This is a genomic window from Rhodobacteraceae bacterium M385, assembly GCA_025141835.1.
Classification (GTDB): Bacteria; Pseudomonadota; Alphaproteobacteria; order Rhodobacterales; family Rhodobacteraceae; genus Gymnodinialimonas.
Genome location: CP081102.1, coordinates 1,707,403 through 1,764,420, shown reverse-complemented (window position 1 = coordinate 1,764,420; position 57,018 = coordinate 1,707,403). Strand labels below are relative to the sequence as shown.

Annotated in this window: 58 protein-coding genes and 1 riboswitch (2 of these 59 cut by a window edge); of the genes, 22 read left to right on the top strand and 36 right to left on the bottom strand. The window is 60.1% G+C overall.

Annotated elements, in window-relative coordinates; translation table 11 throughout:
• The 14 genes from cueR to K3728_08565 all read right to left on the bottom strand — a co-directional run.
• Positions 1–331: the 5' portion of a Cu(I)-responsive transcriptional regulator gene (gene cueR, locus K3728_08630; protein ID UWQ97260.1), read on the bottom strand. The gene continues 56 nt to the left of window position 1, outside the view; 331 of the gene's 387 nt are visible here — the first part of the coding sequence; the start codon lies at positions 329–331; its stop codon lies off the left edge, out of view.
• On the bottom strand, positions 328–2,553 hold the full coding sequence (locus tag K3728_08625; GenBank protein UWQ97259.1) for a heavy metal translocating P-type ATPase: 2,226 nt from the start codon (positions 2,551–2,553) through the stop codon (positions 328–330). Before K3728_08625 ends, cueR begins: the two co-directional genes overlap by 4 nt.
• Positions 2,554–2,633: 80 nt before the next feature.
• On the bottom strand, positions 2,634–3,821 hold the full coding sequence (gene kynU, locus K3728_08620; GenBank protein ID UWQ97258.1) for a kynureninase: 1,188 nt from the start codon (positions 3,819–3,821) through the stop codon (positions 2,634–2,636).
• A complete protein-coding gene (locus K3728_08615; GenBank protein ID UWQ97257.1) occupies positions 3,818–4,639 on the bottom strand; it encodes a tryptophan 2,3-dioxygenase in 822 nt (273 codons plus the stop codon). Before K3728_08615 ends, kynU begins: the two co-directional genes overlap by 4 nt.
• A 27-nt stretch (positions 4,640–4,666) precedes the next feature.
• Positions 4,667–5,038: a Rieske 2Fe-2S domain-containing protein gene (locus K3728_08610; protein ID UWQ97256.1), complete on the bottom strand. Its 372-nt coding sequence runs from the start codon at positions 5,036–5,038 to the stop codon at positions 4,667–4,669.
• A gap of 3 nt (positions 5,039–5,041) precedes the next feature.
• On the bottom strand, positions 5,042–5,968 hold the full coding sequence (locus tag K3728_08605; protein UWQ97255.1) for a metal ABC transporter permease: 927 nt from the start codon (positions 5,966–5,968) through the stop codon (positions 5,042–5,044).
• Complete coding sequence (locus K3728_08600; GenBank protein UWQ97254.1) at positions 5,969–7,168, bottom strand: metal ABC transporter permease; 1,200 nt, start codon at positions 7,166–7,168, stop codon at positions 5,969–5,971. It abuts the gene before it with no gap.
• Complete coding sequence (locus K3728_08595) at positions 7,168–8,004, bottom strand: metal ABC transporter ATP-binding protein (GenBank protein UWQ97253.1); 837 nt, start codon at positions 8,002–8,004, stop codon at positions 7,168–7,170. The genes K3728_08600 and K3728_08595 overlap by 1 nt, the downstream gene beginning before the upstream one ends.
• On the bottom strand, positions 8,001–8,933 hold the full coding sequence (locus K3728_08590; protein UWQ97252.1) for a zinc ABC transporter substrate-binding protein: 933 nt from the start codon (positions 8,931–8,933) through the stop codon (positions 8,001–8,003). Before K3728_08590 ends, K3728_08595 begins: the two co-directional genes overlap by 4 nt.
• 204 nt (positions 8,934–9,137) lie before the next feature.
• Positions 9,138–10,187 carry a sn-glycerol-3-phosphate ABC transporter ATP-binding protein UgpC gene (gene ugpC / locus K3728_08585; GenBank protein ID UWQ97251.1) on the bottom strand — a complete coding sequence of 350 codons (1,050 nt, stop codon included), beginning with the start codon at positions 10,185–10,187 and terminating at the stop codon, positions 9,138–9,140.
• A gap of 14 nt (positions 10,188–10,201) precedes the next feature.
• Positions 10,202–11,110: a sn-glycerol-3-phosphate ABC transporter permease UgpE gene (gene ugpE / locus K3728_08580; protein UWQ97250.1), complete on the bottom strand. Its 909-nt coding sequence runs from the start codon at positions 11,108–11,110 to the stop codon at positions 10,202–10,204.
• Between the two features lie 12 nt (positions 11,111–11,122).
• On the bottom strand, positions 11,123–12,004 hold the full coding sequence (locus K3728_08575) for an ABC transporter permease subunit (GenBank protein UWQ97249.1): 882 nt from the start codon (positions 12,002–12,004) through the stop codon (positions 11,123–11,125).
• A 104-nt stretch (positions 12,005–12,108) separates the two neighbouring features.
• The gene (locus K3728_08570) at positions 12,109–13,410 is read right to left on the bottom strand and encodes an extracellular solute-binding protein (GenBank protein UWQ97248.1); all 1,302 of its coding nucleotides are present in this window, start codon (positions 13,408–13,410) and stop codon (positions 12,109–12,111) included.
• Positions 13,411–13,783: 373 nt separating this feature from the next.
• A complete protein-coding gene (locus K3728_08565) occupies positions 13,784–14,155 on the bottom strand; it encodes a methylglyoxal synthase (protein ID UWQ97247.1) in 372 nt (123 codons plus the stop codon).
• 136 nt (positions 14,156–14,291) lie between these two features.
• Here K3728_08565 and K3728_08560 point away from each other — a divergent pair, with 136 nt between their 5' ends.
• From K3728_08560 to K3728_08525, 8 genes are all read left to right on the top strand, one after another.
• Complete coding sequence (locus K3728_08560) at positions 14,292–15,056, top strand: DeoR/GlpR family DNA-binding transcription regulator (protein ID UWQ97246.1); 765 nt, start codon at positions 14,292–14,294, stop codon at positions 15,054–15,056.
• 382 nt (positions 15,057–15,438) lie between these two features.
• Positions 15,439–15,657, top strand: coding sequence for a Flp family type IVb pilin (locus K3728_08555; GenBank protein ID UWQ97245.1), 219 nt, complete (start codon positions 15,439–15,441; stop codon positions 15,655–15,657).
• 89 nt (positions 15,658–15,746) lie between these two features.
• On the top strand, positions 15,747–16,988 hold the full coding sequence (locus tag K3728_08550) for a hypothetical protein (protein ID UWQ97244.1): 1,242 nt from the start codon (positions 15,747–15,749) through the stop codon (positions 16,986–16,988).
• 149 nt (positions 16,989–17,137) lie between these two features.
• Positions 17,138–18,613 (top strand): CpaF family protein, encoded by a 1,476-nt coding sequence (locus tag K3728_08545; GenBank protein UWQ97497.1) that lies wholly within the window; start codon positions 17,138–17,140, stop codon positions 18,611–18,613.
• A 3-nt stretch (positions 18,614–18,616) separates the two neighbouring features.
• Positions 18,617–19,579, top strand: coding sequence for a type II secretion system F family protein (locus tag K3728_08540; GenBank protein UWQ97243.1), 963 nt, complete (start codon positions 18,617–18,619; stop codon positions 19,577–19,579).
• A 30-nt stretch (positions 19,580–19,609) separates the two neighbouring features.
• Positions 19,610–20,578, top strand: a complete 969-nt coding sequence (locus tag K3728_08535) for a type II secretion system F family protein (GenBank protein UWQ97242.1) — start codon at positions 19,610–19,612, stop codon at positions 20,576–20,578.
• Between the two features lie 11 nt (positions 20,579–20,589).
• Complete coding sequence (locus K3728_08530) at positions 20,590–21,009, top strand: pilus assembly protein (GenBank protein ID UWQ97241.1); 420 nt, start codon at positions 20,590–20,592, stop codon at positions 21,007–21,009.
• Complete coding sequence (locus tag K3728_08525; GenBank protein ID UWQ97240.1) at positions 20,996–22,774, top strand: hypothetical protein; 1,779 nt, start codon at positions 20,996–20,998, stop codon at positions 22,772–22,774. The genes K3728_08530 and K3728_08525 overlap by 14 nt, the downstream gene beginning before the upstream one ends.
• A gap of 82 nt (positions 22,775–22,856) precedes the next feature.
• Here K3728_08525 and K3728_08520 read toward each other — a convergent pair whose 3' ends face one another.
• A complete protein-coding gene (locus tag K3728_08520; GenBank protein ID UWQ97239.1) occupies positions 22,857–23,468 on the bottom strand; it encodes a helix-turn-helix transcriptional regulator in 612 nt (203 codons plus the stop codon).
• A gap of 651 nt (positions 23,469–24,119) precedes the next feature.
• On the opposite strand from K3728_08520, the gene K3728_08515 reads away from it, so the two are divergent.
• From K3728_08515 to K3728_08505, 3 genes are read left to right on the top strand one after another with little or no spacing between them, the layout of a single operon-like run.
• Complete coding sequence (locus K3728_08515; GenBank protein UWQ97238.1) at positions 24,120–24,704, top strand: TRAP transporter small permease; 585 nt, start codon at positions 24,120–24,122, stop codon at positions 24,702–24,704.
• Complete coding sequence (locus K3728_08510; protein UWQ97237.1) at positions 24,701–25,996, top strand: TRAP transporter large permease; 1,296 nt, start codon at positions 24,701–24,703, stop codon at positions 25,994–25,996. The genes K3728_08515 and K3728_08510 overlap by 4 nt, the downstream gene beginning before the upstream one ends.
• A gap of 35 nt (positions 25,997–26,031) precedes the next feature.
• The gene (locus K3728_08505) at positions 26,032–27,075 is read left to right on the top strand and encodes a TRAP transporter substrate-binding protein (protein UWQ97236.1); all 1,044 of its coding nucleotides are present in this window, start codon (positions 26,032–26,034) and stop codon (positions 27,073–27,075) included.
• 44 nt (positions 27,076–27,119) lie between these two features.
• Here the strand turns inward: K3728_08505 and K3728_08500 are convergent, their stop codons facing one another.
• Genes K3728_08500 through K3728_08490 form a run of 3 tightly spaced genes read right to left on the bottom strand, consistent with a single transcriptional unit; the run spans position 27,120 to position 29,318 of the window.
• On the bottom strand, positions 27,120–27,449 hold the full coding sequence (locus K3728_08500; protein ID UWQ97235.1) for a hypothetical protein: 330 nt from the start codon (positions 27,447–27,449) through the stop codon (positions 27,120–27,122).
• A 58-nt stretch (positions 27,450–27,507) separates the two neighbouring features.
• Positions 27,508–27,930, bottom strand: a complete 423-nt coding sequence (locus tag K3728_08495) for a hypothetical protein (GenBank protein UWQ97234.1) — start codon at positions 27,928–27,930, stop codon at positions 27,508–27,510.
• On the bottom strand, positions 27,927–29,318 hold the full coding sequence (locus K3728_08490) for an MATE family efflux transporter (GenBank protein ID UWQ97233.1): 1,392 nt from the start codon (positions 29,316–29,318) through the stop codon (positions 27,927–27,929). The genes K3728_08495 and K3728_08490 overlap by 4 nt, the downstream gene beginning before the upstream one ends.
• Positions 29,319–29,573: 255 nt before the next feature.
• On the opposite strand from K3728_08490, the gene K3728_08485 reads away from it, so the two are divergent.
• The 6 genes from K3728_08485 (at position 29,574) to K3728_08460 (ending at position 34,491) form a co-directional block, all read left to right on the top strand.
• On the top strand, positions 29,574–30,140 hold the full coding sequence (locus K3728_08485; GenBank protein ID UWQ97232.1) for an XRE family transcriptional regulator: 567 nt from the start codon (positions 29,574–29,576) through the stop codon (positions 30,138–30,140).
• A gap of 82 nt (positions 30,141–30,222) precedes the next feature.
• A complete protein-coding gene (locus K3728_08480; GenBank protein UWQ97231.1) occupies positions 30,223–31,425 on the top strand; it encodes a glycine C-acetyltransferase in 1,203 nt (400 codons plus the stop codon).
• Positions 31,426–31,433: 8 nt separating this feature from the next.
• On the top strand, positions 31,434–32,462 hold the full coding sequence (gene tdh, locus K3728_08475) for an L-threonine 3-dehydrogenase (protein ID UWQ97496.1): 1,029 nt from the start codon (positions 31,434–31,436) through the stop codon (positions 32,460–32,462).
• A 108-nt stretch (positions 32,463–32,570) separates the two neighbouring features.
• Entirely contained in the window at positions 32,571–33,140 is a 570-nt protein-coding gene (locus tag K3728_08470) for a carboxymuconolactone decarboxylase family protein (protein ID UWQ97230.1), read from the top strand.
• 105 nt (positions 33,141–33,245) lie between these two features.
• Positions 33,246–33,890, top strand: coding sequence for a DsbA family oxidoreductase (locus K3728_08465; protein UWQ97229.1), 645 nt, complete (start codon positions 33,246–33,248; stop codon positions 33,888–33,890).
• 4 nt (positions 33,891–33,894) lie between these two features.
• A complete protein-coding gene (locus K3728_08460; protein ID UWQ97228.1) occupies positions 33,895–34,491 on the top strand; it encodes a TetR/AcrR family transcriptional regulator in 597 nt (198 codons plus the stop codon).
• On the opposite strand, the gene K3728_08455 is transcribed toward K3728_08460, so the two are convergent.
• Genes K3728_08455 through K3728_08440 form a run of 4 tightly spaced genes read right to left on the bottom strand, consistent with a single transcriptional unit; the run spans position 34,488 to position 39,198 of the window.
• Positions 34,488–35,927 (bottom strand): glycerol kinase, encoded by a 1,440-nt coding sequence (locus K3728_08455; protein UWQ97227.1) that lies wholly within the window; start codon positions 35,925–35,927, stop codon positions 34,488–34,490. The genes K3728_08460 and K3728_08455 overlap by 4 nt on opposite strands.
• A gap of 2 nt (positions 35,928–35,929) precedes the next feature.
• Positions 35,930–36,892, bottom strand: a complete 963-nt coding sequence (locus K3728_08450) for a transketolase family protein (GenBank protein ID UWQ97226.1) — start codon at positions 36,890–36,892, stop codon at positions 35,930–35,932.
• Positions 36,889–37,710 carry a transketolase gene (locus K3728_08445; GenBank protein UWQ97495.1) on the bottom strand — a complete coding sequence of 274 codons (822 nt, stop codon included), beginning with the start codon at positions 37,708–37,710 and terminating at the stop codon, positions 36,889–36,891. The genes K3728_08450 and K3728_08445 overlap by 4 nt, the downstream gene beginning before the upstream one ends.
• A 21-nt stretch (positions 37,711–37,731) precedes the next feature.
• A complete protein-coding gene (locus K3728_08440) occupies positions 37,732–39,198 on the bottom strand; it encodes a fucose isomerase (protein UWQ97225.1) in 1,467 nt (488 codons plus the stop codon).
• Between the two features lie 267 nt (positions 39,199–39,465).
• On the opposite strand from K3728_08440, the gene K3728_08435 reads away from it, so the two are divergent.
• The 5 genes from K3728_08435 (at position 39,466) to K3728_08415 (ending at position 44,595) form a co-directional block, all read left to right on the top strand.
• Positions 39,466–40,419 (top strand): D-ribose ABC transporter substrate-binding protein, encoded by a 954-nt coding sequence (locus K3728_08435; protein ID UWQ97224.1) that lies wholly within the window; start codon positions 39,466–39,468, stop codon positions 40,417–40,419.
• A gap of 75 nt (positions 40,420–40,494) precedes the next feature.
• Positions 40,495–41,127 (top strand): DUF2291 domain-containing protein, encoded by a 633-nt coding sequence (locus K3728_08430; GenBank protein ID UWQ97223.1) that lies wholly within the window; start codon positions 40,495–40,497, stop codon positions 41,125–41,127.
• Positions 41,124–42,671: a sugar ABC transporter ATP-binding protein gene (locus K3728_08425; GenBank protein ID UWQ97222.1), complete on the top strand. Its 1,548-nt coding sequence runs from the start codon at positions 41,124–41,126 to the stop codon at positions 42,669–42,671. Before K3728_08430 ends, K3728_08425 begins: the two co-directional genes overlap by 4 nt.
• On the top strand, positions 42,668–43,723 hold the full coding sequence (locus tag K3728_08420; protein ID UWQ97221.1) for an ABC transporter permease: 1,056 nt from the start codon (positions 42,668–42,670) through the stop codon (positions 43,721–43,723). Before K3728_08425 ends, K3728_08420 begins: the two co-directional genes overlap by 4 nt.
• Before the next feature lie 110 nt (positions 43,724–43,833).
• Complete coding sequence (locus tag K3728_08415; GenBank protein ID UWQ97494.1) at positions 43,834–44,595, top strand: DeoR/GlpR family DNA-binding transcription regulator; 762 nt, start codon at positions 43,834–43,836, stop codon at positions 44,593–44,595.
• 56 nt (positions 44,596–44,651) lie between these two features.
• On the opposite strand, the gene K3728_08410 is transcribed toward K3728_08415, so the two are convergent.
• From K3728_08410 to K3728_08345, 14 genes are all read right to left on the bottom strand, one after another.
• Complete coding sequence (locus K3728_08410) at positions 44,652–45,089, bottom strand: 6,7-dimethyl-8-ribityllumazine synthase (protein ID UWQ97220.1); 438 nt, start codon at positions 45,087–45,089, stop codon at positions 44,652–44,654.
• Between the two features lie 74 nt (positions 45,090–45,163).
• A riboswitch (FMN riboswitch) is annotated at positions 45,164–45,312 on the bottom strand.
• Positions 45,313–45,421: 109 nt separating this feature from the next.
• Entirely contained in the window at positions 45,422–46,222 is an 801-nt protein-coding gene (locus tag K3728_08405) for a crotonase/enoyl-CoA hydratase family protein (protein UWQ97219.1), read from the bottom strand.
• On the bottom strand, positions 46,219–47,475 hold the full coding sequence (locus K3728_08400; protein ID UWQ97218.1) for a CoA transferase: 1,257 nt from the start codon (positions 47,473–47,475) through the stop codon (positions 46,219–46,221). Before K3728_08400 ends, K3728_08405 begins: the two co-directional genes overlap by 4 nt.
• Before the next feature lies 1 nt (position 47,476).
• On the bottom strand, positions 47,477–47,806 hold the full coding sequence (locus tag K3728_08395; GenBank protein UWQ97217.1) for an NIPSNAP family protein: 330 nt from the start codon (positions 47,804–47,806) through the stop codon (positions 47,477–47,479).
• 21 nt (positions 47,807–47,827) lie between these two features.
• Entirely contained in the window at positions 47,828–49,264 is a 1,437-nt protein-coding gene (locus K3728_08390; GenBank protein ID UWQ97216.1) for an aldehyde dehydrogenase family protein, read from the bottom strand.
• Between the two features lie 31 nt (positions 49,265–49,295).
• Positions 49,296–49,667: a YciI family protein gene (locus K3728_08385; protein UWQ97215.1), complete on the bottom strand. Its 372-nt coding sequence runs from the start codon at positions 49,665–49,667 to the stop codon at positions 49,296–49,298.
• 74 nt (positions 49,668–49,741) lie between these two features.
• Complete coding sequence (locus tag K3728_08380; GenBank protein ID UWQ97214.1) at positions 49,742–50,689, bottom strand: tripartite tricarboxylate transporter substrate binding protein; 948 nt, start codon at positions 50,687–50,689, stop codon at positions 49,742–49,744.
• Positions 50,690–50,765: 76 nt separating this feature from the next.
• Complete coding sequence (locus K3728_08375; protein ID UWQ97213.1) at positions 50,766–52,274, bottom strand: tripartite tricarboxylate transporter permease; 1,509 nt, start codon at positions 52,272–52,274, stop codon at positions 50,766–50,768.
• Positions 52,271–52,741, bottom strand: coding sequence for a tripartite tricarboxylate transporter TctB family protein (locus tag K3728_08370; GenBank protein UWQ97212.1), 471 nt, complete (start codon positions 52,739–52,741; stop codon positions 52,271–52,273). The genes K3728_08375 and K3728_08370 overlap by 4 nt, the downstream gene beginning before the upstream one ends.
• Before the next feature lie 37 nt (positions 52,742–52,778).
• Entirely contained in the window at positions 52,779–53,837 is a 1,059-nt protein-coding gene (locus K3728_08365) for an Ldh family oxidoreductase (protein ID UWQ97211.1), read from the bottom strand.
• The gene (locus tag K3728_08360) at positions 53,834–54,721 is read right to left on the bottom strand and encodes an alpha/beta fold hydrolase (protein UWQ97210.1); all 888 of its coding nucleotides are present in this window, start codon (positions 54,719–54,721) and stop codon (positions 53,834–53,836) included. Before K3728_08360 ends, K3728_08365 begins: the two co-directional genes overlap by 4 nt.
• Before the next feature lie 39 nt (positions 54,722–54,760).
• The gene (locus tag K3728_08355) at positions 54,761–55,318 is read right to left on the bottom strand and encodes an NAD(P)H-dependent oxidoreductase (protein ID UWQ97209.1); all 558 of its coding nucleotides are present in this window, start codon (positions 55,316–55,318) and stop codon (positions 54,761–54,763) included.
• Between the two features lie 10 nt (positions 55,319–55,328).
• Positions 55,329–56,234, bottom strand: coding sequence for a VOC family protein (locus K3728_08350; protein UWQ97208.1), 906 nt, complete (start codon positions 56,232–56,234; stop codon positions 55,329–55,331).
• 105 nt (positions 56,235–56,339) lie between these two features.
• Positions 56,340–57,018 carry the 3' portion of a fumarylacetoacetate hydrolase family protein gene (locus K3728_08345; GenBank protein ID UWQ97207.1) on the bottom strand. Its footprint extends 167 nt past the window's final position, so 679 of the gene's 846 nt are visible here — the last part of the coding sequence; the start codon falls outside the window, past its right edge; its stop codon occupies positions 56,340–56,342.

Below are 57,018 nucleotides of genomic sequence, written 5' to 3'. Positions count from 1 at the left end.
AGGTCTCGACCAAATGCGACAGGGTGGCTCGCATGTCGGTCAACGCCGCGATCTTGGCGTCGATCTCGGCCAAATGGGTGGCCGCTACCGCCTTCACCTCGGCGCTGGAGCGGTCTTTGTCTTCCCAAAGTGCCAGAAGAACGCGGCATTCGCTGATCGAAAAACCCAATGCCCTAGCCCGGCTAATGAAGGTCAGCTTATGAAGATCCTGATCGCTGAAGTCGCGGTAGCCGTTCAGCCCCCGAGCCGGGGCAATCAGGCCGATCTCCTCATAGTAACGGATCGTTTTGGCCGGCAAATCAGAGACTTGGGAAACATCTTTGATGTTCATGCCGCCCCCATGCCGCGCAACCGCAAGGCGTTAACCACGACTGAAACGCTCGACAACGCCATCGCGCCCGCCGCAAAGGCCGGGGACAGCAGTAGTCCCGTGAATGGGTACAACACCCCTGCCGCCACGGGGATCAGCGCCGCGTTATACACAAATGCCCACCCAAGGTTTTGTCGGATGTTTCGCATGGTGTGGCGCGAGGCATCAAAGGCCGTAACCACGCCTGACAAATCTCCAGACATCAGCACCACATCGGCGCTTTCAATGGCCACGTCGGTCCCGGTGCCAATGGCGATGCCGACATCTGCCTGCGCCAATGCGGGTGCGTCGTTTATGCCGTCGCCCACAAAGGCCACCGTCTCCCCCTGACGCAATTCGTTAAGGGCCTTAACCTTTCCGTCCGGCAAGACTTCGGCCACCACCTCATCCACGCCGACCTGCGCGGCAATCGCCATGGCAGTCGCCTGTCGATCACCGGTGATCATCGCAACCCGCAGGCCCCTGTCCCTAAGCGCCGCAATCGCCGCGGCGCTAGAGGGTTTTACCTGATCCGCTACGGCGATCATTGCGGCGATCACGCCTTCCACTGCCACGTAGACCACCGTTTCCCCCCGCGATAGGGGCGCATCTTCGGCGCTGGCAAGGGGGTGGATATCAACAGATTCCTGCGCCATGAAACGATCCGATCCCACAGCGACCATCCGGCCATCCACCATGGCGCGGATGCCGAAACCGGGGATCACGACAGCATCGGTCGCGGTAAACACGCCCTTGGCGGCCCGCACGATGGCGTGGGCGATTGGGTGTTCTGAAACGGCCTCTACCGCTGCCGCCTGTGCCAGAACAGTCTCCCGTTTGAAGCCGTCGGCCAGACTCACCTCGGTCACCTCGGGCCGCCCTTCCGTGATCGTGCCGGTCTTGTCCAGCGCGACAAGGCCCACACCGCTAAGCCCTTGCAAAGAGTCGCCTTTTCGAAACAGAACCCCAAGCTCTGCCGCCCGCCCCGTCCCCACCATGATCGAGGTTGGCGTGGCTAATCCCATTGCGCAGGGGCATGCGATGATCAACACGCTGACCCCCGCCACAAGGGCGTAGGTCACCACCGGATCGGGGCCGAAAGTCAGCCAGATCAGCACGGTTAACGCAGCCAGCGCCATCACCGCCGGGACGAAATAAAGCGTCACGCGGTCCACGATGGCTTGGATCGGCAGCTTGGCGCCCTGGGCGTCTTGAACCATGCGCGTGATCTGTGACAGCGTGGTGTCCGCGCCGACCCGCGTGGCGCGGATTTGCAAAGGCCCCGCCCCGTTCACCGTGCCGCCGGTGACGGCCGCGCCGGATGACTTTTCAACGGGAACCGGCTCTCCAGTAATCATGGATTCATCAAGAAATGACGTGCCTTCGATGATTTCCCCATCCACCGGCACTCTTTCCCCGGGGCGCAGAACGATGATATCGCCCACCTGTAAGGCGTCGATGGCTATGGTTAACGTCGCGCCATCACGCAAAACGCGGGCCTCTTGCGGTTGCAGCCCGATCAGGGCGCTGATCGCGGCGCCGGTTTGGCCCTTTGCGCGGGCCTCAAGGGCGCGGCCCAACAGGATCAGCGTGACGATGACAGCGGCGGCTTCAAAATAGACGGCACGAGAGGCCGCGGGCAGCACTCCCGGCGCGAAGGTCGCGAGGGTTGAATAAGCAAATGCCGCCGCCGTGCCCAAAGCCACGAGGCTGTTCATCTCGGGGGCACCTTTCATCAAGGCCGGCACGCCAAGGCGGAAGAATACGCGCCCCGGCCCCAAAAGGATTAACGCCGTTAAGGTAAACTGGATTAACCAAGATCCTTGCTGACCAATCGTGGCGCCAATCAATTGGTGGAAGGCGGGAAATAGATGCGCGCCCATTTCCAGTGTGAAGACCGGCACGGTCAATGCCAGCGCGATCCAAAGCCGCCGGAACGCGGCCTCGGTCTCTTCCGCCGTATCGGGGGCGCGGGTAGAGGTCTCGTCCAACACCGCCGCCGGATAACCCGCCTTGCCAGAGGCTTCGGCCAATTCAGCCGCGCGCGCCGCATTGGGTGCCACCTGCACCTGCGCCGTTTTCGTGGCCAGATTGACGGCGACCGCGACCACACCCGGCTCCGCGGCCAAGGCGCGTTCCACCCGGCCCACGCAGGACGCGCAGTTAAGGCCTTCGACCGAAAGTCTGACAATATCGTTAGGCATGGCGGCAATCCTTGATCCTGGTTGCCGCCTCACTACACCTTCCAGTCACTGGAAGCTCAAGCCCTAATCTGAACCCGCCCCTAGGTCACCCGCTGGCGGGTTGTGTATTCAGGTCGGTCCCACAGCCTGTCACGCAGGATTTCCGCAAGGATCGCAACCGCTTGGCTAATGTCGTCGGCGTCCAGATACAGTGGCGTAAACCCGAACCGCATCGTATCAGGGGCGCGAAAATCGCCGATCACACCGCGCGCAATCAGCGCCTGCATGGCGGCGTAGCCTTCAGCAAAGTGGAACGACACTTGCGAGCCGCGTTGCGCCGCGTCGCGCGGGCTGGCAAGGGTGAGGTCCGGGCAAGAGGCCTCTACCTCGGCGATAAACTGCTCCGACAGCGCGACAGAGGCCGCCCGGACATCTTGCATATCGACGCCATCCCAAACCTTCAACGCATGTTCTAACGCGGCCAATTGGATCACCGGTGGGGTGCCGACGCGCATCCTTTCGATTCCTGCGCCGGGGCGATAATCCAGATCGAAGGCAAAGGGGGACTCGTGGCCCAACCAGCCCGAAAGCGCGGGGTTAACGTCGTCAATGATATCGGGACGCACGTAGATAAAGGCGGGCGCACCGGGGCCGCCGTTGAGGTATTTGTAGGTACAGCCCACCGCAAATTCCGCGTTCGACGCGGTCATATCCACCGGAATGGCCCCGGCCGAATGGGCCAAATCCCACAGCATCACAGCGCCCGCGTTGTGCGCCGCCTCGGTCACGGCGGCCATGTCGTGGACCCGGCCCGTGCGGTAATCTACCTGTGTAATCATCACCACCGCGACACTGTCGTCGATGGCCCCCAGCACATCTTCGGGGGCAACAACGCGCAGCTCATGGCCTTGCTCTAGCTGTTGGATCAAGCCTTCCGCCATATAAAGATCAGACGGGAAGTTGCCGCTGTCAGACAGGATCACTTTGCGGTCGGGTCGCATTTTCACCCCGGCAGAAAGCGCCTGATACACCTTCAGCGACAGCGTTTCCCCCATCACGACACTGTCCTTGGGCGCCCCGATCAAACGGCCCACCTGATCGCCAACGCGGGTGGGCAGGGTCATCCAGCTATCGACGTTCCAGCCCTTAATCAGGTTACCACCCCATTGGTCGGCCACAACGGTCGACACATGCTCGGTCACGCCCGCGGGCAGTGGTCCCAGAGAGTTGCCATCAAGGTAGATTACCCCCTCGGGCATCACGAATTTATCTTTTACGGGCAATGTCATAGCTGTCCCCTTACATTCCAAAGTTCAGGGAACAGTTCCACGTCCAACATCCGTCGTAAATAGGATACCCCCGACGTTCCCCCGGTGCCGCGCTTGAAGCCGATAACGCGTTCCACTGTGGTTACGTGATTGAAACGCCAACGGCGGAAGTAATCTTCCAGATCAACCAGCTTCTCGGCCAGTTCATAAAGGTTCCAATGGGCTTTGGGGTCGCGGTAGACCTGCGCCCAAGCGTCCTCGATCGCAGATTGCGCGGTGTGGGGCGCATCCAAGGGACCGGTGGGAAGATCAAGGCCAAGGGTCGCCCCCAAACGCGCGATGGCAACATCATAGAGAGAGGCCTGCGACAGTTCCTGCGTCAGCATCCGGTGCAGATCGGGGCGGTGTTCATGGACACGCATCATCGCCGTGTTGCGGTTGCCAAGGATATATTCGATCAGGCGATACTGGTGGGACTGGAAGCCGCTGGATTGGCCCAAGTCCTCGCGGAAATCGGTGTACTCGGACGGCGTCATGGTGCGCAGAACGTCCCAAGCATTGTTGAGCTGTTCAAAGATCCGCGCCACGCGGGTCAGCATCTTGAACACCGGCTGGTCATCGCCCGCCGCCAGTGCCGTGCGGGCCGCGTCCAACTCATGCAAGGCCAAACGCATCCACAGTTCCGAGGTCTGATGCTGGATGATGAACAACATCTCATCATGGGCGTTGCTCAGCGGCTTGGACGCGCCCAGAATGGGGTCCAAGGACAGATAATCAACATAGCTCATCGCGTCCTTAAAGGACATCTTCGCACCGTCTTTTTCGGGGTTCTCCGCCATCTATCTTTCAGCCTCTGTCTTGGGATTTCAGTTGGTTATGCCACCAATCAGCAGCGCCGCACCATGCACATGAACCGGCACAGGGTCCAGTGCGCATCCCTGCCCCAACCCATCCAACCCCGCGCCTGTGCAAGCGTCAAATCCCGCATCGTGGTTGGAGCACCGCAACATCTCAGCATCTTGCGACAAGATCGCTTCGCTGCGCCAATCCAACGGCAGAAATTGGTGCGGGCAAGCGTTCACATAGGCCCGCAACCCCTCGGCCGAGGCCACAAGGATCAGGGGAAAGCCGTCGATGTCATAGCTTTTAACGCCTGTTACGGGGATATCGGCGATGTCGCAGATTCGGGTCCCCAAGGCGGGCGCATTAGGGAAACTGGCCCATGCGTCTGCGTTCATATCCTACCCTCCTGCTGCAACACCTACCCGGCTCCGCGCGGGGCCGAACACACATGCTATGGCAAGGAATATGCCAGACACAACCGCCACCATTCCCGCCGCCGAGACGGAACTTCTCGCCCCAATCCAGATCGGCCCATAGCCCGCCAGAACATAGCCGATGATTGCAGAGAGGCAGGCGAACAGCAGGCTCCACGCCACTTGGCGGCCAAGGCGGTTGGTCATCAGCCGCGCAGCGGCAGGCGGGCAGATAAACATCGCAATAACGATGATTGAGCCCACCGCATCGAAGGCCGCAACCGCCGCCGCGGCAGCCGCGGTGACAAGTCCAAGGCCGATCACCGTCACGGGCATGCCAAGGGCACGGGCGAAGCCTTCGTCAAAGGATGACAGCTTCAAGGGCCGCCAGAACACCGCCGTCAGCACCGCAATAATGCCCGCGACCAACGCCATGCGCGGCAGCTCAGGTGGCAGGTGGCGCAGCGCCTCGGGGTCCAGCAGTGACCCCCACCCATCGGCGCGCAGCCAGATTAACTGTTCCAGGTTGCCCATCAGCGCATGTTCCACGTCCAGATGCACGGCAGAGGTGTCGGTCTGCTCCAGCAGCAAGACGCCGCCCGCAAACAGGGAGGTAAAGACAACCCCCATCGCCGCGCCCGGCTCGATCCGGCCAAGGCGGCGCACGGCCTCGATCAGGACAACCGCCAGAAGGGCTGCGCCCGCCGCGCCAATCAACATCGGCCAAGTTGTCACCGCGCCGGTAATCAGAAACGCCACCACAATCCCCGGCAACACCACATGGCTGATCGCGTCCCCAATCAGCGCTTGGCGGCGCAGGATCAGGAAGTTGCCCGGAAGCGCACAGGCCATGGCCGCGAACATCCCGATCAGGATCGGCGTGAGAGAGAATTGGACGAATTCGGCCCCCATTTACGTGCTCCTCATCAAGGCGGCATCGAAATGCGCGATTTCATCGGCGGTGAAGACGTCTTCAATGGGGGTCAGGCCATCGTAGCGGCCCGTCAGCGCGGTATCGAGGTGTTGTTGACGCGCAATAGACCAGCGCTGTTCATCCCGGGAAATCCTTTCACCGGCGGATCTACCGGCGAGGGTCGCTACCCCGTCGGCTCGCATAAGCTGTTCGCGGCGCAGGATTTTTACAGTAAGAGGGTCGTGAATAGGCTCCGCCCGGCTTAGCGCCAACAGGCCTTGGCGGCGGTGAACGCGGGTCTGGAACGCGCGCCGTGCAAGGACCGAGGCCAGAACCCCACGGGCGGGGGCGAACAGCAAAGACAACACGAACAGCGCCGCAGAGATCAGCACGATAATCGGCCCGGTGGGCAGCGCAGGCGCCGAGGCGGACACCGCCGCGCCGACATAGCCTGAAACCGCGCCGATGACCCCCGCCGCCCAAACCACCGCCTCGGCCCGTTCGGACCAGAACCGCGCGGTGACGGGCGGGATAATCAGCAACGCCACGATCAAGATCAGCCCCACAAGCTTCAGGCCAATCACTGTCACCGCCAAGACCAGCCCCATCATTGCAAGATCAATCCGGCGCACATCCACACCGCTGGCGGCGGCGAAACCGGGGTCAAAAGCCACCATCGTCATAGGACGGCGCAACGCCCAGATAAGCGCCACAACCAAAGCGCCGCCGCCCGCGATCAGCATCGCATCCTGGAACAACATGCCGGCGGTGGAACCTAGCAGAAAGCCTTCCAATCCCGCTTGCCGGCCTTGGCTCATGGATTGAATGACCGTCAACAACACCACACCGAGGCCGAAGAACACCGACAAAATCGCGCCGATGGCCGCATCCTCGGACAGGCGCGTGCGACGCACGATCCATTCCACCGCCAACAGCCCCAGCCAAGCGGAAATGGCCGAACCGACCAACTGCCCCAACAGGCTGCGCCCGTCACCGCCCAAGGCGACCATCACGATAAATGCAAGGCCCACCCCCGGTAGCGTGGCATGGGCCACCGCGTCCGACACTAAGGCGCGTTTGCGCAGGAACAAGAAGCTGCCCCCAGCCCCCGCCGCAAAGCCCAACAGCGCCGCCCCGATCGCCACAAGCGCCGCATTATAGCCCACCTGCAAAAGCAGCGCGTCAAGGAACGTTGCCATCAGGGGATCTTTCGTGAGGGTACTTTTTCCCCAGTCTTTGGGCCCGACTTTGCCAGCGCAAGACTATCGATCTGCACCGCCCCAAGGCGGCCGCCATAGGTCTCGGACAGAGTATCTTCGGTGAACGCTTCGGCCACGGGGCCTTCGGCAATTCGGGTCAGATTAATCAGCATGACATGATCGAAATAAGAGGTGACCGTCGAAAGATCATGGTGCACCGCAATGACGCTGCGCCCCTCAGCCTTCAGGGTTTTCAACACGTCGATTATCGCTGCCTCGGTCGCGGCATCGACCCCGGCAAAGGGCTCGTCCAGCAAGAACAGATCGGCCTCTTGCGCCAAGGCCCGCGCAAGGAACACTCGCTGCTGCTGCCCGCCGGAAAGCTGTCCAATCTGGCGGTCCGCGAAATCGGCCATGCCGACCCGGTCCAAACAAGCGCGGGCACGATCCTTCTGGGCGCGGCTGATGCGTCGCCAAAGGCCAAGCTGGCCGTATAGTCCCATCAAAACCACATCCACCGCCGTCGTCGGAAAGTCCCAATCAACGGAAGCGCGTTGCGGCACATAGGCGATCCGGTCACGGGTGCGCGTGACCTCTCGGCCAAAGACGCTCACCTCGCCGGATACGCGGGGGATCAGGCCAAGGGCCGCCTTCAGAAAGGTCGATTTCCCCGCGCCGTTCGGCCCCACAATGGCCGACATCGCCCCCGCCGGAAACGTCGCATCGAGCGAGAATAACGCAGGCTTTTCGCCGTACGAAACCGTCATGCCACGCACAGCCAAGGGACTGGAGGCATCAAGGCCGATCAGGTCCGGGACTACATGCAGGTCCTTCATTGCAGCAATCCTTGCATCCCGCCTTCCGGCGCGTCCCCGCCCAAGGCGCGGGCGATCGTGGTGACGTTGTGGTCAATCATGCCAATCCAGGTTCCTTCATAGGTGCCGTCTTCGCCCATCGCGTCCGAAAATAGTTCTCCGCCGATCACAACCTCATGACCCCGCGCGGCAGCGCCTTCGATCAAAGCGCGGATGTTGCGATCCGAGACGGAGGATTCCACGAAAACGGCCCCAATCTCGCGGGTCACCAGCAAGTCTACGAGTTCTCCAATCCGCTGCAAGCCCGCCTCGGATTCCGTGGAAATGCCTTGGATACCAATGACCTCGAACCCGTAGGCTTCACCGAAGTAACTAAACGCGTCATGGGCGGTCAAAAGGACACGCGCGCTTTCTGGGACAGAGGCAAGGGCCGCTTCGCTATAGGCGATAAGCGCGTCGATCTCGGCCTGAAGGGCCTCGGCATTGGCGGCAATGGTGCCGCTGTCGTCCGGCAGCGCCTCGGTCAGCACGCCTTCGATGGTTTGCACCACGCCGGACCAAATCGCCGGGTCCATCCAGACGTGAGGATCAAAGCGGTCAGCGTAATCTTCAGAGCTCAGCAGAATGTCGCGGGGCAAGGCATCGGCCACCGGAATGACAGTATTGGTTTCGGCCAGCTCCAACAGGAACTCTTCCATCTGCGCCTCTAGATAGAGCCCGTGCCACATAACCATGTCGGCGCGGGCGGTCGAAACGATATCGGACCGCGTCTGGCGGTAGGCATGGGGGTCCACCCCCGGCCCCATCAGGGCCTGCACGCTGACCAAGTCGCCCCCCACCTGCCGCGCGGTGTCGGCGATCATCCCTGTCGTGGCAACGACGCTCATCTCCGCATAGGCGGGCGCTACCGAGGCGAGTGTCAAAGCAAGAGCGGTGGTCGCGCGAAGCATGTCAGGTATCCCATCTGATAAACTACTCAGATGAATATGAGAGTTAGTCGCAACAAGGTCAAGGTAATTGAGAATGATTTGCAATAACGCTGCGAGAAACCGCCGCAAGGCGGTGCCGAGGGGCGCGGAAACGGGCGGTTCGCCAAAAGAAAAGGCGGCGCAAACGCGCCGCCCTCCCCTATCTCAACTGTGATCAGTCAAAGCCTACAGGCGTCGCCCTTTGTCGGCGTCAAACAAATGCACCGCGCCGGGCTTCACGCTCAGCATCATGGCGCCCGTATCCGCCACTTTGTCCTTGGGAATAGCGACAGAGAACGCCTGCCCGCCCACATGGCCATGCAACAGACGTTGAGCGCCCAATTCCTCGATAATATCTACGTCAAAGGCCAGATCACCTGCCGGATCGGGCCAAGTGTCCTCGGGGCGGATACCCACTTGGATCGCCCCATCGTGGCCTTCCGCATTGGCATGGGGCACGTTTACGCCGCCCTCCAACGTGACGCGCCCATTGCTGGCAGTGCCGCGCAACAGGTTCATCGGCGGTGCGCCCATGAAGGACGCCACGAAGGTCGAAGCGGGATGCTCGTAAATTTCATTCGGGGTGCCGATTTGCTCGATCGTGCCCGCGTTCAACACGATGATCCGGTCCGCCATGGTCATGGCTTCCACTTGGTCGTGGGTCACATACATCGCGGTGGTGCCAAGGCGGCGTTGCAGGGCGCGGATCTCGATCCGCATCTGGTTGCGCAGCTTGGCATCAAGGTTCGACAAAGGCTCATCAAACAAGAACAGGTCCGGCTCACGCACAATCGCGCGGCCCATGGCAACCCGCTGGCGTTGACCGCCCGACAGTTGCGACGGGCGGCGGTCGAGGAACTCGTTGAGGTTCAGCATCTCTGCCGCCTCGCGCACCTTCGCGGCAATCGTCGCCTTATCCATACCCCGGTTCTTCAGCCCGTAGCCCATGTTCTGGGCCACCGACATATGGGGGTACAAAGCGTAGTTCTGGAACACCATGGCGATGTTGCGGTTGGCGGGGTCCACATCGTTCACGATGCGATCACCGATGGAAAGCTCACCCTCCGTGATCTCTTCCAACCCCGCCACCATACGCAACAGCGTGGACTTACCGCAGCCCGAGGGGCCGACAAGAACGGTCAGTTCACCGTCCGGGATGGAGAAGGAAGAGGCCTCCAGCGCCTCAGCGCCATTGGGGTAGACCTTGCGGACAGCATTAAGGGAAACTTGTGCCATTTGAATGGTTCTCTCTACTTATCAGACTCGGTGAGGCCCTTAACGAACCAGCTTTGGAAGAAGATCACGATCAAGACCGGAGGCGTCATGGCGATGATCGCCAAAGCCGCCGCTTGGCCGTAATCAGGCGTTTCGCCGCCGTCGGCGTAGGATTGGATGATCTGCCGGATACCCCGCACAAGGGTGAACATGCTTTCGTCCGTGGTGATCAGCGTGGGCCACAGGTACTGGTTCCAGCCGAAGACGAACATGATGATGAACATCGCCGCAATCATGGTACGGGACAGCGGTACAAGGATGTCGATGAAGAACTTCACCGGCCCTGCCCCGTCAATCCGGGCCGCCTCGATCAATTCCTCAGGCACGGAACGGAAGAACTGCCGAAAGAAGAACGTCGCAGTGGCCGAGGCAATCAGCGGCACAATCAGGCCAGCATAGGTATTGCCAAGGTTCATATCGGTAATCACCTCGTAGGATGGTAGAATACGCACCTCCAGAGGCAACAGCAGCGTCGTGAAGATCATCCAGAACGCCAATGTCGCAAAGCGCAGGCGGAAGTAGACAATCGCATAGGCCGCCATCATGCCGACGATGATTTTACCAATGGCAAAGCCAAGGCCCAGGATCATCGAGTTCGCCAACATCGTGACGCCGTTCACACTGTCGGTGAACCCGCCGTATTCAAACAGCGCGGCATTATAGTTGACGCCAAACTGGTCGCCAAAGCCGAACTGCATCCCGTTGCGGTGGATTGTGATCGCGTCCCAAGATGACGTCGCAAAGACCATATAGACGGGCACCAGCATCAGCAGGGCGCCCGCGATCAAAACCGCGTGGTCAACGACAGTGTCCCACCGGAACCGTTTGGCCGGACGCGTCGGGGCCGTTGCGGCGCTGGTGTGGGTTTCAGAGATATCAGACATGTCTCAGCCCCCTCAAGTATAGTGAATGCGGCGTTCCAGGAACCGGAACTGCACGACAGTGAGGATGAGGACGAGAACCATCAGAACCACCGATTGCGCGGAAGACCCGCCCAAATCCTGGCCCCGAAACCCATCGACAAACACGCGGTAGACCAGCGTCATCGGGTTGTTGCCCGGTTGCCCTTTCACGAGCGTGTCGATGATACCGAAGGTATCGAACAGCGAATAGGTGATGTTGATAATCAGCAGGAAGAAACCCGTGGGCGCCAGCAGCGGGAACGTGATGTCCCAGAACCGGCGCGTGCCCGATGGGTTGTCGATCATCGCGGCCTCGCGCACCGAGCGTGGGATCGCTTGCAGGCCGGACAGGAAGAAGATGAAGTTCACCGGGATTTGTTTCCAGATCGAGACCGAGATCATCGCCACTGCCGTATCCCAGTAATTCACGCCCAAGCGATACTCGATCCCCATCATCCCCAGCAGTTGGGTGATGTTGCCGCGCGATTGGTCAAACAGCATGACCCCGATCAGGCCCGCCACCGGCGGTGCCACGGCGTAGACCCACATCAACAGCGTTCGGTAGGTCTTGGCCCCGCGGATCACCTTGTCGGCCTTCACCGCCAGCAACAGCGCAATGGCGAGGGCAAAGAAGGTCACAAGCGACGTAAAGATCAACGTGAACCAAGCGCTCGACAAATAGTTAGAGGAGCTTGCAAGGCGGGTGTAATTTTCAAACCCCACAAAAGTGGAGCCAAACCCAAACGGATCTTCCAGATAAAACGAAGATTGGATCGCATAGCCAGCGGGCCAATAGAAGAAGATCGCAATGATGGCGAGCTGCGGGATGAGCAGCAGGATCGGAAAGCCGATATGCCCGAATGCGGCGCGTTTCACGAAAGGTATCCCCCTGAGGTCTTGAACGTGTTTTTGCTTGGCAACTGGCCGGGCACAAGGCCCGGCCAATGCAGTAGCGTGAAGGTGTAATCCCGAACTGGGGCTTAACCTTGTGTCTGAGCGAAGCGCGACAGCAGATCGTTGGCTTCCGCCTCGATCGTGTTGAAGGCGTCTTCAACAGTGGTTTCACCGGTCAGGATGCGGCCGTACTCACGGTTCATCACGTCACGGATCTGCACGTAGAAGCCCATGCGGTAGCCACGGGTGTTCTCGCCCGCGGGCAGCATCAGCTGCTGAATGCCAACTTCGGCGGCGGGGAATTCATCGTAGTGACCTTGCTCAGCCGCAGCAGCGTAGGCCGCTGTGGTGATTGGCACATAGCCCGTTTCAGTGTGCCACATGACCTGCGCGTCAACGCTGTCGAGGTAGTCGAAGAAGGCGGCCGTTGCGGCGTTTTCTTCGGCGTCAAAACCGGACATCGCGAACAGGGCTGCGCCACCGATGAAGGTTTGCGTAGGCTCGGTCGTTACGGCTTCCCAGTAAGGCAGCACAGTGGCAGAGAAGTTGAACTCTACACGGTCAGCGATACCGCCGAACGAGCCCGAAGAGCCGAGCCACATGGCGACGTCGCCTGCTTCAAAGGGGTCTTGGTTGTCGGCCCAACCGGTGCCGTACCACTCAAAATAGCCCGCATCCTGCCATTCGGTCAGGGCAGTGAAGTGATCGCGGATGGCAGGGTGGTTCACCAGAATTTCGGTGTCTACGCCGGTGTAGCCGTTCTCGTTCGTGGCGAACGGCAGGTTGTGGCGCGAGAAGAAGTTCTCGGTGAAGATCCAAGGCAGGTGCGATTGTGCCAGCGGGATGTAGCCCGCTTCCACCAGCGCAGGCGCTGTGGTTTCGGCGAATTCTTCCCATGTTGCAGGCGCTTCTACACCAGCCGCTTCAAGCGCGTCGGCGTTGAAATACATGATTGGCGTGGAAGAGTTGAACGGCATGCCGATCATCTGGCCATCGGCGTCGGCATAGAAGTTACGCACGCCCGAGATATAGTCTTCGATGTCGAAGCCAACACCGTTGTCGTTGAGAAGCTGCTCAACCGGGATTGTCGCGCCCTGGGCACCGATAACGGTCGCCGCACCGGCATCGAAAACCTGAACGATGTTAGGCTGTTCGCCCGCACGGAACGCTGCGATGGCGGCTGTCAGCGTTTCTTCGTAAGTGCCCTTGAAGACGGGGGTAATTACGTAGTCGCCTTGGCTGGCGTTGAAGTTCTCGGCGATCTGGTTGACCGTTTCACCCAGCTGGCCGCCCATGGCGTGCCACCATTCGATCTCGGTCTGTGCCTGTGCGGCACCCGCCATAAGGCCCAGTGCAAGGCTCGCGCCTACTGTGTTTTTGAAGTTCATTTGTCTCTCCCATCGTGACGCGACCGCTTTTTGGGCCGCAGGTGTCGCGTGACTTCGCCTCGGTCCATACCAAGGCGAGCTGATTTGTTACCGGGTCGCATATTGAAGACGCGCCTCCCCCCGGATCACCGCGAAGCCGAAGCCTACACGCAGAGCGGAAGAGTGCAAACGTTTACGAACCGAGAACTCGGCCCGGCGTCTTTTGCCCCCTGGTGGGGGCTCACTAGGCCCTATGCATGACGCCTATGTGACAACCCGCAAGGAGGGCTGTCATATTCCTGTTACAAAAGGGATTTGGGACATCTCGCCCCCTGCCCGCACGCAATAAGCGCGGGGATATCAACGGTTTTCGCCGTCCAAAAACAAATTACCATTACGTGACGGAAAGCGATTTCATGACCGCTGTGGCCGTCTCTTCGTTAACCGCCAAAAGCGTATCATAGAGAATCGCCAGACGGATCAGCGACTTCACATCAACATCGTGAGGCATCGCTGAAAGCGGATCGATGAAGAACACCAGAACTTTCAGATTTCCCTCTGCAATCATCGCGCCCAGTTGCGCGTCACCGCCCAAGGGCCCGGACTTCAGAGGTGTCACCGCAAGGTCCGTTTCCGCCTGCAAGCGCCCCCCGGTTGTGCCCGTCGCAAATAGTGTGTGCCCCGTCAGTGATGCTTCATGGGCTTTCGCCCAGGCAACAAGGGCGTCTTTCTTCTGATCGTGGGCGACAAGGGCAATTGTGGTCATGGGGCTCTCCGCTGGTTGTTCTTGCCATAGCGCACCTGCCCCTGCACGTCACCTAGGTTGCCGCGCCTTGCCTTGGGCCGTTTTGTTCCGCGCCCATACGCGCTACCTTCGCGCCGCACCAAATAGGACGACCGCCATGCCCCTTGGGTTCAGACAAGCCGAAATTCTGGAGATCGCCAACCGCGACGGCAAAGTGACCGTGGACGGCTTGGCCGCGCATTTTGCGGTGACGGTGCAAACCATCCGACGCGACCTGACCGAGTTGGATCACGCGGGCTATCTAAATCGGGTCCACGGCGGCGCGATGCCGGCCTCGGGCACCCATAACTACGCCTATGAAGAACGCCGCGGGCTGCAAGCCGAGGCGAAGGCGAAGATCGCTCAAGCCTGCGCACAGCAGATTCCCAACGATTGTTCTGTCTTTCTGAACATCGGCACCAGTACCGAGGCCGTAGCCGAGCATCTGCGTCGCCACGAGAACCTTCTGGTGGTCACCAACAACCTCAACATCGCCAATATCCTGTCCCAAAGCCCCGCCATCGAGATTGTCGTCACAGGCGGCACCCTGCGCCGGGCCGATGGCGGTTTGATCGGACCGCAGGCGGTGGACACGATTAATACGTTCAAACTCGATTACGCCGTGATCGGCTGCTCGGCGCTGGATCTGGACGGCGATGTGCTGGACTTTGACGTGCAAGAGGTCGGCGTGAGCCAAGCCATCGTCGCGCGGTCGCGCAAGACGTTTCTGGTGGCCGATGCATCAAAGTTCGACCGCACCGCCCCCGCGCGCATCTGCTCGCTTCAAGATGTGGACGGCTTCTTCACCGATGCCCCCCTTGCCCCACCCCTTGCCCAGCACTGCGCTGAATGGGGCGTGCGCGTTCACAATACCGGGCGTTAAGCCGCCATGCCCGTTTGTACGGGTTCACTGGTGCAGTCTCAACCGAGACAACTTGATACGAATCAAGGGTTCCTGTGCCTCCAAAAACGACGCCGCAGCCCCCGTCGAAATGCGGAGGGAAACGGGCCTAAATCTGGCCTTTTTATGCCGTCTTTTTACACAGGTATACACCTACAATTCACCGCAGATACAACTGATTAACATTATGATTTTATTCAGTTTTTATTGGCACCATACCATGGTCGTACGCCCGTAATCCCTAGGTCTAGTCGTAGGTGATTGCCCCCGTCGGCGGATATCTACTTTTCAGCCCATGGGTCATTAATGGGTCATCGGCGGCCAACTGGTCATGCCACGTTATCACCCACTAGGAGCTACCCCAATGACACGTATCTTTAACTTCACCCCCTTCACTGCCTTCGCCAAAGACGAAAGCGGCGCCACCGCGATTGAATACGGCCTCTTCGCCGCCCTGATCGCCGCCGTGATCGTTGGTTCCGTTGCCACTTTGGGCACCGAGACAGAGTCCGGCTTCGACACCGTTGCAACGGCGATTCAAGAAGCTCAAGCGGAAGAAGAAGGCGAAGTCGAGGTGCCGTAAAGCTACTACCCCGTGTGGCACGTGGAAGGTCCGCCCGTGTATTGGGCCTTCCGCGTGTCCCTTTTTCCCTTTCCCCCCAGGAGGCACCCATGCCGTCGCTCGTCCAACCCATTGCAACTGCTCCCGTTGAAAGCCCCGTTACCGCCTATGTCTGCACCGAACAGGGTGCCGCGGTTGTCCGGGACTTCGCTGCCAACATCGGCAACAATGAGCCGGAGTTGTATGGCGGTGGCGTAAGCGGTGCGGCCCGTGTCGCTGATCCATCAAAAGCGTCCCATATCTTGCTGACAGAAATCGGTAACCTGCCCCTGTCCACCGCTTGTGAAAGCGTAGCTGAAATTCGTCGCTCCGGCGCCCGTGTTGTGGTGTTTGGCGAGCAAACCGATATCTCCACCTACCGCGCCATTGTCGCTGCGGGGGCGGTTGATTACTTCCCGTTTCCCGTAAGCTCTGCCGACATCATCGAGTCGCTTAGCCGCATTCCTGCCAACACCCCCACTGCCGCGCCCGAACTTACCGTGGTGCCCGACCCGAACCCGGCCCTGCGCATTGGCGTGACCGGCAGCAACGGCGGCGTTGGTGCCAGCCTTCTGGCCCAGAACCTTGCCTATATCTCCTCCACCAAGAAAAACGCAGTACGCCACACCGCGCTGGTCGATGGTGACCTGCACTTCGGCTCTGCCGCTTGCGACCTGAACCGCAACCCCACCCCCGGTCTGCTAGAGGCGCTTTCCGCCCCGAACCGGGTGGATGAAACCTTCCTGACCGCTTCTATGGATCAAATGACGCCGAAGCTGTCGATCTACTCGGCCCATTTGCACCACGGCGGCGATGATACCCGTGCCATCGACGGCATGACCCACCTGATCCCAACCCTGTCCAAGCACTTTGAGGCCACCATTCTGGATGCCCCGCGCGAGTTGCTTCTGCGCAAGCCTGAGTTGTTGGAAACGTTGGACCGCCTCGTCGTTGTGATGCCCGGTGGCTATTCCGGCGTTCACGCGGCCGTGCGCATGTTGGACGCGCTGAAAGAGGCCGCGCCAGAGCTGACCGTTGTGCCCGTCCTGACCGAGCTGCGCCGCGATGCGGGCCTGTCGGCGAAAGACATGTCCAAGGCGCTAAAGGTTGACCTTCGCCACACCCTGCCCCGCTCGGACGCCGCAATCATGCGCGCCCATCGCGCCGGGGTGCCACTGGTGGCACGCCAACCGCGCAGCCCCTACGGCAAAGTTGCCCAAGCCCTGTGGGACGACATCTCTAAACCCGTAAAGGCCAAAGCGCCTGACGCAGCCGCACCACGCCGTGGCTTTCTGAAGCGGGTGAAGGGATGACCCTTCATATTGAACAACCCTCCCTGCGGGAGGCGCTGGACCAAGTCCTGAGCCTTGCCCGTCGTATTGATGCCGCGGGCCTGTCGGCAACGGAACGTGCCAATGCCGCGATCACTTTCGTGGTCGAGGACAGCGGCCACCCCTGGCCGATGAGCCTTCAACGGCAAATCCTGACCCAAGCAGCCGCGATCTTGGCCGAAGATGACGTGGCCGGTGACTTTACCGCCCCTGCTCCTGCCAAGACGAGCCTGACAGTTCCGCCGACCTCCCCCTCTGCCGCCGCTCCCAAGCCGGCGGCGCAGACATTTGCAGCCCCGGCACCAGCAGCTTCCACAGCATTCCAAGGCAACTCGGAAGAGACTTTGGCCCGCCTGCGCATGGCCAATGAGATCACGCTGGCCCTGTCCAAGCGGATGGATTTCGCTGAACTTGCCGTGCTGAGCCGCCGGGTGCAGGAAGAAAACATCCGCGTCGCGATTTCCGAGCTGTCGTCCGAGCGTAAGCTGCAACTCAACGGCACAGAGATCGCTGACCTTGTGGGCACGATCCTGTCCGACATGCTTGGCCTCGGCCCGCTCGAGGCGCTTTTGGCCGATGAGAGCATCACCGACATCATGGTGAACGGCCCCGATCAGGTCTATGTGGAACGCGGTGGCAAGCTGACTCTGACCAACGTGCGTTTTCGCGATAACGCCCATGTTCTGGGTGTCGCCACCCGCATCGTGGCCGACGTTGGCCGCCGCATTGATGAAGCACAGCCCATGGTAGATGCGCGTCTGGCCGATGGCAGCCGGGTAAACGTGGCTATTCCGCCCTTGGCGATTGATGGCCCCACGATCACCATCCGTAAATTCCCCAACCGCGCGGTGAAGTTCAACGCACTGGTCGAGGGCGGATCTTTGTCGTCGCAGATGGCGGGCTTTCTTGGGCTTGCGTCATTGCTACGCCTGAACATTCTGATTTCCGGCGGTACCGGCTCGGGTAAAACCACGCTGATGAATGCCATGTCCGAGTTCATCCCAGCCGATGAGCGGATCGTCACCATCGAAGACGCCGCTGAACTGCGTTTGCAACAGCCCCATGTTGTCCGGTTTGAAACCCGTCCCCCCTCTATCGAAGGCAACGGCGAGGTGACGACACGGACGCTGGTGCGCAACTCTCTGCGGATGCGCCCTGATCGGATCATCATTGGCGAAATCCGGGGCGACGAAGTGCTGGATCTTCTGCAAGCCATGAACACGGGCCACGACGGGTCCATGTCCACCCTCCACGCCAACTCCCCGCGCGAGGCACTGACCCGTGTGGAAAGCATGGCCGCACTGGCAGGTTTCGCCCCCGGTGGCGGCGTTGTGCGCAAGCAATTGTCCGATGCCGTGCACCTGATCGTGCAGGTCAGCCGGATGCGCGATGGCCGCCGCCGTATCACCTCGATCTCCGAGATTGCGGGCCTTGCGGGTGATGCGATCACCTTGCAGGAAATCTTCCACTTTGAAGTCTCTCCTGACAGCACCCGCGACGCGGTGCAGGGCCAGTTCGTGCACACGGGCTACCGCCCCAACTTCGCAACCCGTGCCGCCGAATACGGCCTTGGTGACGATCTAGATCGCATCTTGGGGATGCACTGATCCATGGGCTTTGATCTTATCCTTCTTATTCTGGGCGGTCTTGCCCTGGCGGGCGTGGTACTGGGGGCGTTGATCGCCCTCGACCGTCGTCGCCGGGCCCACCTGGAACGGTTGGAGCGTGCGCTTCCCACGCGTCAGATCACCGGCACCGATACACCCGCTCGCCGTAAACGCGGCACCGCCTCGGCTGCTGCCAATGGCAACGGCGTGGCCCGCGTCCTGGCCCGGCTCGAGGGCGCAATCGCCCGCGCGGGGCTGCGCCTGTCGGCCACGGAATGCCTTGTTCAGGTCGGCATCGCCGTCCTGATCGTTTTTGCCGGCCTGACGATTGGTCTGGGGCATCCCCCCTTCCTTGCCGCGATTCTTGCCGTTGCCCTGCCCGCCGTGGGCCTGTCCATGATCCTCAAGATCGCCTATGGCCGCCGGATCAACGCTTTCACGCAACAACTGCCCGAAGCGCTGGACGTATTCGCCCGCGGCCTGAAAGCGGGCCGTCCCGTCGCCGATAGCCTGAGCATCGTGGTGGAAAACGCGCCCGAGCCCCTCCGCTCAGAGTTTGCGACCTGCCACGGACAGCTGGTTCTTGGCACCGGGCTGGCCGACACCTTCACCGACCTTGCCACACGCATGCCCACGCCCGAGGCCAACTTCTTCGGCGTCGCCACATCCCTGCAAACCGAGACAGGCGGCAATCTGGTCGACACGATCGAAAACCTTGCCCAGCAGTTGCGTGACCGTCGCCGCCTGAAGCAAAAGGCCCGTGCGCTGTCGTCCGAGGCCCGTGCCAGCGCCATGATCCTCGCCTCCCTACCTTTTGGCATCGCCGGGGTGATCTTTGTGCTCAACGCCGAGTATCTCTCTCCGTTGTTCTATGACCCCCGCGGGCAAAAGCTGCTGGCGGCAGGCATCATGGGTATCATCATTGGCGTGTTCATGATGGTTCGGATGGGGCGTCTTGATGTTTGATCTTACAGTATATTCTCAGGAGCTGGCCCCATGCTGAGCGGTGACACCACCATCTTCTGGCTGGCGTTCGGCGGGTTGACCCTTGGCCTGATGGCCTGTGCCGCGCTGATCGCTGACGCGCGTATCAAAACAACGGCTAATCGCCGTTTGATGCGCGCGGCCGGGCGGATGAAGGGGAGCAACTCCCCCCTCAACACGCCCGATGCGCCCTTGCTGGAGCGGATGCGCACCGGCACCCTGTCGGTTATCACCAGCGTCGGGGAACGTCTGGCCGTTTTGCTTGGCGGTGAGGCCGAAAAAACTGCCGCTGACCTGCGCTCTGCCGGATTCAAGGATCGCGATGCGCTGATGATCTACGCCTTCGCCAAGACGCTGCTTCCCCTGGCCACCGCCGTTATCGGGGTTGGCTGGGTGTTCTTGACCCGTGCCCCGGAAGACTCGCTTTTAATTCCGCTAGCCACCAAGGTCGCCGCCGCGCTGGCCCTGTCCAAGGGCGTAGACATCGCGCTGGACGCCATGCGCAAACAACGCTTGGGCCGTATCCGTGCCGGGGTGCCGGACTTGCTGGAACTGCTGGTGATCGCCAGTGAAGCGGGCCTTGGCCCTCAACCCGCGCTGCAACGGGTGTCCTATGAAGTGGCCCTGGCCCATCCCGAGTTGTCGGCCGAGATGTTGCAGATGGTGGCCGAGATGCGCATGACCAACGACCGCCGCAGCGCTTACGAGGGGCTTGCCGACCGTGTCCCGCTTCCTGAAATCGGGGTCTTTACCCAAACCCTCGACCAATCCGACCGCTACGGCACGCCGTTCTCGCGGGCAATGAAAACGCTGATGTCGGAACTGCGCGCCGACCGCCTGTTGCGGGTGGAAGAAAAAGCCGCGCGTCTGCCCGTCATCATGACCGTTCCACTCATTTTCTGCATCATGCCTGCCGTTTTCGTCGTGCTTGTCGGCCCCGCCGCCATTAGCATCATCGACAACATCTTTGGCGCGACCTGAGCGGAGCCCCCATGTCCAAGTTCCTGTCCCCCCTTCTACGCTTCACCCGCCGCGAAAACGGCGCAGTCGCGATCGAATTTGTCCTTCTCGCGCCGCTTTTGTTCGGCCTGCTGTTCGGGATCATCTTCGTGGGCTACGCCATGGCGCTCAGCCACTCGGTGCAGCAACTCGCCACCGCCTCGGCGCGAGCCAGCGTGGCCGGGATCACAACGCAGGAGCGGACCGAAATCTACGACGCCTATATCGAGGAAGCCTCCAGCAATTACCCCCTGCTGCGGCAAGAGGCTATCGCTGACACCCCCACCATCACCGCCTCGGATATCCGGGTCGAGATCTCTTACGCTGTGGATGGCTCTTTGTTGGACCTTGCAAGCGGCATCATCGGGATGGAGCTGACCCATTTGGCGGGGAGCGCTTATGTCGCGTACTAGCGCCCCTTCCCGGCTCCAGTGCCACCTGCGCTCTTTCTCCCATAACGAGGAAGGCGCCGCTGCCGTTATCGTCGCCCTCTTGCTGACGGTTCTGTTGGCCTTCGTGGCCTTTGGCACCGACATCGCCGTGGTCTACCGCGATCAGTCGCAGTTGCAGGCCCATAGCGACCTGACAGCTCTGGGTGTGGCCGCTGATTTGGATGAGGCCGATGATCGCCTTGTCCAAATGCTGGATGGTAACGCGCTGGCGGATGAGGATTTTGTGGACTGGCAATTCGGGCGCTACCTGCGCAATCCGGCTATTGCCCGAGAGGACCGGTTTCAACCGCGCGCCCAAGGCGACCCGGATGTGAACGCCGTGACCGTCCGCCTGCGCACCGACGCGCCGCTCACCTTTGCGCAATTGTTTTACGATGGCGACAGTGTCCCGCTGAACTCCGTGGCCACGGCCTCTCGCACTGGGGCCGCACGCTTCACGCTTGGGTCACGGTTCTTGGGCTTTGATCCCGACGCGCTCTCTGGCCTGCTGACAGGTCTTTTGGGGTCACAAATCACCCTCAATGTCGGCGATCAGCTCGCGCTGGATAGCGAAGACATCAACGTCGCTGACTTTCTGGACGCGTTATCGAACCGGATGGGGTTTGACCCCTTGAACCCCGCTGACGTGTTGACGATGCGCCCCAGCTTGGCCGATTTCGTTCGCACCATGCAGGACATGCTTCCCGCCGGTGTTTCAGGGCGCTTGGCGCAATTCACCGTGCTTCCCGTTTCTCTTGAGGCCGGGATCGGCGATATCATCGCCTCTGACCAAGACGCCCGTGATCTTGGTCTGACCCTGACCGCCTTCCTTGGTGAAACGGAAGTCAGCGCCCTCGATCTGCTGATCGCCGCTGCCGAGGCGGTCGATGGCACTAATACGGCGGACTTGGATATTGGCGTCGCGGTTCCGGGTATCCTTGATGTCGATGCAAGCCAAAGCTTTCCGGACAGCCCCGCCGATTCCGGTTGGTTGGCCATTGGCGAGGAAGGCACGACCCTTAGCACCTCCGCCGCTGAATTAGACGTTGACGTCGAGGTAGAGCCAAGCATTCTGGGCGGCCTCGTTTCCGGCGTCGCCGCCACCCGCCTTCACCTGCCGCTTCATGTCGACGTTGCGGGGGCAACCGCCACTTTGACAGAGCTGAACTGCACCACGACCGATCCTAACGATGTCATCGCCCGCTTCTCCACAGCCCATAACCCGCTTACTCCCTCCGACGGCGTTTCCGTCGCGGCGCTGTATCTGGGCGAGCGCACCTATGACCCGGTGACTTCCAGTTGGGTGAATGACTACGCCGATTTCCTGGATATTCGCGTAAGCTTGCTTCTTGTGAGCGTTGACCTGACGCTGCAAATCCGCGCCTCCGCGACCGTTGGTCAATCGCAGGTCGAAGAGGTCTCGTTCACCGAGAACGACATGATTAACGGCACCAACATGCGCACCTTCGGATCTGGCGATCTGCTGGCCACAGCCATTAGCGACCTTCTGGCTGCCGACAACACCGAAATCCGCATCAAGCCAAGCGATGGGGGACTTCTGACATCGGCGGTTAATGGCATCGTTGGCACGTTGATTTCCGTGCTGCCGGCTCAACTTCTGGCAGCGCTTGCCTCTCCGCTGGACTCGGTCCTTGATGCGGTGCTGGACGCCGTGGGGCTAAACCTTGGAGAGGGCGAGCTGACCCTGACCGGCCATCATTGCGAAAGGGTGCAGCTTGTTCAGTAACCGACGCTCCCTTCCCCGCGTAACGAAAAGGCCAGCACACCGGAATGTGCTGGCCTCTTACGGATTGCTTGTCTGTGACGCGTTAGGCTTGCGCGGCGCGGGGCAGAGCCGCCATGTCCTGGTCGGCCAAAACGGCGCGATCAACGGCGGAGCGACGCTTTTTCTTTGCAACCGGAAGCTCGGTGACATTGGCGGTTTCAACTTCCGCCGTGTCCGAGGTCTGCGCCAGGGCGCAGACTTCATCGGTCACAAAAGCCATCAACTGATAGCGCGTCTCAAGGCCGGATTTGTTGTAAATACTGCCAAGCTGCGATTTGACCGTCGCAATGGCACAGCCGCGCATGTCAGCAACTTCGGCGTTGGAAAACCCTTTGGCCACGAACAGCGCCACATCGCTTTCGGCCTGCGAAAGGCCCCATTCTTTAGTGTAGCGCAAAATGACCGCCTCTTTCGACACTTCGGTGCCAACCTCGGGCGCTGGACGCTCGATCGTTTGCACTTCGAAATGCGCGCGGAATTGGTAAAGAGCGGCGGCTGCAACGGCGGCGGTCAAACCCACGAAGACGATAAACATGCCAACGATCAGCGCGGGGCTTTGTTGTTCTACTGGGACCAGAAACTGAAGCGCCAGCCCCGTCTTAACTGCACCAACTAAACCGACGCCGGCTGCTACTGAGACAATTAACCTTGTCATTTTGTTATTCCTTTCACCCGTGTTCCTTAACGCTAGGTTCGGATTGTGGCGGAATTTGGTGATAGATTAGGGCACCGCGTGGCTATAATTTCGTTATTGTTGCGTCGTAAACCTTAAGGATGAGACCCAATTCACCAAGCCGCACGGACCAACGGTGACGCTGTGGGGGGATCAAACTGAGGTTGGATACCCTCCATCCAATATCCTGAAATTAAACAATAAAAAAACAACCTACCCGGCGCATCATACCTTCGTCGCATAGGCCATTTTGGCCCCAAACGGGAACCGCGCAGCCCCCAAGAGGTCACCCCTTTTCTGCCACATTGTGTCCTGCCCCTACGTCATTGCGACAGAGTGTTTCTTTGCCGCTTCGTTAACGCTTCGACCGTTCAGGCCCCGGCTTGTCCCCGCCTAAATCATCGGCACATCTTACGTCAGCCCGCCTTTGCCCGGCGAATTGTACAATCTCGCGTTGCCTAACGGTCCGCGAAAAGCCTACCGTGCTGACTATGGTTCGACACGCAATTCTCTCTTTTGGCATGCGCCCCCAAGTATCGGGGCCAGCGCGGCCTAGGGGTGCTGCGATCGTTTCCGCGCGTCACATCACTGGCGCGCCTGCCGCCGGTATCGTTTCAACAGGAGGCTCCCTGCGTGCACCAGTTCCATAGGTTAACCTCAAAAATCAGCACCTGGCTTGCGTGGGCGGCGGGGGCGGTCATCCTGTTTGGCTGCGCCGTACCCATCGCCATTGATGTCGTGTCCCGCGCCACGTTGGGCCGCACGATTGTCGAGAGTTTTGAGATCTCTAGCTACGCTTTCGCCGCCTGCATCGGCCTTGGGATGGGCTACACCGTGTCCAGCAAGGCCAACATCCGGGTCGATATCCTGACCGCCAAGCTACCGCGCCGCTTGCGCCTTGGCTTCGATATGGTGGCCGCCACGGCGATGGCGGTAACGGCGGTGGCCTTGGCCTACTACACCTTCGATGTCTTGGCCGAGAGCTGGAACTTGGGCGCACGCTCACAATCCACGTTGCAGGTGCCATTGATCCTGCCCCAAAGCCTGTGGTGGGCCGGGTTCGTGTGGTTCGCCACGGTCGCCTGTCTGACCCCGCTTTTCGCGGCCGCCCGTCTGCTTGCCCGGGACCCCGACGGGGCCGAGGCGCTGATCTCCAACCCCGACCTGATGGACGAAATCAAGGACATCGGCATTGATGTGGGCGAGGATACCCCATGATTAAGGGCGCAATCTTTTTCCTGCTGATCGGGCTGGCGCTGAGCCTGCCCGTGGCGGCTGTTCTGGCGATCACCGGCTATTACCTGTCAGAAACCTACGCCTTTATTCCCATGACCCGCGCCGCAGGGCCGATCATGTGGAGCCATTCCAACGACTTCATCCTGATCGCCGCGCCGATGTTCATCATGATGGGTGAGCTGATGCACCGCTCTGGCGTGTCCGAGCGCTTGTTCGGCGCGCTGGCCCCGTGGTTTGCACGGGTGCCGGGGCAGTTGATCCATACCAACATCGCCTCTAGCGCGGTCTTTGCGGCGACGTCCGGGTCTTCGCTGGCCACCGCGGCGACCATCGGCACGGTGGCGGTGCCGAATATGGACAAGGGGGGCTACAACCGTCCGTTGTTTCTCGGCTCCATCGCGGCGGGGGGCACTTTGGGCATCCTGATCCCGCCGTCGATCAACATGATCGTCTATTCGGTGCTGTCGCAAACCTCGGTTACGGACCTTTATGCTGCGGGGTTCATTCCCGGCATGCTGCTGGCGATGCTGTTTTCCGGGATCGTCCTTTTTGCCGTTCTCGCAAATCCTTCATTGGTCAAATCCAAGCCTGCAACCGGATCGCTTTGGCCTGCGCGGATTGCCGGGTTGCCGCATTTGCTGCCGCCGTTGGGATTGTTCTTTGTTGTCGTGGGGTCAATCTACGTGGGTCTTGCCACTCCGACCGAAGCCGCGGCCTTGGGCCTTCTGGCGACCCTTGGCTTGGTCGCGTTGAACGGTAAACTCTCTGTCGCTGTGCTGCTAAGCGCCTTTGAAGGCACCGTGCGGACCACCTGCATGATCATGCTGATCGTGCTGGCAGCCTTCTTCCTGAACCTTGCCATGGTCTCGGTCGGGTTGGTGGATACAATCACCACGGCCATTCTGGCCCTTGGGTGGCCGCCCTTGATGATGCTGCTGGCAATCATCGCGTTCTACCTGCTTTTGGGCTGCTTCATGGAGACGATCTCGATGATGATCGCCACCACGCCGATCATCGTGCCCGTCATCATCGGGCTTGGCTATGATCCGGTTTGGTGGGGCATCGTCTTTGTCATCCTGATCGAGGCGGCCTTGATTACGCCGCCCGTGGGGATGAACCTTTATATCGTGCAGGCGGTGCGCAAATCGGGTTCCATCCTTGATCTGTTCATCGGCTCGATCCCGTTTTTGTTGGCCATGCTCATCATGATCGGCCTGCTGATCGCCCTGCCCGGCCTCGCGCTGTGGCTGCCCGAAATCGTTAACCCAAGATAGGCCGGGAACAACCCGGCCCCAACAAGGAGAGTCTTATGAAACAACACCTTACCGCTGTAAGCGCCCTGGCCCTTGGCCTCGCCGCCGCGCCTGCGTTGGCCCAAGATATTCCGGCGACCGAGTTCAACGTCGTAGGCTCCATCGGCATTCTGTCGATGTACCTAGATATGGAGCAACCCTTCTGGTCCGAAACCATCGTTGAGGCGACTGACGGCGCGATCACGGCCAACATCCGCCCCTTCAACGAGCTAGGCTTTGATGGCGGAGAGCTGTTCTCGCTTGTGTCCAACGGCACCGTGCAAATGGCGCACCAAGTCCTTGCCTATACCTCTGGCTCTGTCCCGATGAACGAGGCGACCGATCTTGTGGGCGTTGTGGCCGATGTGGAGGCTGTTCACCAAGCCGCCATGGCCTTCCGCGACACCCATACGGCGTTTTTGGCGGAAAATCACGACATCCAGCTTCTGGGCTACGGCACCTATCAAAGCCAAGTCGTCTATTGCCGCGATGAATTCACCTCTCTGACCGATCTGGCAGGGCGCCAAGTCCGCGCGTCGGGGGCCTCTCAGCAGGTGTTCTTGGAACATATCGGGGCCTCTCCCATCGGGATGGCGTTTGGCGAGGTGCCCACCGCCATGGCCAACGGCACGATTGATTGCGCGATCACTGGCGCGTTGTCCGGCTATTTGGCCGAATGGCACCAGCCCGCGAACTACATCTCGGCCATTCCGATCAACCACGGCGTGATCGCCCATATCGCCAACCTTGATTGGTGGAACAGCCTCGACCCTGCCGCCCAAGAAGCGATCTCCACCGGCTTGGCCGAGCTGGAGACAGAGATGTTCACCCTTGCCGCCACCGAAACGGCGGACGGTCTGTCGTGCAATACCGGGGGCGACTGCGCTTATGGCGACGCGGCATCCATGACGCTGGTTCCCGCATCCGATGCTGATATGGCGCTGATGGCCGAAGCCGCGACCGAGGCTGTTCTGCCCGCCTACCGCGACCGTTGCGGCGACGAATGTGCCACCGCTTGGAACGAGACCATCGGGGCCGCGATGGGTTTTGAGATCCAGTAAATTGATAGCGGGATGAGCGGGGTTGCCTGCTCATCCTCTCCCCTTCAGGCGTCGTCGTCCAAGGCCTCCAAGGGGCTTTGCAGGAACGCCCGCCTGCCATCGGTGTGATAGGCCTGCGCCACCTGATCGGCGATAAGATTAAGGGTGAAGCGGTTCACCTCTCCCCCCCGAAAGTTAGCGTAACGCGTCCAATAGGTGTCGCCCTCCAGACCCCATTCTGCCGTGTCCTGCGTGCCGTCAGCAAACCGCGCCGCGCAGTCCCCTTCCCTGCCATAAGTGACCGTGGCAACCCGCGCCTTGGTGTCAGGATCAAAGGCGTACAGGGTCTTGCCCGCCATGAAGGATTGCAGCTCTTCTGCTGTAAGGCGTGGCACCGGACGTTTCCTTTATCTGAGTGGTCGCGCCAATGCTCCATGCACTGGCGCGATAGGTTTACCAGTTATCCAACTGCAAATGCGGCTGCCCGTCACTGGTTTTCTCGACCGATTGCCCCTTGGGGCCCACCACACCGCGAACGCGCTTGCGCAGGTTCGAGAACGCATCCGAGGTGACAACATCCACCGCCTCATCCAGATGCAACGACAGATGCACCCAACCGGGGCGTAGTTCGGACATCTCGCGCACCTCGCCCGTGAACGGCTGCCCCATGAAACGGCCCGTCACCCTGTCGCCGACCGTAACCGCGGCCTTGCCGAGGGCGGCCGACATGGTGTTCCAATCGTGGAACCCGTGCCGCTTCGCCACCTGCTCCAACGCTTTGCCTTGGCCCATCGGCCTCCCCTGCTCTGCCATCTCCCGGCGCAATTGTGCCGCTTGATCCTTGGCCTGAGCGATTGTTTTGGGTTGAACGCTCATAGCGCCACTCCTTTCTTTGGCTGGAAAATACCCCAGGCCAGGTTGCTGTGTCTGCCGCGCCGAAACAGCACGACCAAGGTTAGGCCAAGCAGCAGGATTTCTGCCAATGGCCCCGCGAGCCAAACCCCGATTTCCCCGAACGACAGGGGCAACAGAAGGGTTAACGGGATCGCGAATAGGTAGGGTTTCGTCAGGCCCAAAATGGCCGCGTTCAAGGCTGATCCGATGGCTTGAAAATAGCTCGCCACCATCATCAGCGGCCCCATCAGGAAGAACACGACGGTCATGATCGGCAAAATCCGCACGACCTCAGCGATTACGGCGGGGTCATCCACAAAAGCGCCCGCGATTTGGGCCGGAAAGCGCATCACAATGGCTTGCACCGTGGCGCAGTAGATCAGCGCCACCCACAGAGCGATGCGAAAACTTGCGTCCGCCCTGTGCCAAATCTGCGCGCCATAGTTGTTGCCGGTGATCGTCTGCATCGCAAACGACAGCCCAAGAAGCGGCAGAAAGGTAAAGGTGACCACGCGCGTGATGATCCCATAAGCCGAGATCGTATCGCCGTAAGCCGGGCTCCCCACCCATTGCAGCATCATGATAATCGCCGCGGACGAAAGGGAGAGGCCCAAGAAGTTCAGGCTTTGCGGGGCACCAAGGGCAAGGATACGCCCCCACCCATGCCCCATCGAATAGCGCCGCAAAATCGCCGGTCGCAACGCGGTTTTGCCCCAGATACGGAACCCGACCACGATACAAAGCGCCAAAGCCTGCGCCGCCGCCGTGCCATAGGCAGACCCGGCCACGCCCATCTCGAATATCGCGATCAGGACGTAGTTGAAGGCGATGTTGGCCAGCGACACAAGCAAGCTCATCGCAGCCATGAAGCCCACGCGCCCCTCGTTGCGCAGCGCGTCAGAGTTCACCGACAAAACGAACAACAAGGGCGAGAAATAGACCGTGATCCGCAGGTAGATCACGCCCATCCGCGCCAGTTCCACGTCACCACTGGCCGCGCTTAACGCCATCGCGGGACCGAAAAGGGTGAACAACACAATTAATGCGGCCCCCAACATGAAGGCCAACCCGTGGGCGCCCGCAAAAACTGCGCCCGCCCCTTGCATATCCCCTGCCCCCAAACGGCGCGCCAATAGACTGGACATGCCGTTGGAAACAAGGGTCGAAAGCGCCACGATCAGCATGTAGATCGGGAACATCAATGTGACAGCGGCCAAGGCCTCGGGGCCCACATAGATGCCCAGAAACAGCGCATCGGCCACCGATAACAAGCCGTTCATCCCCATCACAAAAATGATCGGAACGGCGGTTTTCAGATAGATCACGCCAAGGGGCGCATCCGTGAAGGAATTCGGGGGGGTATCAGACATTTCCAATATCTCTCTAGCAACGTCGCGCAGTGAAAGATGGAACCCGCATTACCATCCGCGCGATTGCGGAAAGAGACTTTGAAAACGTATCACGTAGAACTTCACCAAGACTTGCGTCAGCGGGCGGCAGGCGTCTACGGCCTGAGCGCCATCTAGGATGAGTCCTTGAACCAGTCAAGCAATTTTATTTGCCCTGTTGGAGGCGCAGGTTTCCTCCGCTATGTTGGAGGTCACGTAGGATCGGAGCAGGACACAATGACGGATCGGGCAGAAATCACGGCGCGTTTGGCATCTCGGCTGAAGGAAGAACGGGCGGCCAAAGGGCTGAGCCTGGACGCTTTGGCGAAGCTCTCGGGGGTGTCTCGGTCCATGCTCAGCCAGATCGAGCGGGGCGAAAGCAGCCCCACGGTGGCCAGCCTTTGGAACCTGACCCGCGCCCTATCCGTTGATTTCGCGTCCCTTTTGGATGATGAAGCCGAGCCGGTTCACCCCATCCGCGAAATCGTCCATGCCGACAACACCCCCGTTATCCGCAACCGCGCCGCGGGCTGCGAGATCCGCATCCTAAGCGCCCCCGATGAGGTGGGCGGAACCGAGGTCTATGATATCCGTTTTAACGCAGGCGCAGCGCTGGAAAGTGCCCCGCACAAGGCGGGGTGCGTGGAACATCTGACCGTTCTGGAAGGCGCCTTGGACGTCGTTTCCGATGGCGAACGGGCCAAAGCAGGCACCGGAGACACCATCCGTTATGCCGCCGATGTTGAGCATTCGATTCTTGCGGCAGGGCAATCGCGGGCGCTTTTGATCGTGAAAAACGCCTGAAATCCAACTTAACGGCCAAAATCCCAGATATTGACATTCAGCATCTCCAACGGATATCTATCCGCTAAACCGGAGGCTCCCCATGTCCACTCAATTTCTCGACCACATTTCCAACACTCTGACCGGCATCGAAAATGACGGGCTGTATAAGAACGAACGCCTGATCACGTCAGCCCAAGCGGGGCAGATCACGGTAGAGCTGCCCAATGCCAGCACGCGCCAAGTGATTAACCTTTGCGCCAACAACTACCTTGGCCTCGCCGATCACCCGCAACTGATCGAAGCCGCGAAAGGCGCGATGGATGACCACGGCTACGGCATGGCCTCGGTCCGGTTCATCTGCGGCACCCAGGACCTGCACCGTGAGCTGGAGCGAGAGCTTGCCGCGTTCCTGAATAAGGACGATGCGATCCTGTTTGCCGCCTGTTTCGACGCCAACGGTGGCCTGTTCGAGCCCCTTCTTGGCCCCGAAGACGCGATCATCTCCGATAGCCTGAACCACGCCTCGATCATTGACGGCATCCGGCTGTGCAAAGCCAGCCGCTACCGCTACGCCAACTCCGACATGGCGGATCTGGAGGCCAAGCTGAAGGACGCACGCGCGGGCGGCGCACGGTTCATCATGATCGCCACCGATGGTGTTTTCTCGATGGATGGCTATCTGGCGAAACTGCCGGAAATCACTGAATTAGCTGCGAAATACGATGCGCTGGTGATGGTGGATGACTGCCACGCCACAGGCTTCATGGGCCCAAAGGGCGCGGGCACGCCAGCCCATCACGGTGTCGATGTAGACATTCTGACCGGCACGTTGGGCAAGGCCCTTGGCGGCGCGATTGGGGGCTATATCGCCGGACCTCAGCCGGTGATTGACCTGCTGCGGCAACGGGCGCGGCCTTACTTGTTCTCCAACTCTTTGCCGCCCTCGGTTGTGGCGGCAGGGCTGAAGGCGCTTGAGCTGGTGGAAAACGGCGACGCGCTGCGCCAGCAATTGTTCGATAACGCCGCTTATTGGCGGGCCGGGCTGGCGGAGCTTGGGTTTGACCTTCTGGAAGGGGAGCATCCGATCATTCCGGTAATGCTGGGGGATGCGAAACTCAGCCAACAAATGGCCGCGCGCCTGTATGAATTGGGAGTGTACGTTGCGGGCTTCTTCTTTCCTGTCGTCCCCAAGGGCCAAGCCCGCATTCGCACCCAGATGAACGCGGCCCTGACCCGTGAGGAACTTGACACAGCCCTTGCCGCCTTCGCCACGGCGGGCCGCGAGTTGGGGATCATCCGATGAATGGCACGATGAAATGTCTGGTGAAGTCCAAGGCCGAGAAGGGCCTATGGATGGAGACCCGGCCAATTCCGCAAATCGGCCCTGATGAGGTGCTGATCCGCGTGAACCAAACCGGGATTTGCGGCACCGACGCCCATATCTGGAACTGGGATGAATGGTCCCAGAAGACGGTGCCTTTGGGCCTTATAACCGGCCATGAATTCGCCGGAGAGATCGTAGAGCTTGGCCGCAACGTCGATGATCTGAGCCTTGGCCAGCGCTGTTCGGGCGAAGGTCATTTGATCAGCAAACATTCCCGTCAAAGCCGGTCGGGCAAGTTCCATCTGGACCCGGAAACCAAGGGCATCGGCGTGAATGTGGACGGTGCCTTTGCCGAATACCTCGCCCTGCCCGCTTTCAATGTGGTCCCCCTGCCCGACGCCATCCCTGATGAGATCGGCGCGATCCTTGATCCTCTCGGCAACGCCGTTCACACCGCGTTAAGCTTTGATCTGATCGGAGAGGACGTGCTGATTACCGGCGCGGGGCCCATCGGCATCATGGCCGCCGCCGTGGCACAGCATGTCGGCGCACGCCATGTGGTGATTACCGACATTAACCAAGATCGGCTCGATCTGGCGGCGCAGGTCACGGATGTCGTCGCGGTCAATGTCTCCACGACCGATCTGCAAAGCGTGATCGATGGTTTGGGCATGAAACAAGGCTTCGATGTGGGGCTGGAAATGTCGGGCAACGCGGCGGCGTTCGATCAGATGGTCGAGGCGATGGTGATGGGCGGGCGCATCGCGATGCTTGGCATTCCGCCCGGCAAATCGCTGGTGGATTGGAACCGTATCGTCTTCAAGGCGCTCACCATTAAAGGGGTCTATGGCCGTGAGATCTTTGAGACCTGGTACAAGATGATCGCCATGTTGGAGGATGATTTGGACATCTCGCGCATCGTCACACACCGCTTTCCCGTCGGCCGCTTTGAAGATGGCTTCGCCGCGATGCTCTCGGGAAGTTCCGGCAAGGTGGTGTTGGATTGGCGGGCGTAGGTCCGGTGCCTCACATTTGAGTGATTGCTCAAATAGATACTTGAGCAATCACTCAAACATCCTTACTTAGCCGTTATCAATTCTGATACCGGCCTGAAAGGACATCCCATGGCTACGTTCCCCATCCACACCATCGACTCTGCCCCCGAAGCTGCAAAGCCCGCTCTGGAAGCCTCGTTCAAGAACAACGGTCGCATTCCGGGCCTTCACGGCACCATGGCCGCCGCCCCGCCGCTGCTGGAAGCCTATGCTTTCGCCCACCAACAGTTTATGGCCACCAGCCTCTCGGCCGAAGAGAAAACCGTTGTTTGGCAAACGATTAACGTCGAAAGCAATTGCCATTACTGCGTGCCTGCCCACACCGGCATCGCGAAGATGATGAAGGTGGATGACGCCATCACCGAGGCGCTGCGTAATGAGACACCCCTGCCTACGGCCAAGCTGGAAGCCCTGCGTACTTTTACGCTGGCGCTGATCCGCGACCGTGGTTTTGTCTCCGACGCCGACACCCAAGCCTTCCTTGACGCGGGCTTCACCGAGACGAATATCTTGGAGATCATCCTGGGTGCGGCGCAAAAGCTGATGTCCAACTACACCAACCACTTCGCCAAAACGCCTGTCGATCAGGTGTTCCAGAAGTTTGCTTGGGAAAAGAACGACGCCGTCGCAGCCGAATAAGGTTACCGGCGAGGGCTGGCGTTTGGCGCCCGCTCCACCCATATGACAGCGCAAGTGGCGGGCATCGGCCCGCCTTTGCTTTGATGCGCCCAGAAAGGACCGACCATGACCGAGCCCCTGAAAATCGACATCATCTCTGATGTTATGTGCCCCTGGTGCATCATCGGCTACCGCCAGCTTGCCACCGCTCTGGAAGCAACCGGCACGCCCCATGAAATCCAGTGGCACCCGTTCGAATTGAACCCCCAGATGCCGCCTGAGGGGCAGAACACGCGCGAACATATCATCGAGAAATACGGAAGTACGCCGGAACAATCCGAGCAATCGCGCCAGCAAATGAAGGCCTTGGGCGATAGCCTTGGGTTTGACTTCGCGTGGTCCGAAGACTCGCGCATGCACAACACCTTCAACACCCACCAACTGCTCCATTGGGCAAATACCCAAGGCCGGATGCACGACCTGAAACAGGCGCTTTTCACGGCCCATTTCACCGATCAACGCAACCTGTCTGACACCTCCGTGTTGGCCGATGTTGCAGGCGAAATCGGGCTGGACCGGGCCGAGGCAGAGGCCGTGTTGGAAGATCAACGTTACGCCAAAGAGGTGCGCAGCGCAGAACAGTTCTGGCAGCAACAGGGCATTTCCGGCGTGCCTGCCGTGGTCTTTGACCGCAAACACCTTGTCACCGGGGCGCAGGGCGTCGAAAACTACACCAGCATCCTGAGCCAACTGGCGGAAATGAGGGACTAAACCCATGGCACGCGCCGCAAATTACGATCGTGATGCCGCCCTAGATGCGGCCATGGCCGTGTTTTGGCGCAAGGGCTATCACGCGACCTCCCTCAAGGATCTGGAGGTCGCGTTAACCATGAAGCCGGGCAGCATCTACGCGGCCTTTGAGAGCAAAGAAAACCTCTACCTGCTGGCGATTGAGCGGTATTTTGAAGCCTCTCGAAAAGGGTTCCTCGCCCAGATCGCCAAGGCCGATACGCCGCTGACCGGGCTTGCGGCGCAGTTTCAAACCTACGCCGATCTTTCTGGGACTGAGCCGACGCGGCAGGCCTGTATGTTGATGAAAACAATGGTCGATACGGCCACGACGGAACCGGCAATTGCCACCGCGGCGCAGAACTACCTCGATCAGATGTGCGCGGCCTTTGCCGATACCTTCAAAGCCGCCCAATCTGCGGGGGAAGTCCGCGCTGACGCGGATCCTAAGCGTCTTGCTCGGCGCTATCAGGCCAATATCTCGGCGCTACGGGTGGAGCTGCTGCGCGGCTTGCCCCGTGAAGATATTCAGAAACTCGCCGATGATATGGCGCAAGAGACACTTGCCCTTTGCGACGCCTAGGCCCGCGCCCGCCGAACCGCATCGGCGAATACTTGGCGTTGAACCCGCCGCTCCTGCGCAGTGATCGTGGGCCGGAAATTGTCCACCTCCAACGGCAAGTGGATCTCTCCCCCCAACACCCTTGCCGCCATCATCGCGACGCCTAAGGCGCCGACCTCGGCAAGGTCGGACCGGGTCACGGTGGCGTTCAGAAAGTCCGCCTGCCGCCCCATCAGCCAATCATTGACCGAAGCGCCGCCATCGGCCCGCAAGGTATGGAGCGGCACTGCGGACGCATCGGCCATGGCCTCAAACACATCGGCGATCTGGTGGGCAATCGCCTCTAGGGCGGCGCGGGCGATGTGGCCACGCGTTGTGGCCAGCGACATGCCCGAAATCAGCCCCCTTGCAGCATCGTCCCAATAGGGCGCGCCAAGACCCGCGAAGGCCGGAACAAGGGCGACGCCGCAGGTGTCAGGCACTGTTTGGGCAAGGGCCGTCAAAGCTTCCGGATCATCCAAACCCAACATATCAACGGCAAACGCCGCCGTTTGGGCCGATACAGTTATGTTGCCTTCAAGGGCATAGGTGGTCTTGTCCTGTGCGGTCCACGCGATGGTCGAGGACAGGCCGTTGGACGGCAGCGCCCGTTCGGGCAAGGGCATCATCAGCGACGATCCGGTGCCATAGGTCGCCTTCACCGTGCCCGCCTGTCGGATACCGTGGCCGTAAAGCGCGGCGTGGCTATCGCCCATCACGGCCAAGATCGGCGTCCCCTTAGCCAAGGCAGTAGTCCCCGGCGCTACCCGGCCAAATTCTGCATCTGATGCCAAGGGCGTAGGCAAGCACGACATCGGCACTTCAAAAATATCGCAAAGGCGCGGACTCCATTGCAAAGCGCGCGTGTCGAACAAAAGACTGCGCGAAGCGTTCGAATGATCCGTGACAAAGGCCGCTCCGTCCGTGAGCTTCCAGATCAACCACGCATCAACGGTCCCGGCCCGCAGACGCCCCAGAGCGTGCAACCGGGCGGCCTCAGGCCGATGGGCCAATATCCACGCGAGTTTAGAGGCCGGAAACAGCGGGTTGATCCCAAGCCCAGTAAGGCGGTGAACTTCGTCCGCGTGGTGCTGAAGCGTGGCGCAGACCTCTGACGTACGGCGGCACTGCCAGATCGGCGCGGGGCCAACGGGCGTGCCAGTTTCACCATCCCACACCACCAGCGTTTCGCGTTGGTTGGAGATGCCTATCGCATCGATCCGGTCCACCTTGGCACTGACATCCGCAATCACTCGTTGCGTCGCCGTCCAGATCGCCATGGCATCCTGTTCGGCCCATCCCGCCTGCGGATAGTGGGTTTCCATCGCAACCGAGGACGCGGCAAGGGTGGCACCATGGGCGTCAAACACCAAGGCCTTGGTATTTGTGGTGCCTTGATCAATTGCGAGAATTTGCATTGTCAGCCCATCTTGCGCGTGATTGCGCGGCGCGTTGCCTCTGCAATACCAGTGGCGGTCAGGCCCGCCGCTTCAAACAGCGTATCGACATCGCCGGTGGATTGGAAACCGGCAAACCCGATCCGCTCCAACGGCACCGGATGATTGGCCGAGGTCATCTCGGCCACAGCCCCCCCAAGCCCGCCTGACACCAACGCCTCTTCCGCCGTGACCACGGCCCCGGTCTTTGCCGCCCCAAGGACTGCATCGGCGTCCAGTGGGTTGATCGTATGGACCGAGAGAACCCGCACGCTCAGGCCTTCCAACGCCAGCGCCTCTGCCGCCGCAAGAGCCAGATGCACAATTGTGCCGGTGGCTAGGATCGCGGCGTCATCGCCTTGGCGCATGACCCGTGCCTTGCCCGGCACAAACGCGCGGGTGCCGTCGACATCGGGGCCAAGGTCGGGCACTTTCATACGCGACAAGCGCAGATAGACCGGACCATCATGGGACGCGGCCCATTTAACGGCTTGCTCTGTCTCCCACGGATCGGCGGGGACAATGGTGGTGATCTGCGGCAAGGCCCGTAGCCAGGCAAAGTCCTCGATCGAATGGTGCGTGGCCCCCAACTCCCCATACGCCACGCCCGAGGATTGGCCGACCAGTTTCACGTTGTAATTGGAATAGGCAACATCCGCTTTCACCTGCTCTAACGCGCGCCCCGTCAGGAAACACGAAGCGGCCGAGACAAACGGAATGTGCCCGCCATTGGCCAAACCCGCGCCAACGCCCACCATGACCTGTTCAGCAATGCCGACGTTCACCAGACGATCCGGGTACGCGGCTTGAAAGCCGCCAAGGTTAGACGAGCCCACGGAATCGTTCACCACGGCCACGATGCGTTCATCGTCTTGGGCCAGAGCCTCTAGGGTTGTGGCCCATGCCTTCCGGCAATCAAACCGCTCCGCTGTTTGTGCCACCATCATGCCAGTTCCTTCTTCGCAATCTCGTATTCTTCTGCATTGGGCACGCCGTGGTGCCATTTTGCCTTGTCCTCCATGAAGGACACACCTTTGCCCTTCACGGTATGGGCAATGACACAGCGCGGCTTATCGCTTTTGGCGGTCAGCACTTGGTGCAGGGCGGCGGGGTCGTGGCCATCTACCTCGATCACATCCCAGCCGAACGCCCGGTACTTGTCGTCCAACGGGTCCAGCGCCGTTGTCTCGCTGGTGCGTGCACCCTGTTGCAAACGGTTGCGATCGACGATCAGGGTCAGGTTGGACAGCCCCCGATGGGCGGCCACCATAGCCGCTTCCCAGTTCGAGCCTTCTTGCTGTTCCCCGTCCCCCGTCAACACATAGGTCCGATACGTGGCTCCGCGCATGGCACCGGAAATCGCAATGCCTGTGGCAATCGGAAAACCATGTCCAAGGGGCCCCGTGTTGGCCTCGACCCCCGGCAGATAATTGCGGTTGGGGTGACCGTTCAGACGGCTGCCCGGCTCCATATAAGTATCCAGCAAGGCTTCCTCAAAATAACCCGCCGCACATAGGGCGGTGTAAAGCACCCCCGTGGCGTGGCCTTTGGACATGACGAACCTATCGCGATCCGCCCAATCGGGACGATCCACATCGTAACGCAACACGCCAAAGAAAAGCGTCGCCACGATATCAGTGGCCGAGAAATCCCCCCCGATATGGCCAAGGTTCTTTTCCACCACCATGCGTAACGCCCTGCGGCGCATCCAGGCGGCCTTTTCCTTGATGATATCAACGGTTTCAGGGCTATCAGTCGCGGGCATAGTCATCGCCATGGGGACACCTCAAGGAGCAGGGGGAAGCGTGGGAAACGGCGCAGGTTCTGCCCCGTGATGATATGTGGGCCAGCGCAGATAGCGGGTAACCGCCTCGTGCAAGGCATCGCCATGGTGGCCGCGCACCATGGAAACATGATGCTCAAACCCGTTTTGCGTCACGAACGCCATCAGACGGCGCAGATCATCGACGGCCGCAACCGCTATGCCGCCATCCATACCGAAGGGATCATCGGTGAACGCCCCCTGCCCCACGTAGGTTTTCAACGTGCCCGAGCGGTCATCCGAGGACAGGCGGAAATAGGTCATATCCCCTGCCTTCACCTTCCCCTTCACCGCGCCAAAGCACTTGGACCGGCCAATCGCTTCGCCCAGAACATCCAACTCGCCAATCTCGGGCGTGGCCCCGGTGAAAGATTTGGGAAAATTGCCGCAATGGGTACAGACCACCTTGTTCGGCTCGGACCCATAATTGTTGTTCCAGTCAAGGATCGCCGCCGGCGCGCCCGAGGCAAGGGTCAGCGCATACATCGACAGCGCGCCCATCACGTCCACTTCGCAGGCAGAGGGCATCAATTCCTCCCCCATCATCGACATGGTCACACAGGTGGCGCAGCCAAAATTATCCTGCAACGACCGCCAACATTGAATGGCCGAGGCGTCACATTCGTTCTCTGCGATCCAGCGGTTGACGGCCAAGGTCCACTTGGCCTGCGTGGCAATCTGCTGCTCCGTAATATGGGCCGGGATGGTGCCATAGGCGCGGATACGGTCCATCTTTTCAACCAACTCCGGCGCGTTGTCCGCGATCTTGCCCGCCGCTTGCATCATCTCGGAAAGATCAACGGTAACCACCGTCACCCCCGAGGCTTGCAGCAGCTTTTCAGAATACCGCATGGTCTGGAACGGCCCGGTGCGCGCGCCAATCGCGCCAATCCTCGCGCCGCGCAGCCCGCGCACAGTGCGGCAGGTGCGGGCGAATCTATCTAGGTCTTCGCGGAACGCAGGGCTGTCCAAATCCATCGTGTGTTCTGACGTTTCGGTGAACGGAACCCCATATTGCCAGAAGTTGTTGGAAACCGAGATCTTGCCGCAATAGGCATCGCGGCGCGAATGCACGTCCACCTTGTCGATCTCGTCGTTGCAGGCCTGCAAAAGGATCGGCACGTTTAACCCCGCCCGAGAGATCAGCTCGGCCACCGCGATCTCATCGCCGAAGTTTGGCAACGAAATCACCAAGCCATCAATCCTGTCGCGGTTCTCGATGAAGTGCTCGGCGTAACGCTTTGCGTCCTCTACCGATTGCACGGCGCCGTTGGGCGTTGCCTCTGCTGGCAATGTTACAGCGTCAATGCCGAGGGCTTCGAATTGCGCCAACAGGTCATTCCGCGCGGCCTCACAGGGGGCCGGGCTGAAGAATGCGCGACTTGCAATCACCACACCCAAGGATACGGGCCGATCAAAAATACGAGACATTTTACCTCCGAAAGCGTGGGTGCTTGATTATCGTTTATTTTCGTTTTCTTGCACATCACCCATTGCAGGTCAATGCGCTTGCACCTGCGCTGACGCTCAAAATTGTTTGTGCGCACGCCAGAAGCAGAGCCACACCAACACCTTGCCAAAGCCACACGCCAAAAAGCGAAAACAAACAAAAGAATATTTCTTGACAAAAGGGGCGCATATCGCATCTGAATGCTTTTACTTAGCGCAGAGCTGCGCTCAAATGGGAGGAACCAACCTATGACAATGAAGCGTCGTACGTTTCTGACAACGACCGCCGTGGGCGCAGTTTTTGCTGCATCTGGTCTGCCACTGCGCGCAGACGGCCATTCCGGCGGTACAATCGCAATCATCACGCCAAGCCATGACAACCCGTTCTTTCGGGCCGAGGCCGTAGGCGCAGAAGCCATGGCCGCAGAGCTTGGCTATGAGACGATCACCCTCGTCCACGACGACGACCCCAACCGCCAATCAGAACAGTTTGATACGGTCATCGCCCAAGGCGTTGTCGCAATCATCCTTGATAATGCGGGGGCAGATGCCTCGGTCACGGCGATCCAGCGCGCCAAGGACGCAGGTATCCCCTCGTTCCTGATCGACCGCGAAATCACCGCAACCGGCGTGGCCGTGTCGCAGATCGTGTCGAACAACTACCAAGGCGCACAACTTGGGGCGGAAGAATTCGTCATCCAGATGGGCGAAAGCGGCCGCTATGCGGAACTTCTGGGCCGCGAATCCGACACCAACGCGGGCATCCGCAGCCAAGGCTATCATGACGTGATTGACCAGTATCCAGACTTGGAAATGGTCGCTCAGCAAACCGCCAACTGGTCCCAGACCGAAGGCTTCACCGTGATGGAATCCATCCTTCAGGCCAACCCTGACATCACCGGCGTAATTTGCGGCAACGACACGATGGCCATGGGCGCCTATGCGGCCCTAGAAGCAGCGGGCCGTGGCGATGTGATTGTATGTGGTTTTGACGGCTCCAATGACGTGCGCGACTCTATCTTGGCGGGCGGCATCAAGGCCACGGTCTTGCAACCTGCCTATGAGCAGGCTCAGCTGGCCGTTCAGCAGGCCCACACCTACCTGACAACTGGCTCCACCGGGCTGGATGAACGTCAGCTGATGGATTGCGTGCTGATCAACGCCGACAATGCGGCGCGGCTTGAGACGTTCCAACTGACCTAATGTGGTATCGTTTTTGGTAAACACGTCGCGGCGGGCCTTGGCCTGCCGCGGCATCTCCTGCCTTTGGGGTCATCTATGAAATACGTCCTAGTTCTGCTGTGCGCCTTGTCGCTTGTGGGTTGCAAGATCATCTACGAGTCCGACGAAAGCGAAGCAGCGATCCCTGCCGGACAAGAGGGCGACGACGCCCGCAACGCAGCCCGGCTGGATGCGACGTTCGAAACGGAACTTTTGCCGCTCGTGTCGGATCGCGCGCTAAGCATCGCGGACCTGCGCGCCGAAATTGATATAGGGATTGATATAGCCGGCGAGGCCCACGGTAACCGGGGTGCGGGACAGGGAGTGGCGTGGAATTTTGCAGTTTCCGACACCGGTGAGATCATTGATGCAAATCTGGAGTCCAGCGCCCGAACCGCAGATGTCGATGTGGATGGCAACGGAACGCCTGACGTGCGCCTGCAACTTGGCCCGGTCATCCGCGGCACAACGCTTCGCGATGTGGCCCCCTTCTACAACTTTGACGACTTCCGCGACCAAATTGAATTTGCGCGCCTCGCCCGCGCCATCAACGACCGGATGAATGCGCGTCTTAGCATTCCCGAAAGCGATCTTATCGGGCGCAGTGTGTCATTTACCGGGGCCGCGCCAATGCGCTCAGCCGACGATGCGCTGGTCATCACCCTGACCGAATTCGCGGTGCTGCCATGAGCGATACGCCCCAATCCCCCGAAGCCCATCCCATCGGCCTGTCGATCCGAGGGGCCGTGAAGGTCTACCCCGGCACACGGGCGCTGAAGGGCGTGGATTTCGATATCCGCATGGGGGCCGTCAACGTCTTGGTGGGCGAAAACGGGGCCGGGAAATCTACTCTCATGAAGGTAATTTCCGGGGTCGAAGACCTGACCGAGGGTCACATGAATGTCGGCGGGCAACCTGTTGAATTCAAGTCCAAAGACGACGCCGTGAAAGCGGGTGTTGGCATTGTGTTTCAGGAACTGAACCTGTTTCCGGAAATGAGCGTGGCCGAGAATGTCTTCATGGGTCGCGAACCCACGCGCGGGGGGATTGATATTGATGCCCCCCTTGTCGCGGAAAAGACCAAGGCCCTGCTGGCCCGGTTGGAGCAAAAGATCGCCCCCGACACCACCCTTGGCCATTTGCGCATCGGTCAACAACAGGTGGTCGAGATCGCCAAAGCCCTTGCCCAAGACACGAATATTTTGATCCTCGATGAACCGACCTCGGCCCTGTCGGCGCAAGAAGTCGAGGTGCTTTTCCGCATCATCGACGACCTCAAGGCGCAGGGGGTGGGCATCGTCTACATCTCTCACCGGCTCGAAGAACTGATCCGTATAGGTGACTATATCACCGTCCTGCGGGACGGAGAGATGACCGGAAGCAGATCGATGGAGGGCGTCGATATCCCGTGGATCGTACAGGCGATGATCGGCGAGAAATCCAAGGATTTCGCCTCGGAAATTACCCATGAATTTGGCAACACGATGTTCGAGACCAAGGCCGTGTCCCTCCCCCGATCGGGAGGCGGCTGGACCGTCAACAACGTCTCGATGTCTGTACGCGCCGGAGAGGTCTTGGGCGTCTACGGCCTGATGGGCGCAGGACGCTCGGAGTTTCTGGAATGCGTGATGGGCCAGCACCCTAACGCAAGCGGCGAAATCTTGGTGGACGGGGTCTCATTGAAGGGGGTGTCCATTGGCAAACGCATCGCGCGCGGCATCACGATTGTCCCCGAAGATCGCAAGCGGGACGGTTTGGTGCAGATCATGTCGATCCGCGAGAACTTGACGCTTTCCTCCCTGCCCCAATTGGCCCGCTGGTTCGACCTCTCCCCCAAGGTCGAGATGTCGAAAGCAGTGGAATTCATCAAAAGGTTGACCATCAAGGTCGCCTCGCCGGAGAACCCGGTTTCGTCGCTGTCCGGCGGCAACCAGCAAAAGGTCGTTATCGGTAAGGCTTTGATGACAAATCCTAAAGTCCTGCTGATGGATGAGCCTTCGCGCGGGATTGATATCGGGGCCAAGGCCGAGATTTACCGCATGATCCGCAAACTTGCCGCCGAAGGTTTGGCCATTGTTTTCGTGACCTCAGATATCGAAGAGCTGCTGTCGCTATCGGACCGGATCATCGTCATGGCGGATGGCCGGATGACGGGGGAATTCCCCGCCGATACCCCGGCCGACACCATCGTCACCGCCGCGAACCCCGCAAAACAAAAGGACACCGCCGCATGAGCGACACCTCTGCCACCGCTGGCACCGCCGCGCCCTCTCGCAACTGGTTGCTGATGCTGCTGGAACTGCGCACCTATGTGGCCCTAATCACCGTCTTTGGGGTCTTTGCGATCATCGTGCCGAATTTTCTGACGGTCGATAATGCGGTCCTGATTTCCAAGCATGTGGCGATCAATGCCTTTCTCGCGATTGGCATGACCTATGTGATTATCACCGGCGGGATCGACCTTTCCGTGGGCTCTGTCGTGGGGCTGACAGGAATGGTTGCAGGTTATCTGGTGCTTTACGGCATTGATCTGGGGCTTGGCTGGTCGATCCAGTTCAACACCACTGAGATTGTCCTGATCACCTGCGCCGTCGGGGTCTTTGTGGGCTGGATCAATGGCGTTCTTGTCACAAAACTGCACGTGGCCCCCTTTATCGCCACTCTTGGCACGCTCTATGTGGCCCGAGGTGCAGCGCTTTTAATGTCTGAGGGGCGCACCTACCCCAACCTTAACGGCTCGGCTGAATATGGCTCAGCCAGCTTCCCGATGATCGGGGCGGGCACCTTCCTTGGGCTGCCCATGATGGTGTGGATATTGGCCGTTGTGACGATCATCGCGATCTATATTTCCCGGCGCACGCCATTGGGGCGGGCGATCTATGCCACCGGCGGAAACGAGCGGGGCGCGGCCCTGTCGGGGGTTAACGTCAATCGCACCAAGATGTTCGTCTATATGTTTACCGGCCTTATGGCGGCGATTGTGGGCATTATCATTGCCTCGCAATTGCGCGCCGCCCACCCCGCAACCGGAGAGTTCTTTGAGTTGAACGCCATTGCCGCCGCCGTCCTTGGGGGCACCTCTATGGCCGGGGGCCGTGGTCGGATATGGGGCACGATCATTGGCGCTTTCGTCATCGGCATTTTGACCGATGGGCTCATTATGATGGGCGTCTCCAGCTTCTGGCAGATGGTTATCAAAGGCCTTGTCATTATCGCGGCCGTGGTCATCGACCAATTCCAGCGCAAGCTCAGCGCCCGCATCGCCCTGACACAGGAAGCAGGTTAGTTTCGTTGTGTCTTTGGGCATCTCTGTCTAAAGACCCCTTCTAAAGGCACTTCATCCAAGGCGTGATCTTGAACAAACACGACGAAGAAACCACTCGCGCTGCCCCTGGCATGCTTTCGACGGTACGCCGGCAAAGCATTCTGGCGTGGATCGAAGAAGAAGGCTCTGTCCGGGTGCGGGAGTTGGCAGCGGCGTTTGAAGTGACCGAGGCCACGATCCGCACAGACCTGGAACGACTAGAGAAGACCGGCCGCATCAAGCGAGAGCACGGCGGCGCGTTCCTTGTCTCTATGCCGCAAGATGTCATTGCCCTGTCCCTGCACCACCGGGTGGAGATGGACCGAAAACGTGCCATCGGCGTTGCAGCGGCCAGTCTTGTGCAAGATGGCGAAACCCTGATCCTTGATGCTGGCACGACGACCACCGAAGTCGCCAATATGCTGCAATCCAAAAACGGGCTGACGGTCATTACCAACGCCCTGAATATCGCAATCACGTTGGGATCGGTGCCGGGGTTCGAGGTGCATATGCCCGGCGGTCAGTTCAAGCCGCCCACTCTGTCGCTGACCGGGGATGCCTCGGCTGAATATTTCCGTTCAATCTTTGCCAGCCGCCTGTTTCTGGCGACGGCGGGGGTCGATGTGACTTCGGGCCTGACCTACCCGTCATTTGCCGATTTACAGTTAAAACAGGCGATGATCCGCGCCGCCAAACAAGTGTGCCTCGTGGCAGATTCCACCAAGATTAACCGATCTTCCTTCACCCGCTTGGGCGACCTGGATCTGGTGCATACTTTCATCACCGATGACGGCATCTCCGACGCCGATGCCAAGCAATTTGAAGCGCGCGGCGTCAAAATTCTTATCGCCTGAATATTCCTAGGAATCGCGCAACGCGACGGGGCATCTCTGCCCCATCGCTTTTACGTTTAAGCGGCGACCAAGGACGCGCGAGATTGCGTCAGGCTAAGGGCAGCGGCGGCCGCCTCTTGGCCCTTTTGCACGAAATGCTCGCGGAAAATGCCGATATGATGCTCTGTCTCTTGGAAATGATGCGGCGTGAGCGACACCGACAGGATCGGCACGCCTGTTTCCAAGCCCGCTTGCATCAGACCGGTCACAACAGCTTGGGCCACGAAATCGTGGCGGTAGATGCCGCCATCGACCACAAATGCCGCCGCGGCCACAGCCGCGTATTTGCCGGTCTTCGCCAAGTCACGCGCCAGAAGCGGCAACTCGAACGCGCCCGGGACATCGAAGACATCCACGGCACTGCTGGGAATTTTCTGGAGAAATCCGACAAGCGCCTGATCGACGATATCGGCATGCCAGTTCGCTTTAACGAAAGCGTATCGGGTGTGTGTCATGGTCAAATCCTTCTATTCTGACACGTCACCCAAGGCGATCACACGCAATCCGCACGGGCCAAGACCGCGCGTTTGCATATTCTCTTTCATCCGGACTATGACCGTCGGCTCAGGAGTTGCACCTGATCTGCTGACCCTTGTCCTTCCGGCCAAGGCGCTCGCGGGCTTACAGAATGATCTGCTTACCGCCGGTGGGGAATTTCGCCCCGCCCTGAGAACAACTTCATATTAGGGGCGAGGCGGCGCGGTTCGCAAGTCTGCCGCGGGGGAAAAACTGCACATTATGGGTGCAAAAATGCGCGGGCATAGTCGCGCGGGTACAGTCCCCGGGCCTATTTTCCCGTGAAGGTGCCCTCGCGCCGCTCCAACAGAGCGGCCACAGCCTCTGCGTGATCCTCGGTCTGATGAACCGCGCCTTGGTAGGCCGCCGATAATTCCAGCACCTGATCGAGCGAGGCGATTGTCCCTTCGCGCATCAAACGCTTGGTCAGACGAAGCTGGCGCGGCGGGTTGCGCGCGACGCGGCGGGCCAATGACATCGCGGTGTCCATAAGATCTTCTGGCGCGGTTACCCGAGAGACCAACCCCCATGCCAGCGCTGTTTGCGCGTCAATCGGGTCGGCGGTGAAGGCCATTTCAGCTGCCCTCGCCAAGCCAACCTGACGCGGCAAAATCCACGCGCCGCCATCGCCAGAGATGATCCCGACGTTCACGAAATTCTCGGCAAATACCGCTGTTTCCGAGGCAAGGCGCATGTCGCAAAACAACGTCAGATCGCAGCCCGCTCCATAGGCCGGGCCGTTCACGGCCGCGATCATCGGCACTTCGACGTTCCAGACCGCCTTGGCAACCTTCTGGATACCCGCTCGATACGCGTTGCGAACCGCGATGGCGTCGCCCCCGAAGATGCCTTCCTTGTCGCGCATATGTTTCAGGTTACCGCCCGAGGAAAAGGCCTTGCCCGCCCCTGTCAGGATCGCGCAGCGGATCGACTGATTGGCGTTCAGCCATGCCATCGCCGCGCAGATCTCGGCCACCATATCGGCATCCGTGATCGGGTTGCGCAGCTCGGGCATGTTGAGGGTCAGGGTCGCGACCCCGTCCTCTTCGGTAATGAGTAATTTGTCTGTCATGGGGTATCTCCGGGGTCGTTGGCAATGACGCCGTCGGCAAGTAGGGCGTCCAGATCAAAGCTGGCAGGGTCCAGTAGCGCAGCCAAAACGGCCCGTGTATCCACCCCAAGTTCAGGCGCGGCCTTAGGGGGGATCGGCGGGGTCACCGACAGCTTCAGAGGAGAGGCTACCCCATGCAAGCGCCCCCCTTCCGGGGTAACGGGACGGGTGTGCATACCTCGCGCCTGAATGTGGGGGTCTGCGAAGACACGTTCGATATCGTTGATCGGCCCCACGGGCACGCTGGCCTTGTTCAGTGCCTCAATCCAGTCATCCATCGTGCGGCCCGACATCAGCCCTTGCAGGATCGGGATCAGCGCATCGCGGTGGCGGACACGCTCTGGGTTCGTGGCGAACCGAGGGTCAGCGGCAAGGCCGGGGGTGCCTGCGACCTCGCAAAACCGCGCAAATTGGCCGTCATTGCCAACCGCAAGGATCACATGTCCATCGCTTGTGGCAAAGGCCTGATAAGGCACGATACTGGGGTGAGCGTTGCCAAGACGTCCCGGCGATTTTCCCGTCGCAAGATAGCTCAGCGCCTGATTGGCAAGGGTCGATACCTGAACATCCAGAAGCGCCATATCAATGTGTTGCCCTTGCCCCGTCGCGTCTCGGTGGCGCAGAGCCGACAGGATTCCGATCACAGAATAGAGCCCAGTCAACACATCGGTCAGCGCCACGCCCACCTTCATCGGCTCGGCCCCCGGGGTGCCATCGGGCTGGCCCGTGACGCTCATCAACCCGCCCATCGCTTGGATCAGAAAGTCGTACCCCGCCCGGTCAGCGTAGGGGCCCGTTTGCCCAAACCCGGTGATGGAGCAATAGACGAGATCAGGTTTCAGGGCCGAAAGACTGGCATAATCCAGCCCGTATTTGGCCAAGCCGCCCACTTTGAAGTTCTCGATCACCACATCCGACTGTTGCGCCAACGCGGCCACGACCCGCGCTCCTTCGGGCTTTGCGATATCTACGGCCACGGATTTCTTGCCCCGGTTTGCCGCGTGAAAATACGCCGCGCCCCGGTCCTGCCCGCTATCGCTTCGCAGGTTGGGCGGGCCCCATTGCCGCGTGTCATCGCCTGCGCCGGGGCGTTCAACCTTGATGACCTCTGCCCCCAAATCCGCAAGAATCTGCGTTGCCCAAGGCCCCGCGAGAATACGGGTCAGGTCAAGAATGCGCACGCCCGCCAAGGCGCCTGCTGCTGCCTCGGACATCTTATTTCAACGTCGAGAAGGCGGTGGGGGTCAGGAAACTGCTGGCGATATTGGCCACCACCTCCCCGTGAACGCGCTGATGCTCGGTCCGTGCCGCAACCCACTCGGGATCGCTGGCAAAAGCGTTCCAAAGCCGTTCGCGTTCCGCAAGGCTTTCCCACGCAAGGAAGTATGTCAGATCGTGGTTCGACGGCCCAACAAGCGTGGTAAAAAAACCCGAGGGGCGCAGGCCGATCCTGTCCCAAATCCCCAAAGTGGTGTCCTCGAACCGTTGCAAGAGGGCAGGCATACCGCCGGGAACGCAGGAATAGACGCGCATCTCGTAGATCATCGGATTTCCTTTCAAACCGCCTTAGGCGGCGGTGTAGGCCGTTTTGACGGTGGTGAAGAACTCGGCCGCATAACGCCCCTGTTCACGCGGACCATAGCTGGAGGCTTTGCGCCCACCAAACGGAACGTGGAAATCGACGCCTGCCGTGGGCAAGTTGACCATGACCATGCCCGCTTCGGCATTGCGCTTGAAATGGGTGGCATGTTTGAGGCTAGTGGTTGCGATCCCTGCCGACAGACCAAATTCGGTGTCATTGGCCACATCCAACGCAGTCTCATAGTCCTTGACCGGGATCACCACGGCCACAGGGCCAAAGATTTCCTCTTGCGCGATGCGCATGTCGTTGGAGCCATCGGCAAAGAGCGCGGGCATCTGGAAGAAGCCCTTGGTCTCGCGGTCCAGCCGCATGCCGCCGCCTACCAGACGCGCGCCTTCGGACTTGCCGATCTCGATATATTTCTCGTTCTGGGCCAATTGGCTTTCATCCACCACGGGGCCAATTTGCGTATCTTTCTCCAAAGCATGGCCGACACGCAGCGCCTGCATCTGTTCGGCCAAGGTGGCAACAAACTCATCATGCACAGCTTCTTCCACAATGATCCGAGACGATGCCGTGCACCGCTGCCCGGTCGAGAAGAACGCCCCGTTGATGACGCAATCCGCTGCGACGGACAGATCAGCATCGGCCAAGACAACAAAGGGGTTCTTGCCCCCCATTTCCATCTGCGCCTTGCGCATCAGTTGCGCCGATTGCACCGCCAGAGCTGCCCCGGTGGGTTGCGACCCCGTAAACGTCAGCGCCGCCACGTCGGGGCTTTCCACGATCGCCTGCCCCACGACCGAACCGCGCCCCATGACAAGGTTCAAGACCCCTTCAGGCAGGCCCGCCCGGTGCAGGATATCAACCAGCGCCCAGGCACAGCCAGGCACCAGATCGGCAGGCTTGAATACGACCGTGTTGCCGTAGCAAAGCGCGGGCGCCAGCTTCCATGCGGGGATCGCGATGGGGAAGTTCCAAGGCGTGATGATGCCCACAACGCCCACCGCCTCTCGGGTAATCTCAACACCCGCACCGGGCCGGACCGAGGGCAAGACCTCCCCGCCCAAGCGTAGGCATTCGCCGGCAAAGAAATCAAATATCTGCGCGGCGCGGGCCGTCTCTCCGATGCCTTCAGCCAGTGTCTTGCCTTCTTCGCGAGACAGCAAGGTGCCCAATTCTTCCTTGCGGGCAAGGATTTCGTCCGAGGCGCGGCGCAAGATGGCGTGGCGTTCCAGCGGGGTCGTGCGCGACCATGCAGGGAACGCAGCCTTGGCGGCGGCGATGGCATCTTGGGTCTGCGCAGCAGTGGCGCGCGCATAGTGGCCGACCACATCGGACAGGTCAGAAGGGTTCACGTTCGGGGCAGCGTCGCCCGCGACCCATTGGCCGCCCACAAGATTAAGTTTCGGATCGGACATCTTCAGTCTCCAGCAGTGCATTCAGCAGGTGTTAACCCACAACAGCAGTTTGATCGGAATAGCGAACGGTAACCGTCATGGAGCCTTCATTCAGCAACCAACGGTGAAGGGTGTATTGGCGCAATCCAGCTTGGTGAAACGGATCGGCATCGGCCAGTTTTCGGGCGGCGTCCTCATCCTCGGCGCGCACGATAATCATGCCACCTGTGGGGGTCGTCCCACCCTCTTCAAAGATCGGACCAGCCCCAAACAATTGCCCTGAACGCTCCATTCCTACCTGGTACTCCAAGTGGGCGGGCAACACCTCTTGCATGCCCGGCGCGCGGGCGGGGCGCGTGGTGATCACGTACAGGGGTTGGCGCAGAAACGAGGCATAGAGTTCTTCAGGCGTTTTCGCGGCCATTGGGGCTCTCCGAGAGATATCGAGTGAAAGAAAAGGCGCTGGCCCACCAAATTCAGGCGGGCCAGCGGAAGGGGTTAACGGCGTTCGATTTCAGCCGTGTCGATCACTGTCGTCCAAACGGCAATCTGACGTTCTACCAACGCCTGAAGCTCTGCCCCGGTAGAGCCTTGGGGGTTGGCACCAAGGGCCGCAATCTGTTCTTGCACCTCATCAATGGCCAAGACGCGAGCGATCTCTTCGGACAAGGTGGCCTCAACATCTTCGGGAAGGCCAGCGGGCGCCCCAAGGGCCGTCCAAGAGATCACGTCAAAGCCTTCGGCAACGGTCTCATTCACCGTTGGCACGTCTTCATAGCCCGGCCAGCGCTCCGCAGAGGTGACGGCAAGGATATCGTAGACACCCGCATCGGCCTGCCCGCGAATAACGGTGCCCGTGTCGATGATCAGGTTCACTTCGCCCCCCATCAGGGCCGTGCTCGCCGCCGCGCCGCCTTGGTAGGGCACGTGAATGAAGTCCGCGCCTGTCTCAAGACCCAGAAGTTCACCGGTCAAATGTTGCGTAGAGCCAACGCCGGAATGGCCAATCACGATAGAACCGGGGTCAGCCATCGCCGCTTCGATCAGCGCCTCAATGGATTCATACTCGCCAGCGCGTGCCGCGATGAAGAACGGGAATTGGCCCAGCGTGGACAGGAATGTGTAGTCATCCACAGGCTCAAAAGGCAGCTCGTTATAGAGCGCGGCTGCCACAGCATGACCGCCCACCAGAAGTTGCATGGTGTAGCCATCGGGGTCTTCGCCCGAGACATAGCCCGAAGCCACCGTGCCGCCGGCACCGGGGCGCGATTCCACGACCACGGGTTCTCCCAAACCTTGGGTCATCTGTTCGGCCATGATCCGCGAAACCGTATCCGCATTGCCGCCCGGCCCAAAGCCATGAACGATCCGCAGCGAGCGGTCTGGAAAGCTGTCCTGCGCCACGGCTGGCAGTGCCAGAGCGATCGTCAGGGGTAGCGTAGTCATCAAAGTTCGAAGCATTGTCTTCCTCCCTATTTTTAAAGCCTTGGTTTAGTCGTAGCGGCCTCAGGCTTTGGTAGGCCTACCGTTTCTTGCTCGTGGGTTTCCCCACCGTTTGACGGTAATTTCGAATGGCTGAGTAGAGCGAGAACACGATCAAAGCCGTTGTGCAGGTCAGCAGCACGGCGCTGATCGGGCGTTCCAAGAAGATCATGAAATCGCCCCGGTAGATCAGCATCGTGCGGCGGAAATTATCTTCCAAAAGCGGGCCTAGCACGAAGCCAAGCAACACGGGCGCGGGCTCAAACCGGTAGCTTTTCATGAAGTAGCCGATGACCCCGAAAGCCAGCGTCAGCACCACGTCGGTTACGCTGGTGCGGTGCGAATAGACGCCGACGCAGATCATCACCACGATCACCGGATACAGCTTCTGATACGGGATGCGGAGCAACAAAACCCACAAGCGGATCAGGGGAATGTTGATCAGCAAAAGGATGATGTTGCCGACAAAGAAGCTGGCAATCACGCCCCAAAAAAGCATTGGCTGGTCCACCATCAGGCGCGGGCCGGGAATGATACCGTTCAGGATCAACGCCCCGATGATCAGCGCCATGACCGCATCCCCGGGAATGCCAAGGGTCAGGGTCGGGATAAACCCGGTCTGAGACGCCGCGTTGTTGGACGATTCCGGCGCGGCCAACCCTGGCAGGTGCCCTTTGCCAAACTTCGATGGCGTGTCAGAGACCCGCTTTTCCATCGCATAGGCCATGAAGGACGCAATCGCAGCCCCGGTGCCGGGCAACGCCCCGAAGAAGCTGCCGATGGCAGAGCCACGCAGGATCGGACCGCCAAGGGTCTTGGCCTCTTCCCGCGTTGGCAAAATATCCCGGACTTTCAGGTCAAGGCGCGGACGGGGCCGCCCTTCGTCGCTGGCGTTGCGAATGATCTCGCTGACGCCGAATAGCCCCATTGCCAGAGACACAAGGCTAATGCCATCGGCCAGTTCGGGCATCGCCACGAAGCGGTAGAAGCCAGTGGTGGCATCCGCGCCCACGATCCCGAGGGCTACCCCCAACAATACCATTGCGAAGGACCGCAATTGCGAGCCGGTACCCACCAAAGACGCCGCCAAGAGGCCCAAGACCACCAACATCGCATATTCAGGTGCCCCAAAGCGCAGCGCGATAGAGGTCATGGGAATGGCCGCAAGCACAAGGATCGACACGCCGATCATGCCACCCACGAAAGACGAGAATGCCGCCACGAACAGCGCCAGCCCCGCCCTGCCCTTTTGCGCCAATGGATAGCCGTCCAGACAGGTCACGACCGACGACGGCGTCCCCGGTAAATTCAGCAAAATAGACGCGATCGAGCCGCCATATTGCGAGCCATAGTAGATGCCCGCCAGCAAGATCATGGATGTCGTAGCGTCCAGATAGAAGGTGATGGGCAATAGCAAAGAGATCGCCGTGATCGCCCCGATACCGGGCAGAACGCCGATCAATTGGCCGATAAACACACCCATGAAGGCATAAACCAAGACCTCTGGTTGCAGAACAACCGACAGGCCAAGAAGAAACTGATCAATCATGACCACCTCCAAAATGCCGGGATTGGCAGTTCGAGAATGACCAGAAACAACAACCAGCCGATCAGCGTGGCCACGACAGAATAGATCAGCACGGTCAGAGGCTTAACCTGCTTGTCAGCAAACATAGACACAGCCACGGCAAGAAACATCGACGGTACAAGTCCCGCCACATCCACCAAGCCCGCAAAAATCAAAATGGCCGCGGCAACAAAAATCAGACCACGCCAATGGATATCATCTCCGCGCCCTAGCCGGGGGTTTTGCACATCTATCGTAATGATCGCCGCCGCAATCGCGCAGATCATCAAAGCGATGGCGCGCGGCACAAAACCCGGCCCCATTTGGGTCAACTGCCCCACCGGGTAATCCCAGCCAATGGCCAGCATACCAAGCCCGATCAATAGCAACACACCCCCGCTTAGGGCGCGGTGCCAGACCGGTGGCTGTTTTTGGTCTTCTGGTGTCATTGTAGCTCCCCTCCCGAGAGCGGCGTTGATGGCGGGCCTAGATCGGCACGGATGTATGTTGCGGCTCTGCCGCGATGGTCTGAGGCGGTGCAACGCCCAAAGCGTCACCCAGTTTGGCCAGCCGCTGCAAGGTGCCCTCGGCTATCGGTATGCCTTGGGCCATGCGCTCTTGCGACAGCCGGAAACCGCGCTCCCCGGGCATCAAGATTTCGTCGGTGTCAGACGCCTTGGGAAGCGCCTTCAACGATTGCGCCAGCTCGGCCACTTGGACAGAGAACAAGTCCGGGTCGGTGAACTTATCGACCTTAAGCGCAATCGCGGCCCCGTTCATCGCGCCCTTTTCCCCCATTAGCACAGTCGAGATGACGGGATTGGAGACCAACAAGCTGGAGAGAACCTCGATCATTAAAGACAGGCCCGAGCCTTTGGGGCCGCTCATCGGGGTCAAAGTCTCGACCTGCGCGGGGTCCGTTGCCGGGCGGCCCGCGGCGTCAATCGCCCATCCTTCGGGAATACGCGCGCCAGTATCCTTGGCTTGCATGATCTTTCCAAGAGCCACCGTCGAAGTAGACATATCCAACAAAAGCGGCAGGTTAGCCGAAGGCGCACTGATCGAAAGCGGGTTCGTGGACAGCCCCGACACCCGCGCGCCATGGTAGGCCATAAGCGGGCCGGAGGCGGTCATCACGATGCCTACACAGCCCCTCTTGGCGGCCTCTAACGCGAAATAGCCCACGGCACCGGCATGGGTGATATTGCGGGCCGAGCACCAGCCGATACCCATATCTTCAGCGATATCTACCGCCGTCGTCATCGCCGCCAACATCCCCGATGGACCGGGCGCGCGATTTACCTCCAACACGGCCATTGCCCCGACTTGGGTGGCAATCTTTGGCTCGGCTTTCGGGGCAATCATCCCCTGCTTCACCATTTCGATGTAGCGGGGAATGCGCAAAACCCCGTGGGAATTCGTACCCCTTGCGTTGGCCCAAACCAGCACATCCGCCGTGCAGGCCGCATGGGCCGACGTGTAGCCTCCGGCCTCTAGCAAGGCCGCAGCGTAGGCGTGCAAATCTTGGGGCCGAAACAAGCTCATGCGCTGTCTGCCAGTGGCGTCGGGAAGAATTTCTTCAACCAAGCAGAGATCAGCGCCTGAGTATGGGGGGCGTCTTTTTCGGACAGAGGGAAATGCGACATGCCCGTGGGGATCATCAACTCGGCATTGGCCCCGGCCTTTTGGAACAAGCTGATGGATTGCTCCATCGGGGTAATCACATCGCCCGCCGTATGGAACAGCAACAGGGGACGTGGCGCGATCGAGGCCACAACGTCTTCGGCCCGGAAGTTGTACATGCTGATCGCTGTCTCAACGGGCACCTCAAATTGCGCATGGGGCGACAGGTTCTTGCGCAGTTCCTCAGGGATCGGAACCACATCAAAACGTGACACCCACATGCTTTCGCCGGTTTCTGCGCGGTGGCGTTTGCCCTCCTCCAGAATACCAGTGAATTTCTCCCACGCCTCGGGCGTGGGGTGCTGGCCGCGGAACTTGCGTTCTCCATCGCCCCAACCACAAAGCGACAGCACGCAGGCCACCCTTTCATCCACGCCGCCGGTGAAAATCGCGACCGCCGCGCCAAAGCTATGCCCGGTCACGCCAATGCGTTCAGGATCGACCTCTTCGCGCTCGGCGATGAAGGTCAGCGCGTTGCGCGTATCGGCCACTTGGTCAAAGCACCGCACTTCGCCCCGCGCGCCCTCACTTTTGCCGCAACCACGGAAATCAATGCGGAAGACGCAGTAACCCATCGCCTCGATCATCCGGGCGACCAACTCTACATGAGATTTATCCTTTGTGCCCACAAACCCATGCAGCACGATGAACGTGGGCAGCCGCTGACCCGGTTTGCGCCCTTCCGGGACATGCAAGACACCAGACAGCTTCAGGCCGTCAGACATAAACGTAAGATCGTGTTCCATCGTATCCTTGCCTCAATCAGTCAGATCGTGACCCGCGCGTTAGCCGCGGGTCCAAGAGTTGCAGAAGGTCGAAAATGCCCCAAGGTGCGCGCGCAAGAAGTCTTCCGTTTCCGGGGATTTCAAGGCGCCCGCCGCGACATCCACCTTGGCAATCGCGCCGCCCACCTGCACTTCAGGTTTGGCCATAATCATCATGTCTTGGCTGTGCAGCACATGGCGCAGCGCTTCATGCACCCGCGCGCCGCCAAGCAGGCCCGGCGACACTGTCCAAATCGCCACAGGCTTGCCCGCCAATGGATGCACCGGCGCCTTGGAAAGCCAATCGAGCGCGTTTTTCAGGCCGCCGGGGATCGACCAGTTATATTCTGGCGTCACAATCAACAGCGCATCGATGCCTTGCGTCGCCTCGATCATCGTTTGCACCGACGCAGGCGCGCCGTCATCCAAAACGTCTTGGTTAAACAGCGGCAGCGTGCCGGGGTTGGGCAGGATTTCTGCCGTCATCCCATCGGGAAGCAGATTTGTGGCGGCCTTGGCCAAGGCCCGAGACAAGGACTTTTGCCGCAAAGAGCCTTCAAGAATTCCGAGCTTAGTCATGTGTCATGCCTCATGCAGTGGGAGCGGCCCAGGGAAAGTGATGTTCGCGCCATGGCAGCGGAGCGGGCTCGCCCCAGACATTCATGACGCGCACATTCTCCGGCCGTTTCAGGGCGGTAATTACGTTGGGCTCATACCGGTCATCATCGTTAATGATCGCCATACCGCCCGCGCATTCGACCATCGCGCCACAGGTATCGACATAATAGGCGAAGGTATTGTCGCCGGGGCGGTGGCGTCCGGGACCCCAGATGAAGTTCTTTTCGACAGTGTCGAGCAGATCGCCCAAGCGGCAATAATCCGAGAATTCAGCCACTTCCCAAGAATAATGGTGCAGGCCTGTATCCCCGCGCACGATCCCAAGGATGTGGTGCAAACGGTTCGCGCCGCGCATCCAGCTAAGACCATCATCCACCATCCTCTCGGACAGGCGCATCCCCATGATCTTTTCCATTTGGGCGCGGGTTTCAGCGGGCTCCGGCGACGTAATGTTCACGTGGTCCATACGCAGCGGCATCATGCCAGTACGCGCCTGACGGCCTCCATAGATCTCTGTTTTCACAGGGGAATGCAGCTCAAACGTGTGGCCTTGCGGGGTCACGAAGCTCATGCCTTTTTCGCATACGTCCAGAGTTGCTTCGGTCGCTGTCAGACGGCACCCGGCATCCTCTACTCGTGCGGCCGCTTCAGCAACGGCGGCCTCCGAGACTGCTTCGAATCCGAGCGAGCGGATCGAATTTTCCTGCGCCTCGTGTAGCACCAATTCTGCGGAACGCCCGTTGGACGAAAGCCAAACGCATCCCTCGGCTTCGCGGGTGACATGCAGGCCCAGAATTTCCGTGGACTCAGCAACCAACGCGTCAACATCGGTCACGTTCAACTGCACATGCCCAACCGAATTGACCAGATAGCTCATCTTCACCTCCCCTTGGTGATCTCTGTGTTAACCACTGGCTAACATACAGTTTCAACAATCACAAATATTTTCGAAACTTTTATTATCGTGGAAAAAGTGCACTGACTATGCCTCTGCTTCCACAATGTTGGACAGAAGGCCGATGCCCTCAATTTCGACCTCGACCACGTCGCCGGGGCGCAGAAACTCCGGGGGCTTTCGCGTGGTGCCAAACCCGGTGCAGGTGCCTGTGACAATGACATCACCCGGCACAAGAGGCGCAAAGGTAGAGGCGTAAGAAATCAGATACGGGATATCAAAAATCATCCGCGACGTGTCAGTGCGCTGCTTTTCTACCCCGTTGACCCGCGTGACCAAGGACAGACCGCTTTCAGGGGCTGGCACATCCCCTGCCCTGACCATCCACGGTCCAAACGCGCCCGTGCCCGTAAAGTTTTTTCCCGGCGTGAACTGATGCGAGTGCTTCTGCCAGTCCCGAACCGAGCCGTCATTGTAAACAGAATATCCCGCCACATGAGACATGGCGTCATCGGCCGCAATGTGCCGCCCGCCCTTACCGATAATTACTGCCAGCTCCCCTTCAAAATCCAAACGCTCCGATGATCGGGGCTGAATTAATGGTGCCCCATGGGCGATCTGCGAAGAGGCCAGCCGCAGGAACAGAACTGGGTATGGCGGCACTTTGGCCGGGTCCATATCGTCTTCGTAAAAGTTAACCGCCGCGCAGATGATCTTGTCGGGGTTCGGGATCACCGGGGCCAGCACCGCGTCCCCCTCCGCGACA

Excerpts from the sequence above, each read along its gene's own strand:
- K3728_08435 (UWQ97224.1), top strand. The coding sequence starts at position 39,466 with ATGACAATGAAGCGTCGTACGTTTCTGACAACGACCGCCGTGGGCGCA.
- K3728_08615 (UWQ97257.1), bottom strand. The coding sequence starts at position 4,639 with ATGGCGGAGAACCCCGAAAAAGACGGTGCGAAGATGTCCTTTAAGGAC.
- K3728_08470 (UWQ97230.1), top strand. The coding sequence starts at position 32,571 with ATGGCTACGTTCCCCATCCACACCATCGACTCTGCCCCCGAAGCTGCA.
- K3728_08365 (UWQ97211.1), bottom strand. The coding sequence starts at position 53,837 with ATGAGCTTGTTTCGGCCCCAAGATTTGCACGCCTACGCTGCGGCCTTG.
- K3728_08545 (UWQ97497.1), top strand. The coding sequence starts at position 17,138 with ATGAGCCTTCAACGGCAAATCCTGACCCAAGCAGCCGCGATCTTGGCC.
- K3728_08370 (UWQ97212.1), bottom strand. The coding sequence starts at position 52,741 with ATGACACCAGAAGACCAAAAACAGCCACCGGTCTGGCACCGCGCCCTA.
- K3728_08525 (UWQ97240.1), top strand. The coding sequence starts at position 20,996 with ATGTCGCGTACTAGCGCCCCTTCCCGGCTCCAGTGCCACCTGCGCTCT.
- K3728_08530 (UWQ97241.1), top strand. The coding sequence starts at position 20,590 with ATGTCCAAGTTCCTGTCCCCCCTTCTACGCTTCACCCGCCGCGAAAAC.
- tdh (UWQ97496.1), top strand. The coding sequence starts at position 31,434 with ATGAAATGTCTGGTGAAGTCCAAGGCCGAGAAGGGCCTATGGATGGAG.
- K3728_08420 (UWQ97221.1), top strand. The coding sequence starts at position 42,668 with ATGAGCGACACCTCTGCCACCGCTGGCACCGCCGCGCCCTCTCGCAAC.
- K3728_08625 (UWQ97259.1), bottom strand. The coding sequence starts at position 2,553 with ATGCCTAACGATATTGTCAGACTTTCGGTCGAAGGCCTTAACTGCGCG.
- K3728_08590 (UWQ97252.1), bottom strand. The coding sequence starts at position 8,933 with ATGCTTCGCGCGACCACCGCTCTTGCTTTGACACTCGCCTCGGTAGCG.
- ugpC (UWQ97251.1), bottom strand. The coding sequence starts at position 10,187 with ATGGCACAAGTTTCCCTTAATGCTGTCCGCAAGGTCTACCCCAATGGC.
- K3728_08490 (UWQ97233.1), bottom strand. The coding sequence starts at position 29,318 with ATGTCTGATACCCCCCCGAATTCCTTCACGGATGCGCCCCTTGGCGTG.
- K3728_08480 (UWQ97231.1), top strand. The coding sequence starts at position 30,223 with ATGTCCACTCAATTTCTCGACCACATTTCCAACACTCTGACCGGCATC.
- K3728_08400 (UWQ97218.1), bottom strand. The coding sequence starts at position 47,475 with ATGTCCGAGGCAGCAGCAGGCGCCTTGGCGGGCGTGCGCATTCTTGAC.
- K3728_08390 (UWQ97216.1), bottom strand. The coding sequence starts at position 49,264 with ATGTCCGATCCGAAACTTAATCTTGTGGGCGGCCAATGGGTCGCGGGC.
- K3728_08425 (UWQ97222.1), top strand. The coding sequence starts at position 41,124 with ATGAGCGATACGCCCCAATCCCCCGAAGCCCATCCCATCGGCCTGTCG.
- K3728_08355 (UWQ97209.1), bottom strand. The coding sequence starts at position 55,318 with ATGACTAAGCTCGGAATTCTTGAAGGCTCTTTGCGGCAAAAGTCCTTG.
- K3728_08520 (UWQ97239.1), bottom strand. The coding sequence starts at position 23,468 with ATGACAAGGTTAATTGTCTCAGTAGCAGCCGGCGTCGGTTTAGTTGGT.
- K3728_08375 (UWQ97213.1), bottom strand. The coding sequence starts at position 52,274 with ATGATTGATCAGTTTCTTCTTGGCCTGTCGGTTGTTCTGCAACCAGAG.
- K3728_08445 (UWQ97495.1), bottom strand. The coding sequence starts at position 37,710 with ATGCCCGCGACTGATAGCCCTGAAACCGTTGATATCATCAAGGAAAAG.
- K3728_08385 (UWQ97215.1), bottom strand. The coding sequence starts at position 49,667 with ATGGCCGCGAAAACGCCTGAAGAACTCTATGCCTCGTTTCTGCGCCAA.
- K3728_08350 (UWQ97208.1), bottom strand. The coding sequence starts at position 56,234 with ATGAGCTATCTGGTCAATTCGGTTGGGCATGTGCAGTTGAACGTGACC.
- K3728_08395 (UWQ97217.1), bottom strand. The coding sequence starts at position 47,806 with ATGATCTACGAGATGCGCGTCTATTCCTGCGTTCCCGGCGGTATGCCT.
- ugpE (UWQ97250.1), bottom strand. The coding sequence starts at position 11,110 with ATGTCTGATATCTCTGAAACCCACACCAGCGCCGCAACGGCCCCGACG.
- K3728_08550 (UWQ97244.1), top strand. The coding sequence starts at position 15,747 with ATGCCGTCGCTCGTCCAACCCATTGCAACTGCTCCCGTTGAAAGCCCC.
- K3728_08610 (UWQ97256.1), bottom strand. The coding sequence starts at position 5,038 with ATGAACGCAGACGCATGGGCCAGTTTCCCTAATGCGCCCGCCTTGGGG.
- K3728_08410 (UWQ97220.1), bottom strand. The coding sequence starts at position 45,089 with ATGACACACACCCGATACGCTTTCGTTAAAGCGAACTGGCATGCCGAT.
- K3728_08465 (UWQ97229.1), top strand. The coding sequence starts at position 33,246 with ATGACCGAGCCCCTGAAAATCGACATCATCTCTGATGTTATGTGCCCC.
- K3728_08605 (UWQ97255.1), bottom strand. The coding sequence starts at position 5,968 with ATGGGGGCCGAATTCGTCCAATTCTCTCTCACGCCGATCCTGATCGGG.
- K3728_08405 (UWQ97219.1), bottom strand. The coding sequence starts at position 46,222 with ATGACAGACAAATTACTCATTACCGAAGAGGACGGGGTCGCGACCCTG.
- K3728_08450 (UWQ97226.1), bottom strand. The coding sequence starts at position 36,892 with ATGATGGTGGCACAAACAGCGGAGCGGTTTGATTGCCGGAAGGCATGG.
- K3728_08440 (UWQ97225.1), bottom strand. The coding sequence starts at position 39,198 with ATGTCTCGTATTTTTGATCGGCCCGTATCCTTGGGTGTGGTGATTGCA.
- K3728_08570 (UWQ97248.1), bottom strand. The coding sequence starts at position 13,410 with ATGAACTTCAAAAACACAGTAGGCGCGAGCCTTGCACTGGGCCTTATG.
- K3728_08460 (UWQ97228.1), top strand. The coding sequence starts at position 33,895 with ATGGCACGCGCCGCAAATTACGATCGTGATGCCGCCCTAGATGCGGCC.
- K3728_08565 (UWQ97247.1), bottom strand. The coding sequence starts at position 14,155 with ATGACCACAATTGCCCTTGTCGCCCACGATCAGAAGAAAGACGCCCTT.
- K3728_08380 (UWQ97214.1), bottom strand. The coding sequence starts at position 50,689 with ATGACTACGCTACCCCTGACGATCGCTCTGGCACTGCCAGCCGTGGCG.
- K3728_08360 (UWQ97210.1), bottom strand. The coding sequence starts at position 54,721 with ATGGAACACGATCTTACGTTTATGTCTGACGGCCTGAAGCTGTCTGGT.
- K3728_08485 (UWQ97232.1), top strand. The coding sequence starts at position 29,574 with ATGACGGATCGGGCAGAAATCACGGCGCGTTTGGCATCTCGGCTGAAG.
- K3728_08560 (UWQ97246.1), top strand. The coding sequence starts at position 14,292 with ATGCCCCTTGGGTTCAGACAAGCCGAAATTCTGGAGATCGCCAACCGC.
- K3728_08505 (UWQ97236.1), top strand. The coding sequence starts at position 26,032 with ATGAAACAACACCTTACCGCTGTAAGCGCCCTGGCCCTTGGCCTCGCC.
- K3728_08455 (UWQ97227.1), bottom strand. The coding sequence starts at position 35,927 with ATGCAAATTCTCGCAATTGATCAAGGCACCACAAATACCAAGGCCTTG.
- K3728_08540 (UWQ97243.1), top strand. The coding sequence starts at position 18,617 with ATGGGCTTTGATCTTATCCTTCTTATTCTGGGCGGTCTTGCCCTGGCG.
- K3728_08510 (UWQ97237.1), top strand. The coding sequence starts at position 24,701 with ATGATTAAGGGCGCAATCTTTTTCCTGCTGATCGGGCTGGCGCTGAGC.
- kynU (UWQ97258.1), bottom strand. The coding sequence starts at position 3,821 with ATGACATTGCCCGTAAAAGATAAATTCGTGATGCCCGAGGGGGTAATC.
- K3728_08595 (UWQ97253.1), bottom strand. The coding sequence starts at position 8,004 with ATGAAGGACCTGCATGTAGTCCCGGACCTGATCGGCCTTGATGCCTCC.
- K3728_08415 (UWQ97494.1), top strand. The coding sequence starts at position 43,834 with ATGCTTTCGACGGTACGCCGGCAAAGCATTCTGGCGTGGATCGAAGAA.
- K3728_08600 (UWQ97254.1), bottom strand. The coding sequence starts at position 7,168 with ATGGCAACGTTCCTTGACGCGCTGCTTTTGCAGGTGGGCTATAATGCG.
- K3728_08555 (UWQ97245.1), top strand. The coding sequence starts at position 15,439 with ATGACACGTATCTTTAACTTCACCCCCTTCACTGCCTTCGCCAAAGAC.
- K3728_08495 (UWQ97234.1), bottom strand. The coding sequence starts at position 27,930 with ATGAGCGTTCAACCCAAAACAATCGCTCAGGCCAAGGATCAAGCGGCA.
- K3728_08430 (UWQ97223.1), top strand. The coding sequence starts at position 40,495 with ATGAAATACGTCCTAGTTCTGCTGTGCGCCTTGTCGCTTGTGGGTTGC.
- K3728_08535 (UWQ97242.1), top strand. The coding sequence starts at position 19,610 with ATGCTGAGCGGTGACACCACCATCTTCTGGCTGGCGTTCGGCGGGTTG.